General features: G+C 65.7%; 34 protein-coding genes. 22 read left to right on the plus strand and 12 right to left on the minus strand.

Annotation, left to right across the window (positions count from 1 at the left end; all coding sequences use genetic code 11):
* Positions 1 to 258: 258 nt before the first annotated feature.
* A complete protein-coding gene (locus tag BN1263_RS12725) occupies positions 259 to 1302 on the minus strand; it encodes an oxidoreductase (protein WP_058981583.1) in 1044 nt (347 codons plus the stop codon).
* Positions 1303 to 1471: 169 nt separating this feature from the next.
* Here BN1263_RS12725 and BN1263_RS12730 point away from each other — a divergent pair, with 169 nt between their 5' ends.
* The 4 genes from BN1263_RS12730 to BN1263_RS12745 all read left to right on the plus strand — a co-directional run bounded on the left by BN1263_RS12730 (position 1472) and on the right by BN1263_RS12745 (position 5862).
* On the plus strand, positions 1472 to 1855 hold the full coding sequence (locus BN1263_RS12730) for a BON domain-containing protein (protein WP_019660668.1): 384 nt from the start codon (positions 1472 to 1474) through the stop codon (positions 1853 to 1855).
* A 236-nt stretch (positions 1856 to 2091) separates the two neighbouring features.
* Positions 2092 to 3909 (plus strand): sensor histidine kinase, encoded by a 1818-nt coding sequence (locus BN1263_RS12735; RefSeq protein WP_058981586.1) that lies wholly within the window; start codon positions 2092 to 2094, stop codon positions 3907 to 3909.
* Complete coding sequence (locus BN1263_RS12740) at positions 3906 to 4346, plus strand: response regulator (protein WP_005411057.1); 441 nt, start codon at positions 3906 to 3908, stop codon at positions 4344 to 4346. Before BN1263_RS12735 ends, BN1263_RS12740 begins: the two co-directional genes overlap by 4 nt.
* Before the next feature lie 4 nt (positions 4347 to 4350).
* Positions 4351 to 5862 carry an ATP-binding protein gene (locus BN1263_RS12745; protein WP_058981587.1) on the plus strand — a complete coding sequence of 504 codons (1512 nt, stop codon included), beginning with the start codon at positions 4351 to 4353 and terminating at the stop codon, positions 5860 to 5862.
* 75 nt (positions 5863 to 5937) lie between these two features.
* Here BN1263_RS12745 and BN1263_RS12750 read toward each other — a convergent pair whose 3' ends face one another.
* Positions 5938 to 6681 carry a proteasome-type protease gene (locus BN1263_RS12750; protein WP_058981588.1) on the minus strand — a complete coding sequence of 248 codons (744 nt, stop codon included), beginning with the start codon at positions 6679 to 6681 and terminating at the stop codon, positions 5938 to 5940.
* 89 nt (positions 6682 to 6770) lie between these two features.
* On the opposite strand from BN1263_RS12750, the gene folK reads away from it, so the two are divergent.
* On the plus strand, positions 6771 to 7256 hold the full coding sequence (folK, locus tag BN1263_RS12755; protein WP_012481279.1) for a 2-amino-4-hydroxy-6-hydroxymethyldihydropteridine diphosphokinase: 486 nt from the start codon (positions 6771 to 6773) through the stop codon (positions 7254 to 7256).
* A gap of 76 nt (positions 7257 to 7332) precedes the next feature.
* On the opposite strand, the gene BN1263_RS12760 is transcribed toward folK, so the two are convergent.
* Positions 7333 to 8070, minus strand: coding sequence for a pteridine reductase (locus BN1263_RS12760; RefSeq protein WP_058981589.1), 738 nt, complete (start codon positions 8068 to 8070; stop codon positions 7333 to 7335).
* Positions 8071 to 8128: 58 nt separating this feature from the next.
* Here BN1263_RS12760 and BN1263_RS12765 point away from each other — a divergent pair, with 58 nt between their 5' ends.
* Together BN1263_RS12765 and BN1263_RS12770 are read left to right on the plus strand one after the other, a co-directional pair.
* Positions 8129 to 9313: a class I SAM-dependent methyltransferase gene (locus tag BN1263_RS12765; RefSeq protein WP_058981625.1), complete on the plus strand. Its 1185-nt coding sequence runs from the start codon at positions 8129 to 8131 to the stop codon at positions 9311 to 9313.
* Positions 9310 to 9702 (plus strand): VanZ family protein, encoded by a 393-nt coding sequence (locus BN1263_RS12770; RefSeq protein WP_058981590.1) that lies wholly within the window; start codon positions 9310 to 9312, stop codon positions 9700 to 9702. The genes BN1263_RS12765 and BN1263_RS12770 overlap by 4 nt, the downstream gene beginning before the upstream one ends.
* Before the next feature lie 153 nt (positions 9703 to 9855).
* Here BN1263_RS12770 and nagX read toward each other — a convergent pair whose 3' ends face one another.
* The 3 genes from nagX to BN1263_RS12785 form a co-directional block, all read right to left on the minus strand.
* Positions 9856 to 12210, minus strand: a complete 2355-nt coding sequence (gene nagX, locus BN1263_RS12775) for a beta-N-acetylglucosaminidase NagX (RefSeq protein WP_058981592.1) — start codon at positions 12208 to 12210, stop codon at positions 9856 to 9858.
* A gap of 110 nt (positions 12211 to 12320) precedes the next feature.
* Positions 12321 to 15020, minus strand: a complete 2700-nt coding sequence (locus BN1263_RS12780) for a TonB-dependent receptor (protein ID WP_058981595.1) — start codon at positions 15018 to 15020, stop codon at positions 12321 to 12323.
* A gap of 141 nt (positions 15021 to 15161) precedes the next feature.
* Positions 15162 to 16181 (minus strand): glucokinase family protein, encoded by a 1020-nt coding sequence (locus tag BN1263_RS12785; protein ID WP_058981597.1) that lies wholly within the window; start codon positions 16179 to 16181, stop codon positions 15162 to 15164.
* 375 nt (positions 16182 to 16556) lie between these two features.
* Here BN1263_RS12785 and BN1263_RS12790 point away from each other — a divergent pair, with 375 nt between their 5' ends.
* From BN1263_RS12790 to BN1263_RS12815, 6 genes are all read left to right on the plus strand, one after another.
* Positions 16557 to 17846, plus strand: coding sequence for a sugar MFS transporter (locus BN1263_RS12790; protein WP_058981599.1), 1290 nt, complete (start codon positions 16557 to 16559; stop codon positions 17844 to 17846).
* Positions 17847 to 17885: 39 nt separating this feature from the next.
* Positions 17886 to 18953 (plus strand): LacI family DNA-binding transcriptional regulator, encoded by a 1068-nt coding sequence (locus BN1263_RS12795; RefSeq protein ID WP_058981601.1) that lies wholly within the window; start codon positions 17886 to 17888, stop codon positions 18951 to 18953.
* Positions 18954 to 18960: 7 nt separating this feature from the next.
* Complete coding sequence (locus BN1263_RS12800; RefSeq protein ID WP_021204669.1) at positions 18961 to 19989, plus strand: SIS domain-containing protein; 1029 nt, start codon at positions 18961 to 18963, stop codon at positions 19987 to 19989.
* Complete coding sequence (gene nagA / locus BN1263_RS12805) at positions 19989 to 21137, plus strand: N-acetylglucosamine-6-phosphate deacetylase (RefSeq protein ID WP_058981603.1); 1149 nt, start codon at positions 19989 to 19991, stop codon at positions 21135 to 21137. Before BN1263_RS12800 ends, nagA begins: the two co-directional genes overlap by 1 nt.
* Positions 21137 to 22204 carry an acyltransferase family protein gene (locus tag BN1263_RS12810; protein WP_058981605.1) on the plus strand — a complete coding sequence of 356 codons (1068 nt, stop codon included), beginning with the start codon at positions 21137 to 21139 and terminating at the stop codon, positions 22202 to 22204. The genes nagA and BN1263_RS12810 overlap by 1 nt, the downstream gene beginning before the upstream one ends.
* A gap of 347 nt (positions 22205 to 22551) precedes the next feature.
* Positions 22552 to 25578, plus strand: coding sequence for an autotransporter family protein (locus BN1263_RS12815; protein WP_058981607.1), 3027 nt, complete (start codon positions 22552 to 22554; stop codon positions 25576 to 25578).
* Between the two features lie 207 nt (positions 25579 to 25785).
* On the opposite strand, the gene BN1263_RS12820 is transcribed toward BN1263_RS12815, so the two are convergent.
* The gene (locus BN1263_RS12820) at positions 25786 to 26220 is read right to left on the minus strand and encodes a hypothetical protein (RefSeq protein WP_043034009.1); all 435 of its coding nucleotides are present in this window, start codon (positions 26218 to 26220) and stop codon (positions 25786 to 25788) included.
* A 411-nt stretch (positions 26221 to 26631) separates the two neighbouring features.
* Here BN1263_RS12820 and BN1263_RS12825 point away from each other — a divergent pair, with 411 nt between their 5' ends.
* The 6 genes from BN1263_RS12825 to BN1263_RS20120 all read left to right on the plus strand — a co-directional run bounded on the left by BN1263_RS12825 (position 26632) and on the right by BN1263_RS20120 (position 30940).
* The gene (locus BN1263_RS12825; RefSeq protein WP_058981609.1) at positions 26632 to 27669 is read left to right on the plus strand and encodes a S41 family peptidase; all 1038 of its coding nucleotides are present in this window, start codon (positions 26632 to 26634) and stop codon (positions 27667 to 27669) included.
* Between the two features lie 3 nt (positions 27670 to 27672).
* Complete coding sequence (locus BN1263_RS12830) at positions 27673 to 28008, plus strand: hypothetical protein (protein WP_021204662.1); 336 nt, start codon at positions 27673 to 27675, stop codon at positions 28006 to 28008.
* A 49-nt stretch (positions 28009 to 28057) separates the two neighbouring features.
* On the plus strand, positions 28058 to 28492 hold the full coding sequence (locus BN1263_RS12835; protein WP_021204661.1) for an SseB family protein: 435 nt from the start codon (positions 28058 to 28060) through the stop codon (positions 28490 to 28492).
* 281 nt (positions 28493 to 28773) lie between these two features.
* Positions 28774 to 29469, plus strand: coding sequence for a hypothetical protein (locus tag BN1263_RS20500; RefSeq protein ID WP_144435356.1), 696 nt, complete (start codon positions 28774 to 28776; stop codon positions 29467 to 29469).
* Positions 29470 to 30148: 679 nt separating this feature from the next.
* Positions 30149 to 30313 carry an RHS repeat-associated core domain-containing protein gene (locus BN1263_RS21040; RefSeq protein WP_486023910.1) on the plus strand — a complete coding sequence of 55 codons (165 nt, stop codon included), beginning with the start codon at positions 30149 to 30151 and terminating at the stop codon, positions 30311 to 30313.
* Between the two features lie 165 nt (positions 30314 to 30478).
* Complete coding sequence (locus tag BN1263_RS20120; protein ID WP_080398817.1) at positions 30479 to 30940, plus strand: DUF4265 domain-containing protein; 462 nt, start codon at positions 30479 to 30481, stop codon at positions 30938 to 30940.
* A gap of 846 nt (positions 30941 to 31786) precedes the next feature.
* On the opposite strand, the gene BN1263_RS12845 is transcribed toward BN1263_RS20120, so the two are convergent.
* Both BN1263_RS12845 and BN1263_RS12850 read right to left on the minus strand, forming a co-directional pair.
* Positions 31787 to 33007: a multifunctional CCA addition/repair protein gene (locus tag BN1263_RS12845; protein ID WP_058981613.1), complete on the minus strand. Its 1221-nt coding sequence runs from the start codon at positions 33005 to 33007 to the stop codon at positions 31787 to 31789.
* A gap of 206 nt (positions 33008 to 33213) precedes the next feature.
* Positions 33214 to 35199: a transglycosylase SLT domain-containing protein gene (locus BN1263_RS12850; protein ID WP_058981616.1), complete on the minus strand. Its 1986-nt coding sequence runs from the start codon at positions 35197 to 35199 to the stop codon at positions 33214 to 33216.
* A 151-nt stretch (positions 35200 to 35350) separates the two neighbouring features.
* Between BN1263_RS12850 and BN1263_RS12855 the strand changes: the two genes are divergently transcribed.
* Positions 35351 to 35758, plus strand: coding sequence for an ExbD/TolR family protein (locus BN1263_RS12855; protein WP_021204654.1), 408 nt, complete (start codon positions 35351 to 35353; stop codon positions 35756 to 35758).
* A 55-nt stretch (positions 35759 to 35813) separates the two neighbouring features.
* Here the strand turns inward: BN1263_RS12855 and BN1263_RS20505 are convergent, their stop codons facing one another.
* Complete coding sequence (locus BN1263_RS20505) at positions 35814 to 36701, minus strand: hypothetical protein (RefSeq protein ID WP_144435357.1); 888 nt, start codon at positions 36699 to 36701, stop codon at positions 35814 to 35816.
* A gap of 267 nt (positions 36702 to 36968) precedes the next feature.
* On the opposite strand from BN1263_RS20505, the gene BN1263_RS20510 reads away from it, so the two are divergent.
* Positions 36969 to 37214, plus strand: coding sequence for a hypothetical protein (locus BN1263_RS20510; protein WP_139042394.1), 246 nt, complete (start codon positions 36969 to 36971; stop codon positions 37212 to 37214).
* A 117-nt stretch (positions 37215 to 37331) separates the two neighbouring features.
* Entirely contained in the window at positions 37332 to 40193 is a 2862-nt protein-coding gene (locus tag BN1263_RS12860) for a TonB-dependent receptor (RefSeq protein ID WP_058981618.1), read from the plus strand.
* Between the two features lie 132 nt (positions 40194 to 40325).
* Here BN1263_RS12860 and fhuE read toward each other — a convergent pair whose 3' ends face one another.
* Entirely contained in the window at positions 40326 to 42494 is a 2169-nt protein-coding gene (fhuE, locus tag BN1263_RS12865) for a ferric-rhodotorulic acid/ferric-coprogen receptor FhuE (RefSeq protein WP_058981620.1), read from the minus strand.
* A 185-nt stretch (positions 42495 to 42679) separates the two neighbouring features.
* On the minus strand, positions 42680 to 43231 hold the full coding sequence (locus BN1263_RS12870) for a M23 family metallopeptidase (protein WP_058981622.1): 552 nt from the start codon (positions 43229 to 43231) through the stop codon (positions 42680 to 42682).
* Positions 43232 to 43250: the final 19 nt, after the last annotated feature.

Raw genomic sequence — 43250 nt, forward strand, 5'->3', positions numbered from 1 at the left:
GACTCTACAAAAGCATTTTCCGATTGTTTGCACGTCATCCACGCGTGGCGTGGACCTACTGGCAGATCGCGGGAAAGTGTCGAAGGCCGGGTGGGGGCGGTTGCGGGGGTGTCTGCGGCATGGATGCCGCGGCCAAGCCTCCAGGGACGGATTTACGGCGTCCCCCGCAACCCGACCCACCCCGCCCTCCCACGGAATGCACGCCTTGGCTTCCGACGTTGACGTTGCCTCGGCGGGTGCAGGGCGCAGCCCTGCCGGTCACCCCAGTTCGATCCGCCGCCCTTGCTGGGCACTGTCCATGCCCGCCTGCAGCAACCGCATCAACTGCAGTGCCTGCACCGGGCTGACCGTAGCTTCGCCGTCGCCGTGCATCGCCGCGGCGAACTGCGCATACAGCCGCCGGTAGTCGCCAGGCAGGTTGTCCACCGTCGTGCGCTGCACGTTGTCTTCGGCATCGCAGCGCACCAGCTCACCATGCCGCGGATCGATACCCCAGCCTGGCGCACCGGGTGCCACACCGCGGCGCAGCTGCGCCTCCTGCACGTCCAGGCCGTGCTTGATCCAGCTGGCCTTGCTGCCATGCACGCTGAAGTGCGGGGTCTGCGCCGCGACCAATGAACCGGAATGGAGGATCGCGCGATGCCGCGGGTAGTGCAGCACGGCGTGGAAGTAATCGATGCCGCTGCCGCCTTGGCGCAGCACGGCAAGATCCGCATCGATCGCCTCGGGCCAGCCGAACAGCACCAGCATCTGGTCCAGCAGATGCGGACCCAGGTCGTACCACAGGCCACTACCGGGCCCGTCCTGCTCGCGCCAGCGATCGCGCACCTGCGGCCGGTAACGGTCGAAATGCGCATGGCACTCGGCCACGTCGCCCAGTGCGCCTTCGGCCAGCAGCGCCTGCAGGGTGAGGAAATCCGCATCGAAGCGCCGGTTCTGGAACACGGTGGCGATGCGGCCGGCGCTGCGTGCCGCAGCCAGTACCGCTTCGGCTTCAGCGACATCCAGCGCAAACGGCTTGTCGACCAGCACGTGCTTGCCGGCGGCCAGCGCCGCGATTGCAAGCGGCGCGTGCTGCGCGTTCGGTGTGGCAATCACCACCGCGTCCACGGCCGGATCGTCGAACACGTCCTGCGGCATCGCACGCACGTGCACGTCGCTGAACGCGCGCAGCAATGTGTCGCGCTGCGAACTGACGATGCTGTGCAGCGCCAGCCCGGGTGTGTGCTGGATCAGCGGCGCATGGAAGACGCGGCCGGCGAGGCCGTAGCCGATCAGGGCCAGTTGCAGGTCGGGTCGCATGGCAGAGCTCCGGCTGTGGGAAGGGGAGGGTATACGACGGGTGGTGGCAGGCCAAACTGAACCGTTGCCCCAGGAAACAGTCCGATTCACGGCGGCATGACCGCAGCGCCACGCCTGCTCTACGGCGGCTTGTCCAGACTGGCAGCACATCCCGAAGGAGTACGACACGATGAGCAATACCTCCCGCACACTGATTGCTTCTGCCTTGACGCTGGGCCTGGCGCTGTCCTCCTCGGCTGCATTTGCCAAGGATCCCGCTGCCAAGAGCCCGCCGACCAGCAGCCATCCGGCCACGCATGCTGATCGCCATGACTCCAATGAGCCTGTGACCGATACCTGGATCACCACCAAGGTGAAGGCCGACCTGCTGGCCAGCAGCAACGTTCCGGGCACGGAGATCAAGGTGGAAACCGTGAACGGCGTTGTCAGCCTGAGCGGCGCGGTGGCCTCCCAGGCCGAGAAGGACAAGGCGGTTGCCACTGCCAAGGGCATCAAGGGCGTGACCCGCGTCGATGCCGCTGCACTGAAGGTCAGCACTGCTGCCAAGCGCTGACCTGGCGGAGTGGGCGCCCCGGTATGGGGCGCCCACTCCCGCGTGAAGCCGAGCCGTGTTCGGCTGCCGTCGAGTTCCAGCCGACCGTGGGCTCGGCCGTATAGCGCCGAAGTACCAGCCGTTCAGCCAGCGGCGCTGGAAACTCCAGAGTTTTGACCCGCCTGCGCTATATTGCCGGTTCCGCCGCACTGGGGCCGGGTACGGCCCATGCTTTGCGGCCGTGTTGATGAGGAACTATGGCGCTGGTTTTCAGTGATGACATCTGGGACCGCTGGCGGATGCCCGCCTTGGCGCTGGCCGCCGCAGCGATCATCGTGGTGCCGTGGTTGACACTGCGCCACCTGCAGCAGGACAGCGAAGATGCGATGGCCTGGGTCAATCATACCCAGGCTGTCGGCGTGGCCTTGCAGCAGCTGCAGGCCGATGTACGCGATGTCGAATCGGCCGCGCTGACCCTGTCCAAGGGCGTGGACGCGCCTGGCCTGCGCGAGCGCATGGCCAAAGCCAATGAACTTCCCGGTCGCCTGGCTGAACTGGGCCGGATGACCCGCGACAATCCTGAGCAGCTGATCCGCATCGGCCGCATCGAGTCGATGCTGGAAGGGCGCATGGCGCTTGCCCGCGAACTGGCAAAGTCAGAGCCCAACAGTGACCAGCGCGAGCTGGTGCAGGACCTGAGCACGCGTTATCCGATCCGCGGGCTGGTGGAGGAACTGCAGGCCAGCGAGCAGAAGCTGCTGGCACAGCGCGCCGAGCAGGCCGCCCGCCAGCGCAAGCAGACCGAGTTGGTGTCGTGGAGTTCGCTGGTGGTCCAGCTGGCGTTGCTCGGCCTGGTGCTGTGGCTGCTGCAGCGGCAGATCGGCCGCCGCCTGCACGCCGAGCGGCAGTCATTGCGTTCGGCCGCGCGTGCAGCGTCGGTGCTGCAGACGGTGCGCGAGCCGATCGTGCTGCTCGACCGCGATCTGCGCGTGCAGCTGCACAATCCTGCTTTCGCCGAGCTGTATGGTCTGCAGGATGAGCGCGCCGAGGGCCTGTTGCTGGATAACGTCGGCAACGGTGCGTGGCAAGACCCGGTGATGCGCCAGCGACTGTCCGATGTGCTGCTGCGCGGCCGGGAACTCTGGGACTTCGAGCATGAACAGCGCACCGCCGATGGCTTGGTGCGCTACATGCTGCTCAACGCGCGGCGCATGCCGCTGCCGGACACCGATGACGAAGTGGTGTTGCTCACGGTCAGCGACGTCACCGTGCAGCGTGCGGTGCAGCTGCGTGTGGAGGAACTGAACCGCCAGCTGGAAGGCAAGGTTGCACAGGTGTCCGAGGTCAACAGGGAACTGGAAGCCTTCAGTTACTCGGTCTCGCACGATCTGCGGGCGCCGCTGCGCCATGTGGCTGGATTCTCCGACAAGCTGTCGCGCCATCTCGGCGATGCGGCCGATGACAAGAGCCGCCATTACCTGGAAGTGATCTCCAGTTCGGCGCGGCGCATGGCCGCGCTGATCGACGACCTGCTGGTCTATTCGCGGCTGGGCCGTGCGGCAATGCGGCACCAGGCGGTGGACATGCAGTCGCTGGTGGCCGATACCCGCGCCATGCTCGATTCCAATCTGCAGGCCGAGGCTGAGGCCAGCGGCCACGTGCACCAGGTGGAGTGGAACATCGCGCCGCTGCCGATCGTGGTGGGTGACGAGAACATGATCCGCCAGGTCTGGCTGAACCTGCTTGGCAACGCGGTGAAGTACTCGGGCAACCGCGAACCGGCGAAGATCCGCGTGGATTACCAGCCCCAGCCCGACGGCGGCCATCAGTTCACGGTCAGCGACAATGGTGCAGGCTTTGACATGGCCTATGCCGGAAAGCTGTTCGGTGTGTTCCAGCGCCTGCACAAGGCCAGCGACTACCCCGGAACCGGTATCGGCCTGGCCAGCGTCCGTCGCGTGCTCCCCCGCCATGGCGGCCGTATCTGGGCCGAGGCCGAACCGGACGTCGGCGCCACCTTCCACTTCTACCTGCCCCCCGCGACCGACGCGGACAAACAAGGTCCCTCTGCATGACGACTCTGCGCACCATTCTTCTCGCCGAAGACAGCCCGGCCGATGCCGAAATGGCGATCGACGCCCTGGAAGAGGCGCGTCTGGCCAATCCCATCGTGCACGTCGAGGATGGCGTGGAAGTGATGGACTACCTGCTGCGCCGCGGCGCCTTCGCCAACCGCGAGGAAGGCCTGCCGGCGGTGCTGCTGCTGGACATCAAGATGCCGCGCATGGACGGCCTGGAAGTGCTGCGGCAGATCCGCGAGCACGAAGAACTCAAGCGCCTGCCGGTGGTGATCCTGTCGTCCTCGCGCGAGGAAAGTGATTTGGCCCGCAGCTGGGACATGGGGGTCAATGCCTACGTGGTCAAGCCGGTGGACGTGGACCAGTTCTTCGGTGCGGTGCAGACCCTGGGCAAGTTCTGGGCGTTGATCAACCAGGCACCGGAACTCGAGTGAGCCCATGCCCCTGACCGGTCCTGCCCTGGGGGCGCTGCGCATCCTGCTGGTGGAGGACTCACCGGAAGATGCCGAGCTGATGTCCGAACAGATGCTCGATGCGGGCCTGGACGCTCGTTTCGAGCGCGTCGAGAGCGAGGCGGAGCTGCGCCAGGCACTGGCCGCGTTCCAGCCGGACATCGTGCTGTCCGACCTGAGCATGCCGGGGTTTTCCGGTGATGATGCGCTGCGCATCGTGCGCGAGACGGCGCCGGAAGTCCCTTTCATCTTCGTCTCCGGCACCATGGGTGAGGAGAACGCGGTGGCGGCGCTGCAGAAAGGCGCCAACGATTACATCATCAAGCACCAGCCGGCGCGCCTGCCGTCGGCGGTGGCGCGTGCGATCCGCGATGCCCGCAGCGCCGTAGAGCGCGCACGGGTGGAGACCGAACTGATGCGCGCGCAGCGCCTGGAAAGCCTGTCGCTGCTCGCCGCCGGCCTCAGCCATGACCTGCGCAACATCCTGCAGCCGCTGCTGATCATGCCGGACCTGTTGAAGGCGCGTACCGACGATCCGCAGTTGCACCACCTGGCCGACGTCATCGCCGAGTGTGGCCGCCGCGGCCACGAGATGGCCGAATCGATGCTGTCGTTCGTGCGCGGTTCGCGCAAGCCGAGCGAGCGTATCGAGATCAAGGGCCTGTTCGATGCGGTGGCCCTGCTGTTGCGCAGCAACGTGCCCGATGCCGTGCGCCTGGAACTGCAGGTGCAGGACGAAGGCCTGGTAGTGGATGCCAACTACACCGAACTGCAGCAGGTCATGCTGAACCTGGCACTCAATGCGATCCAGGCGATGCCCAACGGCGGCCGACTGAGCCTGCCCGCCAGCCATGCCGGCCAGCGCGATGGCGTGGACTGGATGCGTATCTGCGTTGCCGATGAAGGCATTGGCATGGATGCGGACACGCTGTCGCACCTGTTCAATCCATTCTTCACCACCAAGGCAGATGGCACTGGCCTGGGCCTGATCTCCTGCAAGCGCATTGTTGAGGGCGCTGGTGGCAGCATCCATGTCAGCAGCCAGCCGGGACAGGGCACCTGCTTCGAACTGCGCCTGCCGATGCACGAGATCATCGACGGCAGCGAGCCGATCGAACAGCTGGTGGCCTTGGGTAGCGGCCAGTCGATCCTGGTGGTCGATGGGGAAGCCACGCGCCTGTCGCTGCTCGGCAACGCGCTGTCCAGCCAGGGCTACCAGCTGCAGTTGGCCTCCGATGGCCCGGCGGCGCTGCGCTGGATGCAGCAGGAGGCAATGCCGGCGCTGGTGATTGCCGATGCCGGCTCCAAGCTGCTGCCGGCCAGCCAGCTGCTGGGCGAGATGGCTGCGCTCGGTTACCGCGGCCCGGCGCTGGTGCTGGAAGACCCTGCGGTGCCGGTCTCCGCCGACGCCTTCCCGGCCGGAGTGGAGGTGCATGTACTGCACAAGCCGCTGCAGATGCAGCAGGTATTCCGCGCCGTGGCAGAAGCGCTGGGCTGATGCCCCGGTAGCGCCGGCCGCTGGCCGGCATCCCTGTGTGCTGGTATCAACGCGGTCGCCGGCCAGCGGCCGGCACTACCGTTCGTCGGTTTCCCAGGGGAACCGCGGCAGGGCGTCCACCGCCTGTTCCAGGCGCCGTGACCAGTTCTGGTGGATATCGGCATACAGCGCTGAATCCGCGCCCAGCCGCAGTTGCCGACCGATACGCAGTTCACCGTCGCGCAGCAGCGCCAGGTCGATCGGCAGGCCCACCGACAGGTTGGACCGGATGGTGGAGTCCAGCGAGACGATGGCCGTGCGCGCGGCGTCCTCCAGCCGCGTGGCCGGGCTGAGGATGCGATCCAGGATCGGCTTGCCGTACTTGGATTCACCGATCTGCAGGTAGGGCGTCTCCGGCGAGGCGGCAATGGCGTTGCCGAGCGGGTAGATCATGTACAGCCCGGGCCGCTCGCCGGCGATCTGGCCGCCGAAGATCAGCGTGGCCTGGGTGTTGACCCCGTCATGGCCGTGTTCGCTATGGCTGCTGTGCACCTGGCTGTCCACCAGCAGCTGACCCACATACGCGGCGGCTTCGAACAGGTGGGTCATGTCGCGCAGGTTGGGCACGCGCCGCTCTGCGGCGTCGCGGCCCAGGCGCGACACCAGCAGCTGGGTGGTGGCCAGGTTGCCAGCCGCCATCAGCACGTAGGCTGCCTGGCCGGGATATTCGAACACGTGCAGCTTGCGATGCACGCGCACATCGTCCAGCGAGGCATTGGTCCGGGTGTCGGCAGCGAAGACCAGGCCCTCGTCCACCTCGATTCCAACGCAATAGGTCATGTCGGTGCCCTATCATGTGCGTCCCGGATTGTAGGCAGGCCGCCGTGACGACGGCATGTCCACGCCCCCATCGCTGCCACCTGAACCGCATGACCACCGTGCTCCTGAGCCTGGGCAGCAACGTCCAGCCCCGCCGCTACCTCCACGCCGCGGTGACGGCCCTGCGCGAGCGCTTCGGCGCGCTGCAGGTCTCGCCGGCCTACCGTACTGCCGCGGTCGGCTTCGATGGCCCGGCCTTCCTCAACAATGCGGTGGCGATCGAGACCGATCTGCCGCTGCAGGAACTGGACGACTGGCTGCATGCGCTGGAAGACGCGCACGGCCGCGATCGCAGCGGGCCGCGCTTCTCCGACCGGACCCTGGACATCGACGTGGTGTTCTACGGCGACCTGGTGGTGGAAGGCCCCGGCCACCTGCGCATTCCGCGCCCGGAACTGAAGCATGCCTTCGTGCTGAAGCCGCTGGCGGACATCGCGCCGGGCTTCATCGACCCGGTCAGCGGGCAGGACCTGGCCACGCTGTGGCGGGCGCACGCGCAGTTTGGCGAGGCGTTCGAGGTGGTGGACCTGGAATGATCGGTTGTTGTTGCCGCTGCGCTCGCCGGGCATGGCCCGGCGCTACCGGTGGTGCCGGCCGCTGGCCGGCAACATTTCAGCTGACGGTGCGCCCACCATCCACGCGCAGGGTGTGGCCGGTGACGAAGCTGGCTTCGGCCACCAGCCAGTACACCGCTTCGGCGATCTCCTCGACCGTGCCGATCCGCGCCAGCGGCGTGCGCGCCAGCAGCGCCTCGCGCGCGAAATCGTCCTTGCCCTGTTCCGGCCACAGGATCGCACCCGGCGCCACCGCGTTGACCCGCACCTTCGGCGCCAGCTCCAGTGCCAGTGCGCGGGTGGCCATCTCCAGCGCGGCCTTGGCCATGGTGTAGGCGATGTGGTCGCGCATCGGATGGGTGCCGTGCAGGTCGGTCAAATTGACGATGCAGCCCTGCTGGCGGCGCAGGTAGGGCGCCGCCGCTTGTGACAGCAGCAGCGGCGCACGTGCATTGACTGCATACAGTGCGTCCATCGCCTCGGCGGTGACCTGGCCGAGCGGGGTGGGGAAGAAATTGGAGGCGTTGTTGACCAGCGCGTCCAGGCGGCCGAAGTGGGTAACGGCCTGTTCCACCAGGTCGGGCAGGGCGTCGGCGTCACGCAGGTCGGCCTGCAGGGCCAGCACGCTGCCCGGCCGCACATTGTCGAAATCGAACGCGGCCTGCTGCAGTTCGGCGCTGGAGGTGTTGGCATGCAGTACCACCGACCAGCCACAGGCGTGGAACTGGCGGGCGATGGCCGCGCCGATCCGGCGCGCGCTGCCGGTGATCAGGACCACGGGGTGGGTATCGCTCATCGAGGGTCCTCCAAGGCTCAGCTATCCTGTGCACATTGTCACCGCATTCGAACACGCCATGCAGCCCACCTTCCCCCTGCCCGAAGCCGATGCCCTGGCCCACAGCGACCAGCTGGCGGCCGCCCTGCGTGCTGAAATCCTCGCGCAGGGCGGGGCCATGCCCTTCTCGCGCTTCATGGAGCTGTGCCTGTACACCCCCGGCTGGGGCTATTACAGCGCCGGCGCCAGCAAGTTCGGTGGCAGCGGTGACTTCACCACCGCGCCCGAGCTCGGCAGCCTGTTTGCCGGCAGCGTAGCCAATGCGCTGGCACCGGTGTTCGCCCAGCTCGGCGCGCAGGCGCGGATGCTGGAGCTGGGCGGCGGCACCGGCGCCTTCGCCGAGGCCGTGCTGCTGCGCCTGGCCGAGCTGGACGCGCTGCCGTCGCGCTACGCCATCCTCGAACCCAGTGCCGACCTGCGCGAGCGCCAGCAGCAGCGCCTGCAGCAGAACCTGCCGGCCGAGCTGGCCGCGCGCGTGGACTGGGTCGACCGCCCGTTCGACGAGGACTGGGAAGGCGTGGTGTTCGCCAACGAGGTGATCGACGCGCTGCCGACCCCGCGCTTCCTGATCCGCGATGGCGAGGTCTACGAGGAAACCGTCGAGCTGGACGCCGAAGGCAATTTCATCCGTGGCGCGCAGCCGGCCGACATCCTGCTCAACGGTGCGGTGCGCCATATCGAGCGCTACCTGGAAAAGCCTTTCGCCGAGGGCTACCGTTCCGAAGTGTTGCCGCAGCTGCCGTACTGGCTGCAGGCGGTGGCTGGTGGCATGCAGCGTGGTGCGATGCTGTTCGTCGACTACGGCTACAGTCGCAGCGAGTTCTACCAGCACGACCGCGATGAGGGCACCGTGCGCGCGTTCTACCGCCACCACGTGCACAACGACGTGCACCGCTGGCCGGGCCTGCAGGACATCACCGCGTCGGTGGATTTCACCGCGATGGCCGAGGCCGGCATGCACGGCGGTTTCGAGCTGGCCGGCTACTGCAGCCAGGCCAGCTTCCTGCTCGGCAACGGCCTGGACCAGGTGCTGCTGCTGGCCGAGGAGCGCACCGATGAAGTCGGCCGCATCCAGCTGCGCGACCAGGTGAAGAAGCTGACCCTGCCGACCGAGATGGGCGAGCGCTTCCAGGCCATCGGCCTGCAGCGTGGCGTCGACTTCGAACCGGCCTTCGAGCTGGGTGACCTGAGCTGGCGCCTGTGAGCACGGCGTTGCCGGTGATCAAGCCGCTGCGTCGGCCACGGTTGTGGACCGTACTGTGGGCGACTGCGGTGCTGCTGGTGATCGTGGTCTGCCTGATCCCACCGCCGCCGATTCCGTTGCCGGAAAACAGCGACAAGGGCGAGCACTTCCTCGCCTATTTCATCCTGGCCGGCAGCGCGGTGCAGCTGTTCCGGCGCGGACGTCCGCTGCTGTGGGTCGGTGTGGGTCTGGTGCTGATGGGCATCGGGATCGAGTTCGCACAGGGCGCGCTGACCAGCAACCGCACCGCCGACCCGATGGATGCCATCGCCAACACGATCGGTGTGCTCGCCGGCATGGCCACCGCACTGACCCCGCTGCGCGACCTGCTGCTGCGCTGGCGCGGGTAAGGTTCCTGTAGAGCCGAGCCCATGCTCGGCTTCCTCCCAAAGGCAGCCCAGCATGGGCTCGGCTCCACAGTAGATCCACGCCATGCGTGGATGGAATCAGTAGATCCACGCCATGCGTGGATCCGGCCGCAAAGCGCCAACCAAGGTTGGCACCTACCTGAGCGTGACCTCATCCAGCACCCACATCGCCGGGCGCGTGTCGCCGGTGAAGTTGATGCACAGGTCACCGGTGCCCTGGATTCCCTTCGGCAGCGTTGCACGCAGGGTCACGAAGCCATCGGCATCCGGCTTGGCCGGCAACGGCACTTCCGCCAGCACCTTGCCGCTGCAGTCGCCACGACGCACCAGCATCTCCCCATGCGCGCGCTTGGCCTTCTCGAAGCGACGCTTGGGTTCGTCGTGGGCAAGCTGGAAGTAGTACGGGATGCGACCTGCACGCACTTCCACGCTGCCGATGCCGTCCAGCTGCGCCTGCGGCCAGCGCCAGCACGGCTGGAAGATGTCCACGTTGAACACCGCACGGGGGCCCTCGCGTGGGCCATCGTCTTCCAGGCGCAGCACCAGCCCCTTCTTGCCCACGCAGCTGAGCAGTTCATCGCTGCGGCGGCTGAGCAGCGACTGCGCGGTGAACGCGGCGACGGTCGGCTTCGCGGCCAGCATCTGGCCCTGGTAGAACGCGGCGGCCTGCACGGTGGTCGGCAGCGTTCCCGTCAGCGGCTGCTGGTACAGCGGCGACTGCGCGCTCACCGGCTGGCCATCGATGCTGTAGCGCACTTCATAGCCCAGCGGATTGGCCAGCGACACGGTCACCGTGTTCTTCGCGCGATCATCGGTGTAGTCCACGCTGACTTCGAACGGGGTCTGCGCATAGGCCAGGCCCCAGGCACGGTAGCGCTGCAGTTGTGCCGGCAGGCGTGCGAGGAAATCGCGGAAGTCACGGTGTTCCGGCGTGCTCCAGCCGGTCTCGGCCACGGCGGCCAGGCGCGGGAACAGGTTGTGCTGCAGGCGTGCGTAGCTGCGCGTGTGTTCGGTGAACATGTTGGCCTGCAGGCCGAGGATGTGCCCGCTCTTGTCGGCGGCCAGTTCGGCCGGCACCGGCTCGAAATTGTAGAGCTTGCCGAGATTGACCTGGGTCGGACGGCCCGGCGGTTCGTTCGGTGAGGCCGTCTGCAGGTAGTCCAGGTACAGGTAGCCGACCGGCGACATGATCACGTCATGCCCGGCACTGGCCGCAGCGATGCCACCTTCGGTGCCCTGCCACGACATCACCGTGGCCTGTGGCGGCAGACCACCTTCGAGGATCTCATCCCAGCCGATCAGGCGCCGGTCGTGTTCCTCCAGGAACGTCTCCAGGCGCTTGATGATGTGGCTCTGCATGGCCATCTCATCCTTGATGCCCAGTGCACGCATGCGCTGCTGCACCTGCCTGGAAGCTTGCCACTGGTCCTTCACCGCCTCGTCGCCACCCACGTGCACGTACTTGGCCGGGAACAGTTCGATCACTTCCTCCAGGACGTTCTCAAGGAAGGTGACGGTGCTGTCTTCCACGTTGAACAGGTTCGGGAACACGCCCCATTCGCTGATCGGCTTCAGCGGGGTATTGATCGAACCCAGTTCCGGGTACGCGGCAATCGCTGCGGTCGCGTGCCCCGGCACATCGATTTCCGGAATCACCTGGATATGCAGCTTCGCGGCATAGGCGATCACTTCGCGGATCTGGTCCTGCGTGTAGAAGCCGCAATACGGATGCTCCTTGCCAGTGACCGGATCGATGCCACCGTCGCCGGCCGGCAGGCGGCAGCTGCCCACTTCGGTCAGCTTCGGATAGCGCTTGATCTCCATGCGCCAACCCTGGTCATCGGTCAGGTGCCAATGGAAGGTGTTGAGCTTGTGCGCGGCCATCGCATCGAGCACGCGCTTGATCTCGTCCAGGCTCTGGAAATGCCGTGCCGAGTCGAGCATGAAACCGCGCCAGCTGAAGCGCGGCGCGTCCTGGATCTGCACTGCGGGAAGCACGCCGTTGCTTCCGCCCGTGGCCAGCTGGGCAAGCGTGGTTGCGCCGTAGAACAGGCCGGTTTCGTTGCCGGCCTGGATCACCACGCCCTGCGCGGTGCTTTCCAGCGTGTAGCTCTCGCCGCTGTCACGGAAGGTGGGCACGATCTGGAAGCGGATGCCGCCCGGGGGGGCTGCCGTCTTGCCCTTGGCCGGCGTAAGGCGCGGACCGCCACTGCGCGCCAGCAGGTCGGCGAACTGGGTGGCGACGCGCTGCGCGGCTTCGCCTTCGGCGTGCAGCGCGGTATCGGCGCGTACGGTGATGCCGCTGCCCTGGCCGCGCTGCACGGTGGCTGGCGCGGGAATCAGCATCAGGCTGCCGGTGCGCAGCTGCGGGCCGGGTGCTTCGGTGGCCGGCGTGGGATCGGCGGCCAGCGCCGGCAGTGCCGGCAGCAGGGCAATCAGGCTGCCCAGCAGCAGCGCGCTGCGCATCCGGGCGCGGGAAGGCTTGACCATCGGAACGACTCCTTGGAACGGTGCGATGAACGCTATACATGAAAAACGCCGGGCCCGGAATGACCAGGCCCGGCGTGCGTGCACGACTCGGCGATGTTGCCGCCGCTGGATCAGTACTTGAAGCGGAAGTTGAGGTAGTACTGGCGACCGTTCTCATAGAACGCGCTCGGGATCGAGGCGCTCTGGTAGTACTTCAGGGTCGGGTTGTTGAGGTTCAGTGCATCGAAGCTCACGCTCATCCAGTCGGTCGCCTTGTAGCTGAGCGACAGCGACAGTGTGCCGAAATCATCCTGGTAGTACGGGCTCGCGCCCTTCAGACCGATCAGGAACGAGGAACGGTAGGTGTAGCTGACGCGCGCACCGAAGGTATCATTCTCGAAGTAGGCACCCACGTTGTAGGTGTTCTTCGAGGTACCCAGCAGGTTGTTGCTGCCGTCTTCCCAGGTGTGGGAGGTGCTGCCGTCGGCGTAGGTGTAGTTGGCGTTCAGGCCGAAGTTCTCACCCAGCGGCTGTTCGTAGGCGAACTCCATGCCGTAGACCTTGCCGTCGGCGTTGACCGGCACGGCGACCTGGTAGGCCTCCAGCTGGTTGCTCAGCTCGCTGTACAGCATCTGGGTCTGGGTGCCGAAGGCCACGTAGTCCTTCAGGTTCATCGAGTACGCGCCCAGCGACACCAGGCCGCGCGGCATGAAGTACCACTCCAGGTTGGCATCGAAGTTGGTCGACAGCACCGGCTTCAGCTTCGGGTTGCCGCCACCGCCGACCTTGGTCAGGTCCGAACCCCAGGACGATGCGCCCAGTGCCGAGAAGTCCGGCAGGGTCTGGGTCTGCGACGCGGCGAAGCGGAACACCAGGTCATCGGCCAGATCGAACTTCAGGTTCGCGCTGGGCAGGATGCGGTCGTGCTTGTTTTCGAACGACAGCGCCTTCCATTTGCCGAACAGGCTGCTGACGTCGGCGTTGGCGATATCGCTGACCGCCTGGTAGGTGTCGATGTCCTGCTTGATGTTGACGTAGCGCAGGCCGACGTTGCCGCTCCAACGGTCGCCGCTGAAGTTGGCCTGCACATAGCCGGCGAAGTTCTTCTCGGCAACCTTCCACTCGGCGCCATAGTTGTGGCGACCGGTCGGGCCGTCATTGCCGGCCAGCCAGGTGGAGTTGTTGAGCACTGCGTCCTTCAGCGCACCGGGGGTGTAGTACCAGATGTTGCGCGGGAAATTGCCGCCGATGCCGCCGGCGAAGCCACCCGGGAAGCTGCCGGTGGGGGCGCCCTTCAGTGCGTCCCAGATCGCGCCCGGCGTTGCGCCTTCCGGCGACAGCGCCTCGCGCTTGTGGTCGGCATAGCGCACACCGAAGTCGAGCGAGTTCAGCACGCCGCCATCGTTGAAGTACTGATTGAAGTCCGCCGTGAACCACTTTTCCTTGTCTTCGGCAGTGACTTCCTGGTTGCCCCAGGTGCCGAAGCTGGTCACGCCGTTCGGGCTGATGTCGCCGCCGACGTTCCAGTCCACCGGCGAACCGTTGCCGTGGGTGGTCCAGTTGGCGCCGCCGCCGTCAGCCACTGTCACTTCCGCGATGAACTGGCGCGGCGTGGTGCCGGTGCCCTTGGTGCTGCCGGCCTGGAACTTGGCGTTGAGGCTGTCATTGATCTGCCAGTCGGCATCGAGGGTGATGTAGTTGCTCTTGGCGGTGGCCTCGCGGTAGATCATGTCGTACACCGCGTACGGCGTACCGGCGACGCCTGCGAAGTTGGCGTTGGTCAGCACGCCATCCTTGACCACATAGCCTGGCAGCGGGGCCTGGCCCGGGCGGGTGATCACGCCGGCGTCGTCCTTGTCGTCGCCCATGATCTTGCTACCCCACAACATGAAGTTGCGGTTGTAGTTGTTGGCTTCCATCTTGGAACTGAAGCCTTCCAGGCCCAGCGTCAGATTGTCGGCCGGCTTGAACTGCAGTGAGATCAGGCCACCCTTGCGCTCGCGGGTCTGCTCGAACAAGGTCGAGCCGAGCAGGGCGGGCGCATAGACACCGGCCAGGTCCGGGTTGGACTTGGCTACGGTGCCGTTCGGGTCGATCTTGAAGAAGCCCGACGGGATTTCCTGCGCTTCACGACGCAGTTCACGCTTCTGGCTGAACCCCTGCACCATCACGCCGAAGGTGCCGTCGTCGTTCTTGTAGTTGAACAGGCCCGACAGCTGCGGGTCGGTCGACTTGGCCTGGTCCGAGCGCACCGCGCCGATCGAGGCTTCAGCGGTGATCTGCTTGGAAAATTCCAGCGGCTTGCGGGTGAGGATGTTGACGGTGCCGGTGGTGCCGCCGTCCTGCAGCTTGGCCTGCGAGGACTTGTTCACCTCCACCGAGCGCACCAGTTCCGACGGCAGCAGGGTGTAGCTGACGCTGCGGCCGACATTGCTACCTTGGCTGAGCACGAACCAGTCGGCCGAGCCGACGCTGTGGCCGTTGATCAGGGTCTGGGTCAGGCTCGGACTGGTGCCGCGCAGGCTGACACGGTCGGCTTCGTCGAAACCGCCTTCATCGGCGCTGGACGAGCTGATGTTCACGCCAGGCAGGCGCTGCAGGGTATCGGCCACGTTATGCGCGGGCAGCTTGCCCACGTCTTCGGCAGTGACCACTTCCACGCGCGCATTGGCTTCGCGCTTGGTGTCCAGCGACTTTTCCATCGAGCCGCGGATGCCGGTAACGGTCACGGTGTCCAGATCGGTGGCGGTCGGGGCCGCCTGCTGCGCGTGCACACTGAAGGCGATGCAGCTGACGATGGCGGCCGAAAGCAGGGTCTTGCGGGTGTTCATGATGTCTCTCCTCATCATTCGATTGGGTGCCGGCGGCGGTGTTCGGTTACGGTTGCCTTGACATGCGCGGGGCGGCGGCGAAGTCCCGCGTTGGCGTGCCACGTACTGCGTGCAGCGATTGCGTTGAAGCCTGTTGCGGTGTCAGGCGGCGGACTGCTGCTGCAGGTACCAGCTGGCAGCGCCGAGCACGCCCAACTGGCCGTGCTCGACGACCTTCACCGGGATGCGTGCCAGCGCTTCGCCCATCGGCCCCTTCTGCAGGTAGCGCTCGACGAAGGTGCTGGCGCGCAGGTATTCGCGGATCTGCGGCAGGATGCCGCCGGCCAGGTAGACGCCACCGTAGGCACCGTAGAACAGGGCCATGTCGCCGATGGTGCTGCCGAGCAGGCCGCAGAACACATCCAGCGCCTGGCGGGCGTTCGCATCGGTATCGGCCATGGCGGCGGCAGTGACCGCATCGGGACTGGCCAACGTCGGTGCCTGCCCCTGCAGCGCGCACACCGCGCGGTAGAGGTTCATCAGGCCCGGGCCGGAGATCGCATGTTCGATCGACACATGGGCGCGGTCGCGCTGCATGTGGCGGACGATGGCCATTTCAAGTTCCGTGCTGGCCGCCAGGGTAGGCTGGCCGGCTTCGGTGGGAAGCACCACCGGGCCGTGCGCAGTGGGAATCCACAGTGCCGCACCGAGGCCGGTGCCGGGGCCGACCACCAGGGTCGGGCCACGTGCGGCGGTGTCCGGCCCGCACAGGTGCAGCACGCCACTGGCGTCCACCTGCGCGGCGGCATAGGCCACCGCTTCGAAGTCGTTGACGATGTAGACCCGCTGCAGGCCGACGTCGGCTTCCACCTGGCGCGCCGACAGCGGCCACGGCAGGTTGGCGGTGATCACCGTGCCGTCCTCGCGGGCGTAGCCGGCGCTGGCGACCACGCAATGCGTGGGCCGCGGGCTTTCACCCAGGAAATCGGACAGGATCGCGCTGAGGCCGCCGTGGTCGGCGTTGCGGTACTTGCGGTACTCCAGCACCTGCACCGGGTGGGCGGCATCACCGCTGGCCTGGACCCGGGCCACACGCACATGGGTGCCACCGACGTCGGCGGCCAGGAACGAGGGCGCGATTCGGGACAGGACATGGGCCGGGGCGGGGTGGCTGGCGGTCACGCGGGCTCCTGCTGCAGGTGGGGCCGGACCCGGGAAAGGGCGCGGCGATTGGGCGGAGTCTGTAACCCCGCTGACAACGATGTCAACGAGTTCGTGACACTTTCGTTGCTGCGCCGCAACGAACGGGGCATGCAGTAAACGTTTACATGGCGTGATCATGCGTTTCACGCGGGAACCTTTGCTGCACGGGGCTCAAGGGCTCAAGCGCATTCAGCAGAACGCGCTGTGATCAGGTTGCGCAGTGCAGCACGAGGTTCACAGGGCTGCGCGTGGAAGTTGACAAACCGCGGCTGTCCATCGAAAGAATGTGACAACGTTGTTCCCAGCCACTCTCCGACGCCGCGTTCTGCGGCCGTCGCCGCAGGAGCCCTCCTGATGTCCGCCGTCCCCGCTGCAAGCGCGCGCCCGAACGTGGCCACCTCCATCGCCATCGTTGGCGTGTTGTTCTTCCTGATCGGCTTCTTCACCTGGCTCAACGGCCCGCTGATCACCTTTGTCAAGTTGGCTTTCGAACTCAGCGAGGTCGGCGCCTTCCTGGTGCTGATGGTGTTCTACCTGTCCTATTTCTTCCTGGCCCTGCCGGCGTCCTGGATCCTGCGCCGCACCGGCATGAAGAAGGGCCTGAGCCTGAGCCTGCTGGTGATGGCCGGTGGTGCCGCGCTTTTCGGTGAATTCGCCACCCAGCGCTGGTACCCGGGCGCGCTCGGCGGCCTGTTCGTGATCGGCAGCGGCCTGGCCCTGCTGCAGACCGCGATCAACCCCTACATCTCCATCCTCGGCCCGATCGAGACGGCGGCGCGCCGCATCGCGCTGATGGGCATCTGCAACAAGATCGCCGGCATGCTGGCGCCGGTGCTGATCGGCACGCTGGTGCTGCACGGCATCGGCGACCTCGATGCGCAGGTGCAGGCGGCTGACGCGGTCACCAAGGCCGCGCTGCTGAACGAGTTCGCTGCCAAGATCCACACCCCGTACCTGGCGATGGCCGCGCTGCTGGTGGTGCTGGCGGTTGCGGTGCTGTTCTCGCCGCTGCCGGAAATCAAATCCTCCGAGGCCAATGCCACGCCGGCGGCTGCCGGTGCCGCCGAGCGCCGCAGCATCTTCCAGTTCCCACACCTGTGGCTGGGCGTGCTGTGCCTGTTCGTCTACGTCGGCGTGGAGGTGATGGCTGGTGATGCGATCGGTACCTACGGCCACGGCTTCGACCTGCCGCTGGACCAGACCAAGATGTTCACCTCGCTCACTCTGGGCGCGATGCTGATCGGCTATGTGGTCGGTCTGCTGCTGATCCCCAAGGTGGTTTCGCAGTCGCGCTACCTGACCATCTCAGCGGTGCTGGGCGTGGTGTTCTGCCTTGGCGCCTGGGCCACCCGCGGCTACGTATCGGTGGCCTTCGTGGCCCTGCTGGGCTTTGCCAACGCCATGATGTGGCCGGCGATCTTCCCGCTGGCGATCCGCGGCCTGGGCCGCTTCACCGAGACCGGCTCGGCCCTGCTGGTGATGGGCATCGCCGGCGGCGCGATCATTCCGCAGCTGTTCGCCGTGCTCAAGCAGCACATCGACTTCCAGCTGGTGTTCGTGCTGCTGATGGTGCCGTGCTACCTGTACATCCTGTTCTATTCAGTGATCGGCCACCGCGCCGGCCTGCCGCAGGACAAGGCCTGATCGGCGATGATGGACGGCAGTCAACCCCAGGGAAAACCCATGCGCAGAGCGACCATCAAGGACGTTGCGGAGAAAGCCAAGGTCTCGCTGAAGACGGTCTCGCGTGTGATCAACAACGAGCCCTCGGTGATGCAGGCCACCCGCGCGCGGGTGCTGCGTGCCATTGCCGAGCTCGACTATGAACCCGATCCGTCCGCGCGCAACCTGCGCAGCGGCACCACCTTCGTGATCGGGCTGGTCTACGACAACCCGAACCCGTACCACATCATCGGCGTGCAGAACGGCGTGCTCGCCGCCTGCCGCGAGACCGGGTTCGGGCTGCAGATCCATCCCTGCGATTCCAGCTCGCCGCTGCTGGCCGATGAACTGGCCGACTGGGTGCAGCGTTCGCGCCTGGCCGGGCTGGTGCTGACCGCACCGATGTCCGAGCGCCGCGACCTGATCCAGGCGCTGACCGCGCGCGGCATCAAGCTGGTGCGCATCATCGCCGCCACCGAAGACCCGGCCGATGGCGCCTGTGTGTTCGTGGACGACCGCGAGGCCGCCTACGAGATCACCGAGCACTTGATCCAGCTCGGCCACCAGCGCATCGGCTTCCTCTGGGGCGGCAGCTCGCACCGTTCCTCGGGCGAACGCTATGCCGGTTACGAAGCCGCGCTGAAGGACTACGGCATGACCGTGGACAAGCACCTGGTGGTGCAGGGCGATTACACCTTCGATGACGGTTTCCGTGGGGCGCGCCGCCTGCTGGCGCTGCGCGAACCGCCCACCGCCATCTTCGGCTCCAACGATGAAATCGCCGCCGGCGTACTGGCAGCCGCAAAGTCGGCCGGCATGAACGTGCCCTACGACCTGTCCATTGCCGGTTTCGAGGACAGCCCGTTCTCGCGCCAGTCGTGGCCGCCGCTGACCACGGCCAAGCAGGCCACCGAAGATATCGCCCGCCACGCCGCGCGCCTGCTGATCGCGCAGCTGCGCAGCGATGCCTACGACGACGCGCCGGCGCCGCTGCACAACCAGGGCTTCGTGCCGCAGCTGGTGGTGCGTGGTTCGACCGCGCCGATGCGCCCCGCCGGCGCACGCCCCCTTCCTTCCGATCTTGCCTGAGCCTGCCATGTCGCTGTCAGACCCCACGTCCACCCTGATGTTCGCCGAGGCCGCTGAAGCGGCCGACGTGGTCGCGCGCCAGTTCTCGCGCAACCACGCCATCATCGAAACCCTGGCCGCCAGCCTGCGTGCAGCACCGCCGCCGTTCGTGGTCACCTGTGCACGCGGCAGCTCCGACCACGCCGCCACCTATGGCAAGTATCTGCTGGAAACCCAGCTGGGCCTGGTGGTCGCGTCGGCCTCGCCATCGGTGGGGTCGGTCTACGCCGCACCATTGCAGCTGCGCGGCGCACTGTTCATCGTCATCTCGCAGTCGGGCAAGAGCCCGGACCTGCTGCGCAACGCCGAGGCCGCCAAGGCGGCCGGTGCGCGCGTGATCGCGCTGGTCAACGTCGAGGATTCACCGCTGGCGCAGCTGGCCGACACGGTCATTCCGCTGCACGCGGGTGCCGAAAAGAGCGTGGCGGCGACCAAGAGCTACCTGGCGTCGCTGGCCGCGCTGCTGCAGCTGGCCGCGTACTGGAAGCAGGACAGCAGCCTGCGTGCGGCGCTGGACCTGCTGCCCGACGCGCTGCGTGAGGCGTGGCAGTGCGACTGGAGCGCGGTGACCGAAGGCCTGGTCGAGGCCACCAACCTGTTCGTGCTCGGCCGTGGCCTGGGCTTGGGGGCGGCCCAGGAAGCGGCGCTGAAGTTCAAGGAAACCTGCAGCCTGCATGCCGAAGCCTACAGCTCGGCCGAAGTGAAGCATGGCCCGATGGCGCTGGTCGACCGCGGCTTCCCGGTGCTGGCCTTCGCCCAGCCCGACGAAACCGGCGCCGGCACCCGCGCGGTGGTCGAGGAATTTTCTGCCCGGGGCGCGCAGGTGTGGCTGGCCGGGGCCGGCGGCAACCTGCCGGTGGCTGCAGCGCCGCATCCGTTGTGCGCACCCTTGTTGACCGTGCAGAGCTTCTACCGCGCAATCAATGCGCTGGCATTGCGTCGTGGCTTCAACCCGGACCTGCCGCCGCACCTGAACAAGGTGACGGAGACGGTGTGATGGCAACCGTGCTGCGCAATGCCCGCATCCTGGCGGGCGATGAGTTCCGCGACGATCTGGCAGTGGTGATCGAAGATGGCCGCATCAGCGCGCTGCTGCCCGATGCCGCGCCGCAGCTCGGCCACGCTGCCGAGCAGGTGGACCTGGGCGGTGGCTGGCTGCTGCCCGGCTTCATCGACGTGCAGGTCAATGGTGGTGGCGGCGCGCTGTTCAACAACACGCCGGACGTGGCGGCGCTGCGCACCATTGCGCAGGCGCATCGTCGTTTCGGTACCACCGCGATGCTGCCGACGCTGATCAGCGATGACGTGGCGGTGATGCGCGAAGCCATCGGTGCGATGCGCGAGGCGATCGCGCAGGGCGTGCCGGGCGTGATCGGCATCCACCTGGAAGGCCCGTACATCGCGCCGGCGCGCAAGGGCACGCACGATGCCAGCAAGTTCCGCGTGCCGGATGAAGACGAGATCGCGCTGGCGGCATCGCTCGACAACGGCGTGACCCTGCTGACGCTGGCGCCGGAACGCGTCCCGCTGGAGACGATCCGCGCGCTGGTCGAGCGTGGCGTGATCGTTGCTGCCGGTCACACCGCCGGCACCTACGAGGAGATCCGCGCCGGCCTGGATGCCGGTGTGCGTGGCTTTACCCATCTGTACAACGCGATGTCGCCGCTGCAGGGCCGCGAGCCGGGCGCGGTGGGTGCTGCACTGGAAGACCGCGATAGCTGGATCGGCATCATCGTAGATGGCGTGCATGTGCACCCGGCCAGCCTGCGCGTGGCGCTGGCTGCCAAGCCGCGGGGTCGCCTGCTGCTGGTGACCGATGCGATGCCGCCGGTCGGTGCCGACGATCCCAGTTACGTGCTGTATGGCGAAACCATCACCGCCATTGATGGCGTGGTGCGCAATGCCGCCGGTTCGCTGGCGGGCTCGGCGCTGGACATGGCCACGGCGGTGCGCAACACCGTGCAGCTGCTCGGCCAGTCGCTGGCCGAAGCGGCACGCATGGCCTCGACCTACCCGGCGCAGTTCCTCAACGTCGATGATCGCCTGGGCCACATCGCCGAGGGCTACCAGGCCGACCTGGTGCTGCTGGATGACGCCCTGCAGGTGCGTGGCACCTGGATTGCCGGGCAGTACGAGGCCGCCTGATGAACAGTTCGCCGCCACGCCGGCTGGGCTCGATCGATGCCCTGCGCGGCATCACCGTGGCGGCGATGCTGCTGGTCAACAACCCGGGTGACTGGAGTGCAGTGTTCGCGCCGCTGCGCCATTCGGAATGGCATGGCTGCACGCCCACCGATCTGGTGTTCCCGTTCTTCCTGTTCCTGGTGGGCGTGTCGATGGCCTTCAGCGTGGCACCGCGCGTGCTGGATGCCGCTGCGCGTCCTGCACTGGCGCGCGGTGTGCTGGAGCGCGCGCTGCGCATCCTGGTGGCCGGTGCGCTGCTGCACCTGCTGATCTGGTGGGCACTGCATACCCAGCACTTCCGCATCTGGGGCGTGCTGCAACGAATTGCCGTGTGCGCGGCATTGGTGGGCGTGCTGGCGGTGTATGCACGGCCGCGCATGCAGGTGGGCGTGCTGGTCACGCTGCTGGTGGGCTACGCGGTGCTGCTGATGGGCATCGGTGACCTGGCGCCGTGGACCAACCCGGCCAGCCGCCTGGACACCACGCTGTTTGCACCGTGGATCTATCAATGGCATGCCGATACCGGCCTCGGCCATGACCCGGAAGGATTGCTGAGCACGCTGGGTGCACTGGCCAGTACCGTGCTCGGCCTGTTGGCCGGTGGCCTGTTGCGCAGCGGACGTGCCGCCGCGCTGGCGGGGCTGGGTGCGGTGACCGCCGTGCTGGGTCTGTTGCTGGCCACGGTGCTGCCGTTGAACAAGCAGCTGTGGACGCCCAGCTACGCGCTGTGGACCGGCGGCCTTGCCGCGCTGGCACTGTGGCTGGGCCACGTGCTGATCGACCAGAAGGGATGGCCCGCACTGGGCCGGCGCTTCGGGGTCAATGCGATCACCGCGTACCTGGGGGCCTCGGTGATGTCAGTGCTGTTGATGGCCAGCGGCGCCTGGAGCTGGATCTGGCAGCAGCTGGCCACGGCGATGCCGCAGGCGGTGGAGCTGGCGTCGATGCTGCAGGCGCTGGCGTTCGTCGCACTGTGGTGGGGCGTGGCGTGGTGGCTGGATAAGCGGAAGATCTATCTCAAGATCTGATCCCTCGGGACCCGGGGTCGGATCCCGTTTCCGCAGGAAAGGGCTCTGGCCCCATCCGTGAACGGCATCCACGCATGGCGTGGTTCTACCGACCCTGCATCGTCGATCGATCGCGCGAGATGCCCCGTAGATCCACGCCATGCGTGGATGCTCTCCGCGTGGCGTCTGACCGCCGCAAAGATGAACAATTTCAGTCACGTAGAGGTGGGGTGATAGCCGATCGAGTTCGCATCTGAACTGTGATAGTTGGCACGCTATTTCACCTGTCGAAACGGTTCACCATGGCGCAGACTGCGCTCGCAGTACCGCATATCCGCAGTTCCTGATCCCTTGTCCAGGAGTGCCGTATGTCCCGTGCCGTCCCGCGCGCAACGCGTATGCGCCGCCTCACCGCTTCCGTACTGCAGGCCCTGGCCGTCCCGTCCGTCATGCTGTTGAGTGCCGGCGCCGCCTGGGCGGGCTGTGACAACGCCACCCCGACCGCAGGCCAGACGGTCACCTGCGACGCCAACGCGCCGAACCCGCAGACCGTTCCCATCACCGCCAATGGCCCGGCCGGCATCACCATCAATGTCGCCAGCGGCGCACAGCTGCAACAGAGCGGCGGCGTAAGCGCAATCTCGCTGGTCGGCGCAGGCGGGCACCTGTTGTCCAACCTGGGCACGATCAGTTCGGTGGGCGGTGTGGCGGTCCAGCTCGGTGGCGGCAGCCGTGTCGAAAATGCGGGCAGCATCAGCACCGGCAACAACACCGCCCTGCAGTTCGTCGGTGCGGGCGACAGCGTGCTGGTCAACCGCGGTACGATCAGCGGGCGCAGCGGGGTGCAGTTCGGTGCCGGCAATGATCGCCTGGAGATGCAGGCCGGCAGCATCAGCGGCGGGGTCCTGCAGGGCGATGGCAACGACGTGCTGCTGCTGGGCAATGGCACGGTCGACAGCGTCGACCAGGGCAACGGCGATGACCAGATGACCGTCACCGGCGGCGCCGTCACCGGCCTGGTGGCGCAGGGCAGTGGCCGCGATGATTTCGTCATGAGCGGCGGCACGATCGGCGCGCTGCAGCAGGGCGACAACATCGATACCTTCCGCATGAGCGGTGGCCGCATTATCGGCGCGTTCGAGGATGGCGACCTGGCCTGGATGACCGCTGGCCGCATCGGCCGCGTCAACATGAAGCTGGACAAGAACCTGTGGGACCAGTCCGGCGGCACCGTGGATGGCAATGTGGTGACCGGCTTCGACACCGACACCATCATCATCTCGGGTACGGCCTACATCGGCGGAAACATCAGCGTCAGCGGCGGCAATGACAGCGTGACCATCACCGATGGCACCGTGCGTGGGCAGGTACTGCTCAGTACCGGTAATGACATCTTCAACTGGAATGGCGGCGGCATCGTCTACGGCGCGATCGACCTGGGGCCGGACGACGACGTGGCCAACCTCAGCAACCTCAACCAGGGCAATCTCGGTGCGGTGCCGCTGTTCGACGGTGGCGCGGGCAACGACAGGCTCAGCTTCAACAACGTCAAGTCCACGGGTGTAGGCCGCTTCCAGAACTGGGAGACGATCAGCCTGGCCAACAGCACCGAGTTGTCCTTCGATGGCGATCTGGTGCTGGGCGACAGCGCAACCGGCACCGGCACGCTCACCGTGGATGACACCAGTACCGTGTACGCGGGCAGTGGCGGCCATGCCATCCGTCCGTTCAACAGTGGCGCACTGGTGGAGATGGTCAATGCCGGGCGCATCGACCTGACCGGTACCGGTGCCGGCGACGTGTTCACCGTGCGTGGCAACTATCGCGGTGATGGCGGTGGCCTGTACCTGCGTACTGTGCTGGGCGCGGACAATTCCACCAGCGACCGCCTGGTGATCGATGGCGGCGCCGCGACCGGCACAACCGGCATCGGCATCCTCAATGCCGGCGGCAGCGGCGCCGCCACGCTGGCCGACGGCATCCTGGTGGTGCAGGCCTTGAATGGTGGCCGCACCGCGCCGGGCGCGTTCTCGCTGTTCGCACCGGTTGCCGCCGGTGCCTACGAGTACTTCCTGTTCAAGGGCGGCGTCAGTGCTGGTACCGGGGAGAACTGGTACCTGCGCTCCACGCTGGTCAGCGGGCCGACGCCGGCACCCAATGGCGGCGGTACTGCCGTACCACCACCATTGACGCCGCCGGTGGCACCACCGCCGCCGATCACCCCGGCACCGCCGCCGCCGCCCGAAGGCGCCCCCGACCCGGACCTGACCGCAGGCGAGACCGCGCCACCACCGCCGCCACCGGAACCGGCGCCGGTGGCGCCGCCCAGCGATCCGGCCGTGCCGGACGTGCCGGTGGCCGGTGGTGCGCTGCCCGGAACCGGTACGCCGCCGACGCCGGGCGCACGCCCCGCCGAGGGCGCAGTGGTACCGCTGTACCGCGTGGAGACTGCGACCTATGCCGTGGTGCCGCCGCTGCTGCGTGAGACTTCGCTGGCCAGCCTGGGTACCTTCCACGAGCGCCAGGGCGAGCAGCGCCTGCTGTACAACCAGGGCACATTCCGTACCGCCTGGGGGCGCTTGGTGGGCCAGAGCAGCGAGATCCACTGGAAGGGCGATGCGCAGCCCGGCTTCGGTGGCGATGTGATGGGCCTGCAGGCCGGCATCGACGTATGGGCTGCGGCGTCTGATAGCCATCGTAACCAGATCGGCGTGTTCGTCGGCCGCACCCGTGCGCAGGGCAAGACCACCGGCCTCGCACTGGGCTGGGAGAACGTGCAGGTGGGCCAGAACCGCCTGGACGACAAGCACGTGGGCCTGTACTGGACGTTCACCGACAGCAGTGGCGGCTACATCGACGCCGTGGCGATGCAGAGCCGCTACGACGGCCGCGTGCGTTCCTCGCGTGGGCTCGGCTTCGGCATCAAGGGCGATGGCACCAGCGTGTCAGTGGAGGCCGGAAAGCCGCTGCTGCACGTCGGGCAGTCCGCATGGTGGCTGGAACCGCAGGTGCAGGTGATCTGGCAGCGCGCTTCGCTGGATGACCGTCGCGATGAAGTATCGAGCGTGCGCTTCGACAACGACAACGCCTGGACCGGCCGCATCGGCCTGCGCCTGGCCGGCGATTATCAGTTGGCCGACAACGGCTGGCAGCCGTATTTCAAGCTCAATTACTGGCATGGCCGTTCCGGCGAGGACCGCATCCGTTTCGACGACGACGTGATCGTCAATTCGCAGCGCTCGCGCGCGCTGGAAGCCGGCGTGGGTGTGGTCGGGCGCTTCAACCGCACCATCAGCGCGTACGCGGTGGCCGACTACACGCGCGAACTGGGCGGCGACCGCAACGAGAAGCGCCGCATCATCGAAGGCAACATCGGCCTGCGCGCGGACTGGTAGCGCGCGGTGCAGATGTCATGACCCGCTCTGGTAGGCGCCGACCTTGGCCGACACGATGCTTCTCGCTGCCATGACCTGCTGGTAGGTGCCGACCTTGGTCGGCACAGGGCCAATCGACGCCATGATCCGCTCTGGTGGGTGCCGACCTTGGTCGGCACGAATCCCACCGATGCCATGACCTCCGCGCAGCCCAGCAACGGCTCGGCTCTACAGCAGCGGTGCGCACGCATCCGGTTCCACCAGCGCGCCGGCATGATCGGCCAACACCACCATTGCGTGCAGCAGGCCTTCCTCCACCTGCGGCGGACACTGCGCCTGCGCATCGTCCGTCTCGCGCGCAGACTGTGCAGCCAGCAGTACCCCGCCGCACGCAGACAACGCCGCCAGGCAACGCGTCGCCTCGGCCAGTTCCCGACCGCGCCCCTCGCTGAGTTGCCGCTCGCGCCACGCCTGGCCGTCGGCTGCGTGGCTGTGAGCGATGCCGCGCAACCGCGCGAAGAATGCGGAGGGCGGCGCCTGTTCGTTGGCTTCGGCGAGTGCATCTTCCAACGCTTCGGCGGCGGTAGTGGGCAGCTGCAGGCCGGGCAGTGCAGCGCCGAGCAATGCCTGCAGGCGTGGATAGGTGGGGTGGGGCGTGTTCATGGCGGCAACCTCACGAGGCAAGGCCACCTGCGGCGTGCAAGGTGGCGGGCGGTGCGGGTTGGCGTGCCGGTCAAAATCGAAACGAAAAAAAGCCGACGGATCACGAGGATCCCCACGCACCGCCCGCCATGGGCAAGCCGGTGCATTGTCGCGATTGCCGCTGAGGCGGCAACTCGATCGTCTCGATGTTTGATTCAGGACGCCAATCCCGGCCAGCGCAGGAGGCGCCGACGGAGGCAACCTTCTCGCGTTCTACGTGGCAATGACATGGGCAAAGTTGCAATTTACTGATCGCGTGCACGCTGTCTTGCTGCAACCCGCGGCGGGGCCAGATACGACAGTTCGCGCATGGCGAAAGCCATCACCTGCGGGCTATGCTGTGCGCCTGCCTCAACGACAAGGAAACGTCACATGCAGGTTCGCAAGGGAGTGCGTCGCATCGGCGCGCTGATGCTCGTGTTGCTGGCGACCGGCGCCATGGCCGATACGCCAAGCGCGGTCGAGGTGCCCTCGCCGGTGGCCCAGGCCGAGATCCTCAATCTGCTTGAACGCCAGGCGCTGTATCGCGATCGGGTGGACTGGGCCGCCACCCGCGTACGCCTGCAATCGGCGCAGGGCGACCCCGTGAAGCGGCTGGCGTTACTGCGCGAAGCCATTGCGGTCAGCACGGGCAATCACGGCGTATGGACGACGACCCAGCGCCAGAGCGAATTCCTTGCGCGGGCGCAGCAGGCCGGCGCCGCCGCCGTGGACCGGGCCAAGGCGGCCGATGCGGTGGATATGCGCATCGGCTGGGTGGTCATCGAGGGCTACGCCTCCACGCCGGGCGCGACGCCGCAGGAAAAGTTCCGCCAGGACATCGAGCGTGCTGCGCGGTGGCAGCAGGTCATCCGCAGCAAGGACGACGGCGCGCGCTGTGGCTGGATCGTCGACCTGCGTGACAACAGCGGTGGCAACATGTGGCCGATGCTGCTGGGCATGGCACCGCTGCTGCGCACCTCGGTAGTGAACAACGAAGATGTGGGGTCGTTCGAAACTGCACAGGGGCCTGAGCGCTGGACGTTGACCGCGACCGCCGTGCAGCGTGCAGGCAAGTCGGTGCTGGACTTCGGCCAGTCTGGCTATGCGCTGCGGCAGCCCGGCGCGCCGGTGGCGGTGCTGTTCGGGCCGCGCACCGGCAGTTCGGGCGAGGCCTCGGTGCTGGCGTGGCGAGGTCGTCCGCAGACGCGGAGTTTCGGTCAGCCCACTGCGGGTGTCTCCACTGGCAATGTCGTGCAGACGCTTGCCGATGGCAGTCGCCTGCTGCTGACCACCACCGTGATGCGCGACCGCAATGATCGTGGTGATGGCTTGAAGATCGAGCCCGACCAGCGTATCGAGGGTGATGCCGCCACTTTGGCCGCCGCCCAAGCCTGGCTGCTGGCCCAGCCCGCCTGCCAGGCGCGCTGACCCATGATCCTGATCGGCCAGCAGGAGCGGGTTGTGGTGGTCGGCCCGACCGAAGCCCACCACTGTCTGCGCTGCCAGACGGAAACCGAGTTCGCGCCGCAGCTGCGCTACAAGATGGCGCGCATCGACCTGCTGTTCGGCCTCACCTACCATCGCCGTTATGAGCTGGCCTGCACCCGGTGCGGGCACGGCTGGGTGCTGGACACCGACACCATGGACCAGCAGCTGGGCGGGGTGCCGATCCCGTGGCGGCACCGCTTCGGCCTGCCGCTGATGCTGGTGGTGGTGGCCGGTCTGGCGGCGTTGGGCTGGCTGTGGCGGCATGGATTCCTCGGTTGAGGAGCGGGCCTGCTAAAGTCTGCCCTGCAATCACGTACCGGAAGCGACCATGGACCACGACACCCCGTTCGACCCCCTCAACGACCTCGAGGTGCGCCTGCTGCAGGCCCAGGACGGCACGCTGACCGCAGCGCAGTTCCTCGATGGCCTGCTGACCTCGACGGCGTTCGTGCTGCTGGACAAGGCCATTGGCGAAGATGGCGCCTGGGACGAGAGCATCTCGCCGCTGGTGCTGACCAGCGAAAGCGGCGAACCGATGTTCGCGGTGTTCACCGCCCCCGAGCGCGCGGGCCTGTGGCACGAGCAGCTGCCGCAGTTTGCGCATGCCATGCCGATCGCGGTGCACGCGCTGCTGGCCGGTATCGGCGACGGCGTCGGCCTGGTGCTGAACCCCGGCCTGGACGTGGGTATGGAGATGATTCCCGATGCCGTGGCCCAGCTGAAGCAGCGGGCGGCGGCGATCACCCGCGGGATGGCGCATTGAAGCCAGCGATATAGGGTTGCCGGCCAGCGGCCGGCACTACCAATAGCGGTGCACGCGGCTGTCGCGGATCAGCGGGCCGCCGCGAAGGCTTTTACCCGCGCCTTGGTGGGAGAGACAGTGTGTCTTCTCCTATTGAGGGTCAGTCTTTTCTGACTCTCACACAGCTGACAAATGTGATAGCGTCGCTTCGGGCGGCGTAAGGATTGTGCAGTCGCCTTCGGGAAAAGGACGGTGCAAGGCCGGCCTTTGGGAAATGGAATCCAAATCTGAAGGAATGCCTAGTGATCGATGCATTGCGTCGTGTTGCGTTGCGTTCGACTGTGCTGCCAGTTTTCTTGATCGGTCTTATTATCTCGGGACCAGTCGCGGCTCAGTCGGTTGCGGACGGTATCCATCCCTATTTGGAATACCGGAAGCGAATCCAGAACGCTGAATCGCTGTCCACTTTGGATACGGGGCTGTTCGGCGAGGGCGTAAGTCTATACGACGGAAGCACGCAGTTCCGCGTGGTCGAAATCGACCTGCCAGGCAACAGTAATCTGCCCGTGCAGTTTGCACGCCGATTGAATATGCAGTTGCAGCCGCAAGGTAGCATCCGCGACCACGATGCTCGCCTGTTGGGCCTGGGAAATTGGGATGTTGAAGTGCCTCATGTGGCGGTAACCTACGCGAATTCCACCGGTCTTCCTGCAAGGGTATGCACTGTGGGGAGTGTGCCGGGCAGCGGCATCTTCAATGTCAGGGAGTTCTGGAGCGGGCTCAACGTACACCTGCCAGGTCGAGGCGACACTGCCATGCTTGGCATTATCGCAGGCACCCCCTTGCCTACTGCAGGAACGAGCACCCGACTTTCGACCCGCGGGGTATCTCCAACACATGCAACAGTTGTTGGGCTTGAGCCGGAAGCAGCCAGCCGCTTGTTTTCGCCTTCGGTATCCAATCCCGTTCCCGTCGTCGAAAGGCTTCAGAGGCCGTAAATGTCTACGCTAAAAGTATTTGTCGATTTCAATAACAGGGATGCTGAAGGCCTTCTCAGGCTTAACCTTAGAGGCACGTTGGATGACTTGTGGAAAGAGTGCGTGACCCTCGAAAAGGGAATGCCAATAATTGGATCGGACGGAGACCTTGTCGCCTCGATCATCGTTGTTGAACCAGGGGGAGAGGGCATATGGCGAGGCAGGATCGTTGATGGCCCTTGGGAAGATGATTCCCATAAGTGATTCAGGGCAATTGACGCAGCTGGAGTCACTCCTTTGTGAATAACTTCATCCGGTTCCAGAATGCGCATCAACACTGCGAACGCCGTGGGTGCAATCTCCCGTTCCATGCATGAGGCACGACGAAACGACTTGGCTTTCACTCAGGGCTTTTCTTCCAGGGCCTAGGATCTTTCATCTTCGCAGTAGAGTCGTGCAGGTAGCTGACTGCCAGCATGATTGCCTCCTGGTAGTGTCAGACCGCTGTACCCGGCCATCCAACGGGTTGGTGGTGCAGGACGGCTTTGAACGGTGAACTGCCATGAGGGCCGCCTGGGAGGCGACAGTGATGCTATCGGTCATTTTCAGAACGTTGCTGTCTTGACTCTGGTTGCGTGGGGGGGCTGCTGCCAGGGCGCAGACGATCACCTATATCCACACCGATGCGCTTGGATCGGTGGTGGCCGAATCGGATGTCAATGGCGCAGTGATCAAGCGCCATATCTATGAACCCTACGGGACAGTATTTGGTGGTCAGGTTGATGATGGTCTTGGGTATACCGGGCACGTGAGCGATTCGGCCAATGGGCTGAGCTACATGCAGCAGCGGTATGTGGATCCGTAGTTGGGTCTATTCCTGTTGGTGAACCCCGGTGACAGCACATCAACAGCCAGCTAGCCAATTCAATCGATACCGAAATGCGGACGGAAATCCCTACAAGTTCACGGATCCTGATGGAAGGGCCGCGCTGCCACTGCTCGCAAGGAACCCCGATGAGTGGAGTGGAAGATGAATGACAGTGTGACGAAGGTAAGATTTGCCTTGGATGACGGCGGGGTGGAGATTATGCATGTCCGACTTTTGCCGGATGGTTCGCTTGTGCTGGACAATATTCCATTTTATGCATACGGGGTTAGTTGTGGAGATACTATCGCGACGGAGCGTGACGAAGACGGCTTAATGTTCGTGGGAGTTCTCGCTCGGGGGGGGCATTCCACATATCGAGTCAGGTTGCCAGCATTCGCAGGAGATGAGCGCTTCCTGATGCGTTGGTCAGAACTGGAAGTTCTTGGCTGTACCTACGAAGGCTCTAACGTTGGTGAAAGACTACTCTATGCCGTGGATGTGCCGCCTCACGCTGCAGTGGCCGAAGTGTATAGGCTCTTGGAGCAAGGTGAGAGCGAGGGTGATTGGGAGTTTGAGGAGGGATTCTACTGTTCTCCTGATTTCATTTCTTCGGAACTTCACTAATCGTGGTCTTACCATGTTTTTCCTTTGCATTGGGGTTGCGGCGGCGAAAGTTCAGTGGGAAGGAAGTCGATGAGCGTAGTGTCATCAACTCGCAGAATTTCCTATTCGGATCCTTAAGCGCATCAAGGCTCTCATGTCTCCGGTGAAATGTTCTGTTCCGGTCCTCAGGCGCGGCGAAACGTCCCCATTGTTTAGCCCATTGACGGTAGCCCAAGGGCTCCCATCAGGCATTCGACTACTCTCAGGCATGGCCGCCCATTCACCGTGCGGTTTAAGGCGTACGCGGGGCTGGTATGCGTCACGATGCGAACGGGCAGAAGCAATCCTCCAAGAAGTCCATCGACAAAGCGGGCGCTTCTCCGGCGCAGCGAGGCCTGCAACTCGTATTCGCCCAATCGAATTCTGTTCGGATTGCCACCTCCGATCGCGTTCGAAGGCGTGGATACGAATTAGATGGTTGTAGTCATGGATGGGGCAGGGAAGTGATTCCCGGCACTGTGACCCAATTGAAGCAACGGGCTGCGGCGATCAACCGTGGGAAGGCGCACTGATCGAGGAAGCTAAGGCGGCAGGCAAGTACGTACTGTTCAATGGAGAGGAGCATCGTGGGCAGGCGTTCTAACCGATCGCTGTGGGTCTATGAGATCGGCCTTGTTGCGGGTTTGGCACTGGCAGCTGCGTTCATCACCCGGTTCAATCCGGTGGAGACACTCCGGCTGGGTGGATGGCTGTTCCTCTTGATGCAACCCATCTTGTTGGGTGCTCATGCTGTCGACCACTTCTCGCGTAAGCGTCGTCGATAGACGGGCGATCGGTGCCGGCCAGCAGCCGGCATCACCAGGTGCTTCAGCGGGCGGCGGCGATGGCTTTCACCCGCGCCTTGGCCAACGCTTCACCGATGGCCGGCCCCTTCAGGTGCGTGGTATCCAGATCACGTGCCTGCACTGACAGCGCCGCCTGGTGCAGGCGCTTGAGCGTTTCGCCCTGCGGGTAGTCGGCGTCCTCGAAGCCGAGCCGCCCGCGCTTGTCGGCCTCGCAGCACAGTGCGATGCGGGCCACGCGCTCCGGCCGACGCAACGCATCACAGCGGCCCAGTAGTTCCAGCACGGTGGCATCGCGCAGTTCGTCGATGCGGTGCACGTTCAAGTGCTCGCGGCACACCGCTTCGGCCAGCTGCTGGTGCTCGGTGGGAATCTTCAACCGCGCGCACAATGCCTTCAACGGCTTGATGCCGCGCTGCTCGTGCATGATGTGGCGCGGCCATTCCTCCGGCGGGGTCAGGCCCTTGCCGAGATCGTGGGTGAGGGCAGCGAAGCCGACCAGGTCATCGCCGGGGGCGAGCTTCGCGGCCATGTCGCTGACCATTTCCTGGTGGATGCCGGTGTCGACTTCCGGGTGGAATTCGGCACGCTGCGGTACGCCGTACAGTGCTTCCAGTTCGGGCAGGATTGGGCCCAGTGCCTGCGCATCGTGCAGCGTGCGCAGGAAGGCGGAGGGCCGTTCACTGACCAGCGCCTTGCGCAGTTCCTGCCAGACGCGTTCCGGCACCAGCGCGTCCAGTTCACCGCTGGCGGCGACCTCGCGCATCAGTCCCATGGTCTCTTCGGCGACGCTGAAGCCCAGTGGTGCAAAACGGGCCATGAAGCGCGCCGCGCGCAGCACGCGCAGCGGATCCTCGACGAAGGCCGGCCCGACATGGCGCAGCACGCGCTGTTCCAGGTCACGGACACCGCCATAGGGATCGACCAGCGTGCCGGTGTCTTCGTCGCAGGCAATCGCATTGATGGTGAAGTCGCGGCGCTGCAGGTCCTCTTCCAGCGTCACCGCCGGATCGGCATCGACCACGAAGCCGCGATAGCCGCGGCCGGATTTGCGCTCGGTGCGCGCCAGCGCGTATTCCTCACCGGTCTTCGGATGCAGGAACACCGGGAAATCACGGCCGACGGCGGTGTAGCCCTGTGCTTCCATCTGCGCGGGCGTGGCGCCGACCACCACCCAGTCGCGGTCGCCGGCGGGGCGCTGCAGCAGGCGGTCACGTACGGCGCCGCCGACAAGATAGATCTTCATGGCTGGAATCATCGCATGCCCGGCGCAGATGTTCCGGTAGTGCCGGCCGCTGGCCGGCAACCGCAGTCACCCCGAAGCTGCCGGCCAGCGGCCGGCACTACCGATACAGCGGCCAGCCCGAGCCAGGCCAGCAGGCTCATCGTTTCCCTCCCCACGGAATGGATACCGGGGAATGCCGGCCAGCAGCCGGCAGTACCGTGTTGCGATCAATCGCCGCCCTGCTCGGCGTCGGCCGCGCAGCTGAAGCGCTTGCGCTTGTCCACCAGGCGGCCCATCAGGCGGTCGCTCAGCGGCAGCGCATCACCATTGAGGCGCCAGTCGTAGATCACGCTGAAGGCCAGCACGCGGGCGACGTACTCGCGGGTTTCCTTGTAGCTGATGGTCTCGATCCACAGGTCCGGATCAAAGCCCGGGCGCTGGCTCTGCCAGCGTGCTGTCGGCGTCGGCCCCGCGTTGTAGGCGGCGATGGTCACGTACGGCAGGCCATCGTACTTGTTCATCAGCTGGCGCAGGTAGGCGGTGCCGATCGCGATGTTGGTGTCCGGGTCGTACAGGCTGTCGGCGCCGCCGTAGCCGGTCAGGCCGATGGACTTGGCCACGCTGGCACCGGTGGCCGGCAGCACCTGCATCAGGCCCATGGCATTGGCAGGCGAGCGCGCACGCGGGGTGAACGTGCTCTCAGCGCGGATCTCCGCCGCCACCCAGGCCGGGTCGATGGCGTTGCGTGCCGACTCGCGGCGGATGGTGGCGTCGTGGTGCAGCGGGAAGCGCAGGTCGTACAGGCGCTGTTCCTGCGGCTGCTTGCCGAGCGCGAACACGGCACGGTCGAACCAGCCGTTGTCCTGCGCCACGCGCACGGCGAGGCGGCGCTGGGTGTCATCGAAGCGCGACAGCGCGCTGTTCCATTCGGCCACGGCCCAACCGGCGCGGTCGATCTGGTACAGCGCCATCGCCCGCTGGATGGCCGGGTCGCGCGCGATCACGGCCTGTGCCTGCGCGCTGTCGTTGGGCTTCCACGGGCACAGGGTATAACCCTGCTGCAGCTTGTCGGCGGCAAGGAAACCGTGGAAGGTCGGTGCGCGTGCGGCTTCGCGGAACAGCGGCTGCGCCTGCTGGGCCTGGCCGGTCTTCTCCAGCATGCGGCCTTCGAAGTAGCGCCAACGCGGGTCGCTGCGCTGCTTGCTGGCCATCTTGCGGATCGCTGTCAGCGCCGCTGGCCAATCGCCGCGCGACATCGCTTCGCGCACGCGCCATTCGTGCAGGCGTTCGTCATACGCCGATTCCGGCACCGCGTTGAGGCGGCGCGCCGAATCGGGCAGGTAGGAAGCCACCGTCCACAGTGCGATCTGGTATAGCACCTGGCCCTGCTGCGCGGCACTCAGGCCCAGCGCCTGGGCGTACTGCGGCAGCTGCTGTTCGGTGGCGGCCGGGTCGGCCTTGGCCAGCTTGGCCAGGCCATCGGTGGCGATGCGCCGGCTGCGTTCGTTGCGCGGCCAGTTCAACGCGCTGGCGTTGGGCTTGTCGACAAAGGCTGCGTAATTGTTCGCCAGCGCCAGGTGGGCGGCGGGCAGGCCGCGTGCGGCGCTGCGCATCACCGCCGGTTGCTGGGCATCGGCGGCAGCATCGATGCGTTCCCAGCGCAGGGCGTCGCTCAGGCCACCCTGTGCCTGCAGTACGGCAAAAACGGCATCACAGCCGTCCGGCAGCGACTTGCCGTTCTTGCGCCACAGGTCCTGCGCTTCACTGATCCACTGCGGATCGACCTTGCCCGTCACCTGGCGCGCGGTCAGCTGCGCACAGCGCAGGCCGGTGTTGTCGGTGGGCGCCCAGTTGGCCAGCAGGGTCGGCCAGTCCTGGCGGCGTGCGAGCGAGGGCAGCCACACGCTGCGGAAGGTGGTGGCCACGGCCTGGCCGTCGTAGCGCTTGAGGAAGGCCTGGGCCTGCGCGGTATCGACGGTGTCGATGTTACGGCGCAGGTTGGCGTACTCCAGCCAGCCATAGGCCGGGTGATGGCTGAGCGCAGCGGCTTGGCCGGGATCGAACTGGCCGCGTTCGGCGGCTGCGATCGCGGCCTTCAGCTGCGCGTTCTGGGCGTCGAGGGACTGGGCGTTGGCGCAGCCGATCAGCAGCGTGGTGGCCAAGGGCAGCAGGGACAGGGCAGTTGAAGTGCGTCGGGTCATGGCGACCAGCATAGCGGGCGATGGCTGAATTCAGTTTCGCATTGCGTGCACGCCGAGCGTCGGCAACGACAGCTGAATGACCCAGCGCAGGCCACTGCCGCAGGGGACGGGAGGCGTCGTAACGTCGGCCTTGGGCGAACGGCCCGGCTGCAGGGAGCGGCACATGGCGTTCAGTAGCGCAGGAAGAAGCGGTCCGCTGGCGGACATCAATGTCACGCCACTGGTGGATGTAATGCTGGTGCTGTTGATCATCTTCATCGTGACCGCGCCGATCGTGGCCCGGCCGATTGCCGTGCAGTTACCACAGGCCACCGATCGCACGATCGATCGCCCCGAACCGCCGCCGCCGATCGAGCTGCGCCTGGATGCTGCCAACCAGCTCAGCTGGAATGGCCAGCCCATGACGATCAGCGAGCTTCAGGCGCGCCTGCAGGCACAGGTGGGCGAACATGCCGGCAACCTGCCGGAGCTGCGCATCGCCACCGATCCGGCGGCCGAGTACGAAGGCATGGCGCGGATATTGGCTGCGGCCGAAGCCACTGGCATGGAGCGCATTGCGTTCGTGCGATAGCGTATCTAAACCGCCGCTCATGGGGAGATTGCGACATGAGCGGCGGATGAGGGTGTCAGTATTGCTGGCAGTAGACTGTGCGACCATCCCAACTGCACGAGATGCGGCTGCTGCTTCCGCGCTGGACGGGGACTCCATACATCTGTGCGGATCTGACCCAGTTGTCCAAGTCGCCATGCTGGCCGAAATAGTATTGTCCGGCGTACGAAGGGGCGGAGATCGGGTCGGCGATGGATTCGTCAGGAACCTTGTTGCCTGTGCTGTCGCGACTTTCGCCCTTCTGATACTTCGCTTCGGCAACGTTGTCCGGTGTTACTCGATAAAGCGTCTTCGATCCGTCACGCCATGTGATCATTATTGTTATGGATCCGCCACCTTTGAGGCCTGCCCAGTTCAGGGCCGCTTGTTGAATCGAGAGCGCAATACTGTTCCAGGTTGGGCTTCCCGTATTGGCTCCTGCCAGTTCTGTGGCTAGATACTGGCCAAGTCGGGTTCGCAGTGTGGCTGAGGCGACGATGTCAAAGGTATTGGAGGACTTGTAAGACTCGGGGAACCTCACTCCATTGGAGTTTCCGGGGTTGTCTGGATGCAGCACGACCACTGATCCGCCTCCTGCCATCGCGTGGGCCCCTTCAGGTGGACCTCGAAAGGCTGACGTCGCATCCAGAATCCGTAGGAAGGCCATTTGAATCTGTGCGGGAACCGGTGTCGAAAGTGCGCGCCACTTTCTGATCTCGCGATCATATTCAACTTCGAAGGCGCTCAGTCGGGCTTTTTCGAAGTCCATTACAACCGCCAACCCGGAGCCTGACATCAGGGCTGCATCTTTGGGAGAGGCACAGTTGTTGCATTCAATCAGGCCCCCCGCTCTCGATTCGCTTGTAGGGAACAGAAGTAATGCCGTGACAACCGCGACATGGATCATGACGGTGATTGTTTTCACAATTGAGCCTCATGAGAATGACTGGGGCTCTCAGTCTCACCTTGGTTGGCCCCGGAAATTCGTTTGACGGGCAGTTTTCAAACTATTCCTAAGTGTTGTCTGAATTTGCTTCGTAGATTCAAGCTAGTCGATGCATGTGGCTCTGTCATCGAGATGGCAGCAGCCAAAAGAGCAGCCATTGAGTGCCTCAGGTTCGCACGGTGATCCCGGCGATCTGCAGTCCGTCATTGCAAGGGCTCCTGCCTATGGATTACTCGCCATCTTGGTATGAGTTCCAGCTCAAATGCGATCTGTTCGACGCCGTCAACCGACGGCAACGGCGATGATCATGCTGCCGATGGCACCGGCGCATTGTCGTTGGACGGATCGGCAAGAGCACTTGCCCAATTGCGGGAAAGCCGGGAAGCCGCTGTCGCAGCCAGCATCAAGGCTGCCTGCGGTGAACAGTATCGTCCGGTCATAACCTGCAGCTATCTGACGCAATCGGCCTGCAATTACGTCAATTCCGCGTGAAAGAGTGTCGATCATCACGCCGCGATTTTTACCACTTGTTTACAAAGGGGACGGCGCCGCCATGCAGGGAGGGAGTGCGGCAGCCCATGTCCCGACATTCCTTTGGAGAGAGAGCGAATGAATCACCTGCACCACCGCCCTTTGGCGGTTGCCGTCGCGCTGTGCGTGATGACCCTGGCACCGTTGGGTGCCGCTGCACAATCCACCACCAACCTAGATGCGGTGGAAGTCACCGGTACCCGCATCAAGCGCGCTGAGGTGGAGGGCCAGGTGCCGATCCAGACGCTGACGCGCGGCGATATCGAACGCACCGGGCTGACCTCGATCGGCGAAGTGCTGCAGCAGCTCACCGGTTCCGGTTCGGCGCTCAACGCCAAGTTCAACTCGTCCGGCAACTTCGGTTTCCCGCCCGATGGCAGTGGCGTGGGTGCCGGCTCGGCGCAGGTCGACCTGCGCCACCTGGGGGCCAAGCGCGTGCTGGTGCTGGTCGATGGCATCCGCTGGGTCAATGAGTCGTCCGCCTCCGGCGTCGGCTCGGCCACCGATCTCAATACCATTCCGTTGGCCATCGTCGAGCGCATCGAGGTGCTGGAAGATGGTGCGTCGTCACTGTACGGCTCCGATGCCATTGCAGGCGTGGTCAACATCATCACCCGCCGCGATTTCGATGGTGGCCAGGTGACGCTGAACTACGGCGAGTACAGCAAGGGCGACGGCACCCAGAAGGGCGTGGATCTGGCTTGGGGCAAGAGCGGCGACCGCTTCAGCCTGTTCCTGGGCGCCAGCTGGACCAAGCAGGATCCGGTGTTTGCCAAGGACCGCGAACAGTCGCGCTTCCCGATTCCCGGCACCGGTCTGGCCTTCGGCAGCGGCGGCATTCCGCAGGGCCGTTTCATGTTCACCGACCCGAACAACGGCGCGGTGCAGAACATCGTGCCCAATACCGGCGTGAGCAACCCGCGTTACGACGGCAGTGCAGGCTGCACGCGCACCGATGACTATCACTGCTTCACCACCGCCGACCGCTTCAACTTCGCCGAATACAACATGGTGCTGACACCGTCGGAGCGCAAAGGCCTGTTCGGCCAGTTCCGCTTCGACATCACCGACAACGTGCAGTGGTACGTCAAGGCACTGGGCAACCGTCGCGAGTCGACCAACCAGGCCGGCCCCGAGCCGCTGTTCTTCGGCCCCGATGGCGCCACCGGCAATCCGCTGGCCGACAACATCACCGTGTCTGCACTCAACCCGTACAACCCGTTCGGGTTTGACCTGGTAGCGGGCGACAACCTGAGCCTGATCGGCCGCCGTCCGGTGGAAGGCGGTGCGCGCGTGTTCAAGCAGGAAGTGGACACCACCTATTTCGCCACCGGCCTGGTCGGTGACTTCCATGCCGCCGACCGCAGCTGGTACTGGGACGTCAACGGCATGTACAGCAAGAACAAGGCCGAACAGACCAACTACGGCAGCTATGACATCTACAAGGTGAACATGGCGCTGGGCGATCCGGCGGTGTGCGCGGCCACGCCGGGCTGCGTGCCGCTGAACATCTTTGGTGGCGTCGGTTCGATCACCCCGGACATGCTGAAGTGGATCCAGCCGGTGGTGCGCGACCGCAGCCAGAACGAGCTGAGCCTGTTCACCGCCAACCTGTCCAGCGAGCTGTTCTCGCTGCCGGCAGGTCCGGTGTCCTTCGCCACCGGTTTCGAGTACCGCAAGTACAAGGGCTCCTACCAGCCCGATCCGCTGACGGTGATTGGTCACTACAACGGCGTGCCGTCGCAGCCGACCTCCGGTTCCTACGATGTCAACGAGGCTTACCTGGAGTTGAGCGTGCCGATCTTCGCCGATTCCTCGTTCGGCAAGAAGCTGGACCTGAGCCTGGCCGGCCGTTATTCGGACTACTCCACCTTCGGTGGCGAGTTCACGCCCAAGTACGGCCTGCGCTGGCAGGTGACCGATGATTTCGTGCTGCGCACCACCTACGCCGAGGGCTTCCGCGCGCCGTCGATCGGTGAACTGTACGGCTCGGCGGCGCGTGCCGACCTGCAGCTGTTCGACCCGTGCTCGGTGGGTCTGGGCGGCACGCCGCCGCGTGGCAGCGCCGCCAACTGTGCCGCGCTGGGCGTGCCGGCCGGCTTCCAGCAGGCCAACTCGCAGATCTCGGTGACCACCGGCGGCAACCGCGAGCTGGAGCCGGAACGCTCGCGCAGCTTCAGCGCCGGTTTCGTGTGGAGCCCGTGGTTCGGCAACAATGCGTCGTGGTCGGAGCGCTTCGATGTGGAGGTGACCTTCTACCGCCATGCCATCGACGGTGCGATCCAGGCAATCAACGCGCAGACCCAGCTGGACCTGTGCGTGGAGACGCTGGACCCGATCTACTGTGATGGCATTACCCGTGCAAGCACCGGTGCGGTCAGCAGCTTCAACAACCGCCTGACCAACCTGGGGTCGATCAAGACCGACGGCTGGGACGTGGATCTGTTCTGGACGCTGCCGCAGACGTCCATCGGCCAGTTCAAGCTGGGCTGGAAGAACACCTTTGTCGGCCGCTACGAGGCCACCGGCGCGGCCGGGCAGAAGCAGCCGCAGAAGCCCGGCGTGGAAGTGGCTGACAGTTCGATTCCCGAATGGACCAGCAACGCCAGCATCGGCTGGACGCTGGACCGCTGGAGCGCCAACTGGACCGTGCGGCATATCTCCGAACTGACCGAAAACTGCGGTGACGCTTCCGTGTTCCCGGTCTGCAGCAACCAGGCTGCGGGCACCAATACGCTGTCGGCCACCACCTTCCATGACATGCAGGTGGGCTACAAGATCGACTGGATGAAGGGGCTGCAGCTGACGGCCGGCCTGAACAACGTGTTCGACAAGGATCCGCCGATCTGCCTGTCGTGCTCGTTGAACGGTTACGACGCTTCGACCTATGACATCCCGCGTGGCCGCTACTGGTACCTGCGCGCGGACCTGCGCTTCTGATGTGAGGGTGGCAGCGCCGGTCAGTTCCGGCGCTGCCTTGCGGATGTAGCGCCGAGCCCGCGCTCGGCTGATTCTCTGAGCCGAGCATGGGCTCGGCTCTACAGGTGCGGCGCGGTCGTACCCCGCGTCTGATCAGAACGCCCAGGTGAACGTCAGCGAGCCGTTGCGGCCATCGCCGTAGGCACCGTAGCCGTTGATCTGCGACAGGTACTTCTTGTCCAGCAGGTTGTTGAGGTTGGCCTGCACGCTGAACTCCGACGAGATGCGGTAGCGCACGAAGGCGCTGACCAGTGCGTAGCCGCTCTGCTCGATGCGGCCGTAGGCCGGCACCGGGTAGTAGATGCGGTTCTGCCAGTTGGCACCGCCACCGACGGTCAGTGCCTGCAGCGACTGCGGGGTGTAGCTGGTGAACAGCTTCAGTGCGGTCTGTGGCAGGTTGGTGTTGATGTCGGCGTCGTTGATGTCCTTGGCCACATAGCGCGACGCACCGAAGGTCGCATTCCAGCCCGGGGCCAGTTCACCGTTCAGCTCGAACTCGAAGCCACGGCTGACCGTGCCACGCGCGGCGCGGTAGGCGGTTTCGCCGCCGGTACCGCCGATGACCGGCTCACCGGTGGCCTGGCCGACGTTGTCCTGTTCGATGCGGAACACGGCCAGCGAGGCGTTCAGGCGGTTGTCGAACCACGCGCCCTTGACGCCAACTTCGTAGCTCTTGCCATCGACCGGATCGAGGTAGCCGCCATTGCGGTCCTTCAGCGTCTGCGGCTGGAAAATTTCGGTGTAGCTGGCGTAGGTCGAGTACGTCCCGTTGATGTCGAAGACCAGGCCGGCGTACGGCGTGGTCACCTTGTGCGCGCGGTCGGCGCCTTCACCCTCGCTCTTCCAGTCAGTGTAGCGTGCGCCAATGATCAGCTTCAGCGGATCGGCCAGCGACAGGCGCGCGGCCGCGTAACCGGCCTTCTGCGTGATGGTGCCCTCGCTGGCCAGGGCCAGCGGGTTCCAGTTCGGCTCACCGATCTTGCCCGTCCAGTTCAGATAGCTGGCGAACGGATCCCAGGTCTGGCCTGGGCCACCGACCTGGTAGTCGCCGTAGTTGGCGTACTCGCGCCTGTTGTAGCTGAGGCCGGCCATCAGCTGGTGCTCGCGGCCGAACAGCTGGAACGGGCCGTCAATGTAGCCATCAACGCCGGTGACCTTGCGCTCGGTGTTGTAGAAGCCCGCGGACGGCGAGATGCCCGCACCGGTGGTCTTGTCCAAGTTCGATTCGCCCGTGGTCCAGTCGTTGTAGGCCGGGTAGAACAGTTTGTCGTCGGCCTTGGTCTCATCGTGCGTGGCGCCAACCTTGAACTTCCAGCCATTGCTGAAGGCGTGCTGCAGGGTGGCGAAGGCGCGCTTGCTGGTGGTGTCCCAGTAGGTCCAGTCCGGGCTGGCGTTGAACGATTCGTCGTAGCCGGTGCGCGAGCCATCCGAATACAGCATCGGGAAACCGCCCCAGGTCGCGCCGTTGGCGCGCTTCTGCTGGTAGTCGTAGCCCACGCTCAACTGGGTGTCCGGAGTCAGGTCGGCGTCGATGACGGCATAGCCCAGCGTCTTGCGCTGGTTGTAGCGGTCCATCTGGCCATCGGTGTCCAGGTAGCTGCCGATTACGCGGCCGCGCACCGTGCCACTGGCGTTGAGCGCGCTGCCTACGTCCACGGTGGTGCGGGTGCGGCCCCAGCTGCCGACGTTCACCGACACGCTGCCGGCCAGCTCGGCACTGTCGGCATGCTTGCGGATCAGGTTCACCGACGCGGACGGATTGCCGGCACCACTGAGCAGGCCGGTGGCGCCACGCACCACTTCCACGCGGTCGTACAGCGCAAGGTCCAGGCCGGAATCACCGTAGCTCCAGTTCTGCACCATCTGCGTGGGCAGGCCATCGAACTGGTAGGCGTCGATGTAGAACCCACGTGCGTAGAACTCGGTGCGCTCGCTGTCGGACTGGGTACTGGTCACGCCGGTGGTGTTGGCCAGCACGTCCATGATGTCGTCCAGGTTCTGATCTTCGATGCGCTGGTGGCTGATGATGCTGAGCGACTGCGGGATCTCGCGCGGTGCCAGGTCGAAGCGGGTACCGGCCGAGGTGCGGCGCACCGAATAGCCTTCGGCGCGTTCGCCCTTGACCACCACCTTGTCCAATGTGGTCGGGTCGGCGGCGGTGTCGGCGAAGGCGGCCGGGGCCGGGGCCAGGGCGCAGAGTGCAACGAGTACGGCAACGGACAGCCGCTGCGGCTGCGGGATACGGAAGGCGGAACGGGTCATGGGGGTCCTGGACGAGCACGCGCGCTCGGCCGGCATCCAGAAGGCGAGGCGCTACGGGGGAGAAACGGGCGGGCAGGCCGTCCTGGCACCACCGGAAACGTAAGAAATGGTAATACGAACTATTCCCATTTACAAATCATGAACGAGGTAGGCACTCACGCGGGCCGCGACGCAGCGCATTGGGTTCAGCGCAGCAGCGGCAGCGGATCGCGCGCGCCATCGGCGCCGTAGATGCCCCAGTGCAGGTGGGGCGGCGTGCCCTTGGCATTGCCGCTGTCGCCTACATGCCCGAGCAGGTCGCCGGCCTGGACCACCTGGCCGCGCGCCAGGCCCTCGGCCCAGTCGTCCAGATGGGCGTAGTAGTAACGTTCACGCCCGGGCCCGATCACCCAGACCTGGCGGCCACCGAGGCCGCGCTCGCTGACGTCCGCGATGACGCCGGCAGTGACGCTGCGCACCGCGGTGCCGCGCCTGGCGAAGATGTCGATGCCGGCGTGGGAGCGGTCACGGCCACGTGGTGCGCCGAAGGTGTCGGCGATCTGGCGTGGCCGCACGCCGTCCACCGGGACCGGTAGTTGCGTGGCCGGCGGCATCCGCGAGAGTGTCCACAGCATCTTCGGTGCGGCGGCCCAGGGACTGTTCCACAACGCCATCATCGCAACGACGGCAATGGCCAGCCACAGGCCGCGCAGCAACCAGCGGCGCAGGCGGTGGGCGTGGGAGGGCGATGTGCTCATGGTTTCGGAGTGTAGAGTC

It is taken from the genome of Stenotrophomonas thermophila (assembly GCF_001499715.1).
Classification (GTDB): Bacteria; Pseudomonadota; Gammaproteobacteria; order Xanthomonadales; family Xanthomonadaceae; genus Stenotrophomonas; species Stenotrophomonas hibiscicola.

What these genes read in the sequence shown, in the direction of transcription:
- BN1263_RS12815 (WP_058981607.1), top strand. Translation starts at nt 22,552, where the DNA reads ATGTCCCGTGCCGTCCCGCGCGCAACGCGTATGCGCCGCCTCACCGCT.
- BN1263_RS12725 (WP_058981583.1), bottom strand. Translation starts at nt 1,302, where the DNA reads ATGCGACCCGACCTGCAACTGGCCCTGATCGGCTACGGCCTCGCCGGC.
- BN1263_RS12730 (WP_019660668.1), top strand. Translation starts at nt 1,472, where the DNA reads ATGAGCAATACCTCCCGCACACTGATTGCTTCTGCCTTGACGCTGGGC.
- BN1263_RS20510 (WP_139042394.1), top strand. Translation starts at nt 36,969, where the DNA reads ATGAGTTCCAGCTCAAATGCGATCTGTTCGACGCCGTCAACCGACGGC.
- BN1263_RS12830 (WP_021204662.1), top strand. Translation starts at nt 27,673, where the DNA reads ATGATCCTGATCGGCCAGCAGGAGCGGGTTGTGGTGGTCGGCCCGACC.
- BN1263_RS12835 (WP_021204661.1), top strand. Translation starts at nt 28,058, where the DNA reads ATGGACCACGACACCCCGTTCGACCCCCTCAACGACCTCGAGGTGCGC.
- BN1263_RS12870 (WP_058981622.1), bottom strand. Translation starts at nt 43,231, where the DNA reads ATGAGCACATCGCCCTCCCACGCCCACCGCCTGCGCCGCTGGTTGCTG.
- BN1263_RS12795 (WP_058981601.1), top strand. Translation starts at nt 17,886, where the DNA reads ATGCGCAGAGCGACCATCAAGGACGTTGCGGAGAAAGCCAAGGTCTCG.
- BN1263_RS12845 (WP_058981613.1), bottom strand. Translation starts at nt 33,007, where the DNA reads ATGAAGATCTATCTTGTCGGCGGCGCCGTACGTGACCGCCTGCTGCAG.
- fhuE (WP_058981620.1), bottom strand. Translation starts at nt 42,494, where the DNA reads ATGACCCGTTCCGCCTTCCGTATCCCGCAGCCGCAGCGGCTGTCCGTT.
- BN1263_RS12820 (WP_043034009.1), bottom strand. Translation starts at nt 26,220, where the DNA reads ATGAACACGCCCCACCCCACCTATCCACGCCTGCAGGCATTGCTCGGC.
- BN1263_RS12740 (WP_005411057.1), top strand. Translation starts at nt 3,906, where the DNA reads ATGACGACTCTGCGCACCATTCTTCTCGCCGAAGACAGCCCGGCCGAT.
- BN1263_RS12800 (WP_021204669.1), top strand. Translation starts at nt 18,961, where the DNA reads ATGTCGCTGTCAGACCCCACGTCCACCCTGATGTTCGCCGAGGCCGCT.
- BN1263_RS12860 (WP_058981618.1), top strand. Translation starts at nt 37,332, where the DNA reads ATGAATCACCTGCACCACCGCCCTTTGGCGGTTGCCGTCGCGCTGTGC.
- nagX (WP_058981592.1), bottom strand. Translation starts at nt 12,210, where the DNA reads ATGGTCAAGCCTTCCCGCGCCCGGATGCGCAGCGCGCTGCTGCTGGGC.
- BN1263_RS12765 (WP_058981625.1), top strand. Translation starts at nt 8,129, where the DNA reads ATGCAGCCCACCTTCCCCCTGCCCGAAGCCGATGCCCTGGCCCACAGC.
- BN1263_RS12855 (WP_021204654.1), top strand. Translation starts at nt 35,351, where the DNA reads ATGGCGTTCAGTAGCGCAGGAAGAAGCGGTCCGCTGGCGGACATCAAT.
- BN1263_RS12850 (WP_058981616.1), bottom strand. Translation starts at nt 35,199, where the DNA reads ATGCTGGTCGCCATGACCCGACGCACTTCAACTGCCCTGTCCCTGCTG.
- BN1263_RS12750 (WP_058981588.1), bottom strand. Translation starts at nt 6,681, where the DNA reads ATGACCTATTGCGTTGGAATCGAGGTGGACGAGGGCCTGGTCTTCGCT.
- folK (WP_012481279.1), top strand. Translation starts at nt 6,771, where the DNA reads ATGACCACCGTGCTCCTGAGCCTGGGCAGCAACGTCCAGCCCCGCCGC.
- BN1263_RS12735 (WP_058981586.1), top strand. Translation starts at nt 2,092, where the DNA reads ATGGCGCTGGTTTTCAGTGATGACATCTGGGACCGCTGGCGGATGCCC.
- BN1263_RS12745 (WP_058981587.1), top strand. Translation starts at nt 4,351, where the DNA reads ATGCCCCTGACCGGTCCTGCCCTGGGGGCGCTGCGCATCCTGCTGGTG.
- BN1263_RS12825 (WP_058981609.1), top strand. Translation starts at nt 26,632, where the DNA reads ATGCAGGTTCGCAAGGGAGTGCGTCGCATCGGCGCGCTGATGCTCGTG.
- BN1263_RS12790 (WP_058981599.1), top strand. Translation starts at nt 16,557, where the DNA reads ATGTCCGCCGTCCCCGCTGCAAGCGCGCGCCCGAACGTGGCCACCTCC.
- BN1263_RS12780 (WP_058981595.1), bottom strand. Translation starts at nt 15,020, where the DNA reads ATGAACACCCGCAAGACCCTGCTTTCGGCCGCCATCGTCAGCTGCATC.
- BN1263_RS20120 (WP_080398817.1), top strand. Translation starts at nt 30,479, where the DNA reads ATGAATGACAGTGTGACGAAGGTAAGATTTGCCTTGGATGACGGCGGG.
- BN1263_RS12760 (WP_058981589.1), bottom strand. Translation starts at nt 8,070, where the DNA reads ATGAGCGATACCCACCCCGTGGTCCTGATCACCGGCAGCGCGCGCCGG.
- BN1263_RS12810 (WP_058981605.1), top strand. Translation starts at nt 21,137, where the DNA reads ATGAACAGTTCGCCGCCACGCCGGCTGGGCTCGATCGATGCCCTGCGC.
- nagA (WP_058981603.1), top strand. Translation starts at nt 19,989, where the DNA reads ATGGCAACCGTGCTGCGCAATGCCCGCATCCTGGCGGGCGATGAGTTC.